We start from the raw sequence: 57,671 nt of genomic DNA, 5'->3' as shown, positions 1-57,671 counted from the left end.
TGGAATAATTTACGAGGTGTGGTTAATGAAGCTTAATCAAAAGGGTTCGTCCCTCATTCAAGTCTTGTTGGTTATCCTAGTATTCTCGGTGCTCGGATTATCATTAATGGGAAATGTAATCGGGGAAAATAAACGGACCTATGCAACCGAAACTAATATGCAGACACGGTATTTAGCAGAAAGCGGTCTAACCTACTTCGAAAACAACATGAAGAGCTATTTTGAACAAAATAAAAGCAGAACTATAAACGCCGTTAAATTCTATGAATATCTTAAAGACAATGCCATTGGGGACTTCCTTGACCAGGACGGGTTTCCGGTACAGCCTTGGAGTGAAACTACTCAAAAAGGAATTACTGTTAAAGCAGAAATTGTTGATAAAAATGATACAGAGATTCCAGATAACGAACTAAATAATCATCAAATAAAAGACGTTAAACTGAAAGTAACGAGTACTGGAAAAAATAAAGATAGTGAGGCCACATTAATTAGTTATTATAAGTTTGATGTAGACATTGATGAATTTACAGTCGACTTTCCTAAATTTGCAGGCGGAATGCCGCTTGATTTTAGCAACATGGATTTGGTTGGATTAAATCTATTAAACCTCGTGGAATTAGACGTCCTAAATTTCAAGGAATCTGCAGATAAAACATACCGGATACCTTACGACCAAATATTTAAACTAAATGCATTAGGGCCGATTTTGCAGCTCAATATCGGCGACGGTGACCGGTTTCATACAATGGAAACGAATCGCGTGATTGCAACCCGAACAGGGACATTGCTCGGTGCTGATGTATTGAAAGGTAAAAAAGCCACTCTACTAACAGTTGATCTTCTAAAATATAAAGATGATAAACCAACCAATGTTGTTATCGATGGTGGATTTGAAGGTTTTAAGTTACTGGGTATACCAATTGGAAGCGGCTATCGTGATATTAATTTTTTAAAGCTTGGCGTTATGGGGAATGCCCTCATTCAGCAGGATAAATACGAATGGGATTTTAATGGTAAAGATCGAAGTGATATGCGGACTTTTGCTTTCGTTGAAGGACTTTACGTCAATAAATCACTTGTTATCGGCGATTCAAAGGGTGGAGCAGGTAATCTTCAGCTGCGCGGGGACATTCAAGTAAACGAGGATTTAATTGTTTCGAAAGTGAACCTAACTGTAGGTGATTTAGATGAGTACGAGGCAAAGCTGAAACCAGAGGATTATTACCTCAATCAATTTGTTTCTGGTAATGCAACGATAAAAAGCAACTCCTGTATAAAAACTAAAAACTACAAATATAGTTATCGTTTATTCTCGCACGGAAAAATCACCATTGAAAATAATCCAAACTGTAGTGTTTACGGTGGATTATTCTATGCTCAAAACGGAATTGATATTAAAACCAACGGAAAACCAATTACGATAAACGGAGCGTTACTTGGAGATGTAACAATAGATGGAGTGACATTGGATCAGTACAGTGGTAATCGTCTTATCTATAATCACGATCCAAACCTTCCATATTTATATCAAATTCCCTTGGACACCCTTAAATATAAAAATCTGGGGCGGAAATTTTTATAAACTACCTTCAAAGTGAATGGCTGCTAAGGGTTATTAGTAGCCATTCTTATTGATACATATTTTCATTTTTTAAAAAAGAGAAAATGAGGTGTGTTACATGAAGCTTGGTGATAGGGGATCATCTCTTATTCAGGTTTTGTTGGTCATACTAGTGTTCTCGGTATTGGGGCTAGCGTTAATCGCAAACGTCATTGGAGAAAATAAACGGACGAATAAGACTGAATCGAATATGCAAGCTCGTTACATGGCAGAAAGTGGGCTGACTTATTTTGAGAAGGATTTTAAGAGGTTTATAGATAATGAAACGGATTTAAGTACGATTAGTATTCATAATTTTAAAGAACATTTACAGAATCATTTTCTAACAAAATATACAACTAGTAACGGATTTACAGTTGGCGAGCCATGGAGTGAAGAAAACCCTGAGGAAATTAATATAAAGGTCGCTTTAGAGGGTGAAGATACTTTAAAGGTTACAAGTCAAGGCCGAGATTCGTCATCTACAGAAACTCTTGTTGGGACTTATAAAATAAAGCAGATTGCAGATGATCCTGTTTTTCCAACTCCAAACTATAATGGTTTGGCAATCGACTTTACGAAAAAAGATGCTGTGGGTCTGGAATTATTATCAATTTTAGGTCTCGATTTGATTGACCCAACCGGCAGCGATCGCACCTTTTATAATGTTCCGGATGATCGTGCGATTGGGGCTAGTGTCCTCTTTGACCTAATTAGTGCAAATCTATTAAGTACCCAACCATTTAAAACAATGGAGAACAACGAAGTCATTGCAACGAGACAGGGTGAAGTATTAGAGTTAGACCTATTAAAAGGGAAAAAAGCAACGTTATTAACGGTTAATATACTTGATTTCAATGACAAATACGACACAAATGTTGTAATCGATGGTGGCTATACAGCTTTAGGCCTGCTTGGGATAGAATTTAACGATTATCGAAACATTGACTTTAAAAAATTAGCAGTCATAGGGAATGTAATTATTAAACAGGATAAGCGAGGTTTCCTTTTCGGAAAGGATTTAGCAGATTCTAGAAGTTTTACATTCCAAGAAGGATTGCATGTAAAAAAATCGCTAATCATTGGTGGTTTTCAAGGGGAAGATTTGAAAAGTAAATTAATACTTAACGGAAATATGATTGTGGAGAAGGATTTATATATTAACTATGCTGACCTTCAATTTGGTGACAACACTACCAATCACTCTATTTATGTATACAATAATGCTGAAATAAAAAAGGCCTGTATTAATAAAGGGATTGATAACACGAATAAATTTAGTCTTTTAGCTAAAGGAAACATCACATTAATAAATAATAATAATTGTAGCGAATACAAAGGACTATTCTATTCTGATAAAGATATTATTATTAAAACTAACAATCAACCAATGACAATTAAAGGCGCATTAGTCGGGAATGTAAAGGTTGATTATCCTGAAAAATTAACCTATATTCCAGATTCACAATATTATGGATACATTAAATTAAAAGCAATTGAATTATCTTCTAAAGGACGGACATTTAAAAAATAATTGAACTGAAAAAGCACTGGGAAATTCCAGTGCTTTTCATTGTTAGTTGTTCGAAATAAATCCGATTACTTCAGCATCCCCAAAATAACATTCGGGATGTTCTGCAAGGCTGCTTGTTTTTCGACTGCGCCAATGTTGTAGGCTGCCTTGGGCATTCCGTAGACAACGGATGAGCGTTCGTCCTGTCCGATTGTGCGGCCGCCGTTTTGTCGAATGGATAGTAACCCTTTTGCTCCGTCAGAACCCATCCCGGTTAAAATGACCCCAAGTGCTTTTCTGCCTGCTTGTTGTGCGACTGATTCAAACAGGACATCAATTGATGGACAATGGCCATTGACTTTATCACCTGGGAATACCTCGATTCGATATTGACCCCCGAGCTTTTTAACTTTCATATGCATGCTGCCTGGTGCCACAAACACCGTACCAGGTACGACGACATCGCCGGTTTCCGCTTCTTTACAGGAAAAGGCAGTTTGTTCATTTAACCGATTTGCAAACATCTTTGAAAAAACAACTGGGATATGCTGAACGATAACAATACCCGGAATATCCTTCGGAAGTCCTTTTAAAATATTAAAGATTGCTTCCGTTCCACCCGTGGATGCTCCTATCGCAATGATTTTTTGCGTATCGGTCATATCTGACGTCGTGCTTGTTGGTGTGATGCTTTGTAGATTCACCTTAGATGCTGCCGCAATTTTTATTTTACTAATCACTTCATTAATAAAACCCTCGATTCGATGCTTCGAGTCCGGTTTAAGCACAAAGTCGATTGCACCCGCATTCATGGCATCGAATACGGTATCACTAAACCCTGTGATAACAATGATTGGAATCGGATATTGCGGAATTAATCGCTTAATGAATTCGATGCCATCCATTTTCGGCATTTGAATATCACAGGTCATCACATCAGGCTTAAACTCAAGAATCATATCTCGTGCCTGGAACGCATCAGCCGCTTTTCCAACCACTTCAATAACGGGTTCAGACTCTATTCCCATCGCTAATGCCTCACGGAAAACAAGAGAATCATCAACGATTAACACTTTAATTTTTCGATTCGCTCCAATAGCTTACTCCCCCCAACACACCCGAGTCGACCCCAAACAGTTTATTTTTTTGCTGTGTTAATCGTGAATGTTGATTTCCGCTGCAGGCACTTCGCTTTCCGCGGGGCTAGTTGGGAGCCTCCTCGGCGCATTCGCGCCTGCGGGGTCTCCCATACCAGCTACTCCCGCAGGAGTCTTCGTGCCTTCCGCTCCAATCAACTTGCCAAAAATCAACAATAAACTTTAACACTGCCTAAACTTTAGAATAATCAATGTGTATATTTTCCAAATTCTTGATCACTTAGGACAATCCGTTTTGGACTACTACCACCTGTAGCTGCTCCAAAAGCCGAGTTGGCTGGCTCATTTATCAGATCAGGACTGTTGTTGAATAAAGTGAGGGACGGATCCTGATAGTTTCTTTGAGTGTTTTGGTAGGACTGATTATATTTAAGCTTAAATTTGTCCACCTGATTTTTAAGCATTTCAGCCTGACTAGCAAGCTCTTCACTGGCTGCTGCGCCTTCTTCAGATGTTGCAGAATTCGTCTGCACGACTTGAGACACTTGTAATATGCCTTGGTTAATTTGGGCAATTCCAAGCGCTTGTTCGTTCGAAGCGTTAGCAATGCCATTAACGAGATCAGCTACCGAGGCAATCCCCTCGACAATCATATTCAACGCTTCAGATGTCTGTTTGGCAATATTTGTTCCATCTTGTACCTTGTTAATAGAACCTTCGATTAAATCCGTTGTTTCTTTGGCAGCATTAGCGGATCGAGCAGCCAGATTGCGAACCTCCTCTGCAACGACAGCAAAGCCTTTACCGTGCAAACCTGCCCGTGCCGCTTCAACGGCAGCGTTCAAAGCCAGGATATTGGTTTGGAAGGCAATATCATCAATAACTTTAATGATTTTTGAGATATTTGAAGAAGCATTATTGATCTCCGCCATCGCATTCAACATTTCGTTCATTTGTGTGTTGCCCTGTTTGGCATTCAGTTTTGCCTTTTCGGCAAGCAGATTTGCCTCGTCGGCATTTTCAGCATTTTGCTTCGTTTGCGAGGAAATCTCTTCAAGTGAAGCCGTTAATTCTTCAATAGAAGCAGCCTGTTCAGTTGCCCCTTCGGATAGCGCCAGGCTGGAGTCTGATACCTGACGAGAACCAGAAGCTACCTGTTGAGACGCTTTATTAATTTCAATCATCGTGTCATTTAACGATTTAACAATATTATTAATTGATAGTTTGATTTCTTCAAAATCACCACGATACTCTCTGTAGATACCTACAACTAAGTTTCCATTTGCCATTTCCGTTAAGACAGTTGATATTTCCGTCACATAGGAAGAAAGCGTTTCAATGCTATCATTTAGGGCATGTTTGATTTTTGCATGATCACCCTTATAGTTGCCTTTGACGCTAACCTTGAGATTTCCTTTGGACATTTCATCAAGGACTGCAGCTGCTTCTTGGACAGGTTCGATAATCGCATCGATTAAGCCATTTAAGCCTTTCATCAACACTGCCCAATCTCCTTGGAATTTTTCGGCTTTTGCCCTTTCTGTTAATTGACCTTCATTAGAAGCAACAATGAGCCGATTTACTTCCGAACTTACTTCTTTCAGATTCTTTCGTAAAGCCTCCAGATTATCATTAATAAACGCTTTTTTACCTGGGAATTTCTCAAGCTCTGCTTCAAAGTTTCCTTGGGCAAACCCTGCAACACAGGCCATTGCTTTCTTTTTCACAGTAATATGATTGGCCACCATGTTATTTACACCATGGGCCATCGTCTTAAAGGCGCCTTGGAATTTATCCTCTGGGACGAACACATCGATATCCCCTGCATCGTGTTGTGAGGACATGTAGGTCATTTCATCGATCAAAGTTTTGACATTAGATCGTAATGCTTCAATATTTTCATTCAACAAAGCTTTCTTACCCGGAAACTTCTGAAGCTCTCCATCAAAGTTTCCGTTCGAAAATTCTTGGATTAGCTTCATTGTGATCTGCATTTCACTTTTAATATCTGTCATTAGCGAATTGATTGTTCCAGTTATCGTCCTATAGGAACCTTGATAATTGTCTAACGGTATACTCACATCAAGTTCGCCCGCACGGTATTCGCCTGCAACGTGCTCAACTTGTCCCATAAACGATTTCATCGTATCCTTCACATTCTTCATGCTTTTAGAGAGTTGGTCATGATCCGATAGGACTGTTATTTCAACATCAAAGTTTCCCTGGGCGATTTGATTGGCTATCTCAGTTTGGGTGCGAAAATGATCAGTAATTTTTTTAAGAGAAGCAACTAAAGGAGTCAATTCTGCATCGGATATATTGTCTAAATCCACATTAAAATCACCATTTGCGACCTTTTCGGCCGCTTCAGTAACCTTGCGAAATGGCGAGCTAATCGAACTAATGATAAGCGTACCGATAAGCAATCCTGTTAGTAGTTGCACGCCGACTAAAGTAAGAATGATTGGTATGTCTAAATCCCCAAAATAGCCCACAATTCCAAGCACAACAGCCGTACCAATATATCCAGATATAATTTTTCCGCTTAATTTCATATCAACAAGGCTTTGCATCGTCCCTAACCCCCTGACTAGATTTTTGACAGTGTTTCTGCATCATCTTCGTTGAGGAGTTTGTTGCAATCGAGCAATAGTTTCACTTCATTTCCCGTTTTGCCAATTCCTTTTATGTACTTGTTGCCAGTCTTGTTTACGTCAGGTGGTGGAACGACGTCCTCCTCCGGTATTGCCAGAACCTCAGATACACTATCGACAATTAGGCCAATCGAAATATCTTCAATGTCGATAACCACAACACAGGTCCGATCATTGTACTCTTTAAACGGCTTCTTGAAGCGAAGCCGAACGTCCATAACCGGAATAATTTTCCCACGTAAATTAATAATTCCTCTGATATATTCTGGCAATTCGGGGATTTCTGTCACCGGCTGTAAACCGATAATTTCAGTCACATACTCAATCTCGATTCCATACGTTTCATTGCCGAGCACAAACGTGAGGAACCTATTTTTCATCGTACTGCCTTCCTCTTCCAACATTTCCAGTTCCAATGCCTCAGTCATAAGGGAAACCTCCTATATTATCATGATCAGAGTTTGGCTAGGTTTTGATGCTGAATGGTCTGATGTTGTGGTGGTTAGGTGTAGATCTTGGAGGAGTTTCATTTCGAGGTATCTTTGCTGCTATCTGTGGTTTTCAGCAACTTCCGTTGTTGCATAACGATTGTTTAAGCGGTCATCGTTACATTCGCAACCTTCATCATCGTTTCAATGACATGTTCTTCTTTAAATGGCTTCACAATGAACGTTTTTGCACCAGCCAATATCGATTCCATAACCATCAGTTCTTGGCCCATAGCCGAAATCATCACAACTTTGGCATTAGGGTCATGGTTGATGATGCCTTTTAATGACTGTATTCCATCCATCTCAGGCATGGTGATGTCCATCGTGACGACGTCTGGTTTGTATTGAATATACTTTTCAATGCCTTCCGTGCCATTTTCGGCTTCAGCTATGACCTTAAAGCCACTTTTTTCAAGCATCAACTTGATGACCATCCTCATAAATGCTGCATCATCGACTATTAATACGGTTGTCAATTCATCACACCCTTTATGGAATAAGAAAAGCGAAGGCGCCTGGTTATCGGCGACAAGCACAAGACGAGCCGGCCGGAAGGTTGCCTTTTACCTTCTGGACGGATTGGCTTGTGACCTCGAGCCGATGGCGCCTGGAGCTAGACACTAAATTACTTCAAGTCTTATATTTTCTTAAACAGAAATAAAGATTGCTTGCCTCCCTTAAATCAAATAAACACGAAAATAATCAAATAATTACAAATTTATTATATCTATAAAATTTTAGGGTGTAAATTAATGCAGGATTATTTCATCAATTCTTAATATTTGGTGAAAAATTATGCAGTTTCTGAAGACAAAAAAACAAGACCGGGGTGGCCTTGTTTGTGATTTATATAAGAGTGGTTGAAATGTTGATCTTCGCTCCAGGCGCTTCGCGCACCTTAGGGGCGGGCGGTGAGCCTCCTCGGCGCTAAAGCGCCTGCGGGGTCTCACCTGACCCGCTGCTCCCGCAGGAGTCTTCGCGCCTTCCGCTCCAATCAACATTCACCAAAATTTAAGCCTTTCTATCTACAAGTAAACCAAGATAATCAGTCATAGCTGCGTACATGTCTAGCAGTTTTTTTGAAGGAATTTCTTTTATAACTTCATTGGTTTTGTCATCAACGATTGAAACATAATACTCTTTGGTTCCATCATGAAACTGGAATTTTAGATGGGAATTGGAAGCACTTAAAAACTCATTTAAGCCTTTGATGACCTTCTCTGTTTGTTCCTTAGAATTTTGTTGGCCCGAACCCTCTTTATCCTTAGACATTTCACTGGTCCGACTAATCCGTTCAACCCTATCAACCGGCTTCGCCTGATATTCAGTCGGCATGCTGCCAGGCATTCCTGTCAAATTGCTATTATTAGTATTCGAAACAGACAACCTATCCGACATTTCACATCTCCTCCTAATGGCAAACTCTATCTAGATAAATTATCGGATGGAGTTGGGGAAAGTTTAAGGATTAATTAAACAATTTGAGTTACTACTTTCCGTTCTGCTACTCTTCCATTTAATTTCTCCTTTTTATGAATTTTATCCAATGTCCTTAGTAGAAGTTTTTGGTCAATTGTTTATTAAATTTACGAGTAAAGAAAACAGCAAAAGGGACTCTAATATTACTAGAGTCCCTTTCAAATAACAAATTATTAACGAAGAAGTTGAAGAACTCCTTGTGGTTGTTGGTTCGCTTGCTTTGCGACTGTATCTTTCGATTACAGAATAGACTATATCTTCATCCATGGTTTCCATGGAGCTGGGCACTTCGAATGGTCTTTACCACCCTACGAGATTCATAGTCATAGCTTTTGCCTTAGACCGTGTTCTCTAGTCGTTGAACCTTCTCCACTCTTTCGAGACAGGAGCTTGGCTGCTGATTATCCATTGTTGCATCTTCATCATTTTCAGACCTTCACGCTTACCGTTTCCAGTTACGTTGTGGTTGATAAAGCTTTAGGAAGTTCCAGCAATTCACCCAGTAATACTCTAGCTCGTTACCAAGCTAGACGCCCTTAAATCATTACTTAAGAAGTTGTAATACTCCTTGAGGCATTTGATTTGATTGAGCCAACATTGCTTGTGCTGCTTGAGAAAGAATAGAATTCTTAGTTTGAGTCATCATTTCCTTGGCCATGTCAACATCCCTAATACGAGATTCCGCAGATGTTAGGTTTTCAGAAGATGTGTTTAAGTTGTTAATTGAATGGTCTAATCGATTAGTGTATGCACCTAATTTAGAACGCTCTGCAGAAACATTGTCAATTGCAGTTTGGATTTTAGTAATGGCTGCTGATGCATTAGCTGCATTTGAAACATCTAGTGCAGCTTCAGTAGTAGCATTATTAGTTCCATCTGTAACAGTATTTGTTCCAGTGAATCCCGCACTTCCTGCAGTACCTGTGATGCCTAATGCATTGGCACGCATATCACTAATGTCAAGAGTTAAGCTTTGGCTTTGGTTAGCACCTATTTGTAAGTTAACTCCACCAGTTGTTGTTGAAACTCCGCTTACTGAAGTCGCGATGGTATTACCTGCTGCACCAGTTGAAGCTGCAGCTAAACTAATTGTAGCTGAACCTGTAGTATCGCCACTTGCTAAATTAACATTTCTACCAGATAAACTAGAGAATGCCGTTCTAACAGCATCCGCAACTTGTACATCAGTTAGTCCATTAATATCCACTGCAACATCTGAACTTAATTTCGAAGCCGCATCAGTAGCATCTGTGTAATTCCCTGATGTACTATCATAGAATGAAACCGTTTTGTTACCAATTGTTAACTTTTCACCTTCTGCTGCACTGCTAATTGTGAATGAACCTGTTGCAGCAGTAGCAGTACTAGTAGTAGCTGCAGCACCTGTAGTAGTTTGAGCTTCTGATGCATCCCCACTAGCAGCTAGGCTATTACCCGCAATGCCATCAGCTGCTTGACCAGCTTTCGCCGTAAGAGTTAACGTTCCGTCACCATTGTCTGTTACATCCCAATCAGCATTACCTGCAAATGCAGTTGCAAGCGCAGCGGCAGCTGTTTCTGCTGTGCCATCACCTGTGTAATCCGCTCCCTCTGTGACAGTAACGTCGTCAGTACTATCTCCGTCCAAATCTATTCCCATTGCCGTACCAGCAGCTGCATTTACTGCACTAGCTGTAATAGTATAGCTTGCTTGAGTTGCCGGGATTGGTCCTGCATCTACACCACTAGTCAAAGTTGCAGCGCCTGCAGTAGATGATGGTGTTGAAGTACTAGTTGTAGCAGCTTTATCACCATTAATTAATTTTTGAGTATTAAATTCAGTTGTGTTACCAATACGGTTAATTTCATTAGTTAATTGGTTAAGTTCTTTTTGAATTTCACCACGATCATTTCCAGTATTTGTATCATTCGATGCTTGAACTGCTAATTCACGCATACGTTGAAGGATATCGTGTGTCTCGTTTAAAGCACCTTCAGCTGTTTGAAGCATTGAGATACCATCTTGAGCATTTTTTGATGCTTGATCTAATCCACGGATTTGACCCCGCATTTTTTCTGAGATTGCAAGACCAGCTGCATCATCCCCAGCTTTATTGATACGAAGACCTGAAGCTAATTTTTCCATTGATTTAGTTTGATTTGTTGATGCAGTATTCAACTGACGATGTGTGTTGAGTGCTGCAATATTGTGGTTAATACGCATTGTAAAATCCTCCTTATTATTGGATATTAAGTATTATTTTTGAGGGGATATCCCCTTTTATAACAAACCCAATGGGTCTATTAACAAACTAAATAATTAAAATCTTTTCAGTTTCAGAAATGAAATTCTTTTGAAAAAGTTCTTCTCTGAAAATACTAATCTCTCTGGGTGCTTCAATTGCAAATCGAAGTAGCCCTGAAACAGTTTGGAGAATGGTTAGTTTGATTGCATCCCCGATTAGAATCGTATCAACGATTTTCCTTACCTGTTTTTTCATTACATCTTTTTCTTTGGGATGTTGTTTCAGTTTTGAGATTTTGATATGCTTTGGTGCCTCAATCGCGATGCGAGGTTTGGAACCGGTTTGTAGAACAGTCACTTTGATCTCTTCACCAATGATGACGGATTGTCCAATTTCTCTGCCTACAATCAGCATTTCTCCCCCTCCTGAAGTCATTTGCTTTACATATTCTTTTATCGGATTATCAAAACAAACGTTTAGCGTTTTTGATAATTTTTTCGATAAAAGTCATAATAATTTTCCGATTATTTTTATTGAAGTGCGAAAAATTGATTTTAATAGAAAAAAATAGCCATCCCAATTGGAACGACTACTATAAGATATTTTTTACCCTCCTAATTGCTGTGAAAGCCAAGAGCTTTGTGAGTTCATTTTTGATAGAGCACTTTCCATCGCTGTGAATTGCTTCCAAAGTCTCTTTTCATATGCATTTACTCTTGTTTGTTCTCTACTAATATTACTATCTAAAGTTTTAAGTTGCTTTGCCATAAAACTTTCTGTATCTACTTTGGAATTTGGTGAACCGGCTAATTCTCCTAATTGGGAAATCGCTGCATTTAAGCGTTCATAAATTCTCCAACCAAAGCCACTATTATTGTGAATCGTACTATCTTTTGTGGTCGAATTGGTACTAGTGCTACTTGAATCTTTTATGGTAAATAATTTTTTAACATCTTCTAAATTTGTTTCTAAGACACCCTTTAACTTCGCTTCATCAATAATGATTTTTCCATTATCATAATAATTCGTTGAGAAATTTAGTCCAATTTCTTTTAAAGAATCAAACTTAGTAGAAACATCAGTATTTTTCACCATTGTGGAAAGACTGTTTCTCATTTCAACTAAAACATTTGAAACGGTCGAATCACTTTGCAATAAGCCACTTTTAGCCTTTTCTTCCCACAGCTTGATGTCGTTTTCTTTCATATCTTTTTTCTGTTCATCAGTTAGTGGTGGGTAATCACGATATTTCTTTTCGGAAATACGCCCATTTAAATCTGCGATTAATTCGTTGTATTTATCGACAAAAGTTTTAATATTGTCATAGATACCTTGGGTGTCGCTACTAATTTGAACGGAAATATCACTAGTGATTGGTGCTTTAATATTAAATGCTACACCTTCATACGTGAAATTATTAGAAGAGATATTTATGGTTGTTCCATTTATGGTCACGGTACCTAGTGTGGCATTTGTTCCTTGGACTAACCGATTACCCATATTTAAAGCGCTTGTACTTACATCAGTTATTTCAATTTTTTCCGTTGCACCGGTACCCAAGGAAGTAAATACTAAAGATCCTCCTACGTTTGCCGCTCTAACATTTGTTGGAGTTGTACCAGTCGTGAAGTTGTTTATTTCAGCCACTGCCTGATCTAATGTCATATCTTTTGTAAGCTTAATCTCAACACCATTGAGTTTAAATGTAGTATCATCCGCAACATTAGCTCCACGACTATCAAATCTAGCAACTGCTGGTTTTGCTGATGCTGCTGGTGTAGCAGACGAAATGACAAAATCACTTCTGGTACTAATTCCAGCCATCGATACTTCCAATTTTGAATCACTTGATGTAACCTTTTGCTTACTAAAGGTTGATTGCAAACGCAACCCTTCCATTGCTTTGCGGAATTCGTCGAGCTTACGGTTGACATCGCGATAGGCATCACTTTTCCAAGTAGCTTGAGTTTTGCTTGCTATCATTTTGTTTAGTCGAGCACTTTGGGCTGTGACGAGTTTATCTACTATTTCTTCTGTGTTCATGCCGGAGGCGAGTCCTGAAACTCTTAATGGATCATTATTTATGGAAGTCATAGGTAGCACTCCTCTCTTCTTAATTTTTCAACAATACTTTAACCGTTGATTTCCGCTCCAGGCACTTCGCGCACCTTAGGGCCGGGCGGTGAGCCTCCTCGTCGCTTTGCGACTGCGGGGTCTCACCTGTCCCGCTGCTCCCGCAAGAGTCTTCGTTCCTTCCGCTCCAATCAACTCAGTGAACTATATCAATTACTCCTAACAAATGAATAGTCTCAGTTACTTCATTATCCCATTAGCAATTCCGAGCATTTGGTCGGCGTAGGACATGGCTCGTGCGTTTAGCTGGAAGCCGCGTTGCGTTAGTAAGAGTTCTGTCATTTCCGTTGCTAGGTCAACGTTTGAGGCTTCGAGATAGCCGGCGGAAACTGAGATTTCATTGGCGCCCATTGTTCTAACGAAGTTGGCTGGGTTTGTGCCGTTCGGCAGTACTGCTGGATCAATCATGTACTGATTGCCTCCCATATTCTTTAGCAGATTCGGATTTTGGATATCGACGATTCCGACACGTTGACCTGATAAAGATTCACCACTGACACTGTTTTTATTTTTCAAAAGAATATCACCGTTGCTTTGGAATTGAACTTCGTTTTGATCATTTAAGACAATCGGGCTTCCGTTCTGGTCCAATAAATAACCGCCATTCGGATGGACAAGGTTATAGGTCCCTGGTGAGTTAGGATTTGGGCTTAGTTGGAAATTTCCGTCACGAGTGTATCTCATTTCCATTGCCCCACCTACTGTTTGCGATGGTACGCCGATTTGGAAAAAACCATTTCCGTTAATCATTAAAGCAAATGGATTATCGGTTTGCATCGGTGCACCTTGAGTTGTATCCATTTGCGTTAGACCAGTCCGAACACCGTAAGATGGGCGAACACCGTTGGGTGTTTGGCGACCGACTTCAAGGGTAGCACCAGGTTGATTGTTGATTTGATTCGCAAGAATTTCTGAAAAGCTTTGTTGTGTTCGCTTGAAGCCTGGCGTATTCACATTGGCAACATTATTTGAGATCGTATCAAGCTTTTGCTGATAAGCACGCAAGGAGCCTGCTGCGATTGAAATTGAAGTATTCAAGGGCGTTTACTCCTATTCTTTATAGATTAACCGTTGATTTTACCAACTGAATACAATTGCTGTAATGATTGATCGTAAGCGCTGATGACCTTTTGGTTGGCTTCGTAGCCGCGAATCGTGACCATCATGTCGGCCATCGTTTGTCCAGTATCAACATTCGATTGTTCGATAAAGCCTTGGTGCAACAATACGCCAGGGTTGCCGTTTCCAGGGTCCGTTACAAACGGCAGTGCCGTATTGGAGCCATAAAGATTTTCACCCCGACGAACTAAGTCGTTGGGATTTTGAGCAACAACAAGACCAATTTTCCCTATCGATCGTGTACGTGTTGGGTCATTTGCATAGGCCATGATGTTCCCTTCCGTATCGATGGATAAATCCGCTTTCTGAATGCTTTCGGTAATTTGAATTGGCTGATGATTGGCACCAAGGACACGGTAGCCATCTGCAGTGACGAGATTTCCGTTTGCGTCCAAATCAAATTTGCCGTTTCTTGTGTAGCCAACTGTTCCGTCAGCCATTTGCACAGGGAAAAATGCTGCCGGTTTCACGAGCCGACCATTGATTGTTTGGTAAGGGATATTTGAGTCTTCAATCGCCACATCTAAAGGACTTGATGTCTGGACAAGCGTACCTTGGCCGAAGCTTGGAATTAGTTCTTGAGTGTAAACCCCGTTTGAGATTTCGCCCAACTGAGCGCGCTGACCGATTTCAGCATTCGCTCCAACCGCTCCGTTTTCCTTAAAATCATTAATTCTTCCTAGTAAATAATTCGGAAAAGCACGTTGTACCGCATCATCTTTTTTATAACCAGCTGTTTGCGCATTGGCGAGGTTGTTCGTTAAAGCCTCCTGCTTGCGCTCCAGTGAAAACATTCCTGATGCTGCTGTGTTTAAGCCTCTAAGCAATTTGGTTCACTCCTTTCATCGAAAAGCGCAAGGCGCTGAGCTTATCGGCGACAAGCACAAGACGAGCCGACCAGAAGGTTGTACTTTACCTTCTGGACGGATTGGCTTGTGACCTCGAGCCGATGGCGCCTGGAGCTAGACATTCTTCTTTTATTGAACTAATAACTCAACAATATAAACCTTGGTTATATAATCTTTTGAATCAAATTCTTTGTTCAAATCATTCTTGAGATTTTCTTCTAAATCAGCAAAATGATCTAAGCCGATGATTTCTTCCTTTTTCAAACCATTTATATTTTTAATAATCGTATTTTCGACGCGAAAGTTTAGCTTGGTGATTTCTTCGGCGGTTTTCTTCGATTTTGTCACAATTTTAAATTGCGCCTTCACAAAGTTTCCATCAGCCAGATTGGTCATGATCGGTTCGGTATCCAAAGAGATTTCTTGAAGTTCTTCAATCGAAAGATCGTCTTGGTTCTTCGTTTCGTCTGGGGCATTTAAAAAATACCAAACAAAAAACGCTCCAACGCCAATAATGGTAATGATGCCGATAATCAGCAAGGATTTTTTCAACAAATTCATAGGTCCTGCCCCTTAAACATTTAATAGTAGGGTTATGTGTAGAGATTGATTAGTAAGCCTTTTATTTCACCGATTCGCTCCAAGATTGAGAGACTGGTTGTTTGTTCATCTAAAACGTGCTTCGTTAGTTCCATTAATTTCGAATCGATTGTTTTGACGGTTTTCAGTGTTTTACTTCCGGAATACGGGTCCCATGTTTCGGATTGGTGTAGTCCGACACCATGCTTGGACACTTCATTTAAATACTGTTTGACTAAGTCCTTGTATTTGCGCAATTCATGAAAGGTGCGATGCTCGCTTAATTTTTCGCCCTGTTTATCGATGTCCTGCAGCAGCTGCTGCAAACGGTCTTGCGTTAATTCTTTGGAATAGGTTCCAATTATTCGTTGAAATGCTGTGTTATTGGTGGTAGACCGGTCTGATGGTGCTGGCTGCGGGTCACTAACATTCACCCGAACATGTTCTTGGATTTTCATGGTGTCCACCTCCTTTAGAAAAGCGTAAGCGCCTTGCCCAGGGGCGACAGGCACAAGGCGAGCCCTGCAGGAAATCCAGATTTCCGGAAGGGATTGACTTGTGACCCGAGCCCCTAGGCGCTGGAGCTAGCCACTACTCTAAATTCAAATTTTTATACTACTTTCTTATCCTGTAAGAATGATTGAGAACGCTCCCGCACGAAGGCGAAAGCGTTCTATAGATTAATAGTGAATACTATTTCAATTTATCTACCTGTTGTTCAACATCATGAATTGCCTCGGCAACTCCTTCTGCTTCTTTTGTTTGTGTCTCGATGCTTTCATTAAGTTCGTTTGTTTGCTTGCGAACTTTGGCAATTTCCGAGGAAATTTCTTGACCAAATCGAGCTTGGTCGTTTGTAACAACGGTAATTTCTTTGACCATATTTTTAATTGCATTGAGGTTGCGAACGATTTCTTCAGCAGCCAATGCTTGTTCACGGGTTGCAGCCGTAACTGAGTTTGATTGGCTCGTTACGTTTTCAACTGAAGCGACAATTTCACTACCACCTCGTGCTTGTTCAGCTGTAGCAGAAGTAATTTGTTGAACCTGGCTCTTGATATCCATGATTCCTTTAACAACTTCTTGAGCAGTTAGTGCTTGTTCTTTTGTCGATTGTGTCATTTCAGATGCTTTATGGGACACGTTTTCGACCGATTTTGTAATCAGTGCTGTGTTCTTCGATTGTGTTTCGGTCACTTCAACGATTTGATTCATTTCTTCACTCATGATCGTGATACCTTGAGTGATTTTCTTGATTGCATCATTAGTTTTATCAGCAAGTTGGTTTCCAACTTCAACCTTGTCGGCACCGCTCTTAATTGAGTTAACAGCGATGACGGTTTCATTTTGAATCCCTTTGATTAAGTTAGCAATTTCCTTGGTCGCTTGAGCACTTCGCTCAGCAAGCTTTCTAACTTCATCAGCAACAACCGCAAAGCCCTTACCATGCTCACCAGCACGTGCAGCTTCGATAGCAGCATTAAGTGCAAGTAAGTTTGTTTGACCGGCGATATCGTCAATAGTTTCGATAATGCTACCGATTTCTTCTGAGCTCTTGCCAAGGTTAATCATGACGTTACTTGCTTGGTTGATTTCTTTAGAAATTTCCTTCATGGCATTTAAGGTTTCATTTACAGTGCTTGCCCCTTCAACTGCATCGGTTTTTACCGATTGGCTAAGCTCATTCATCTTATGAGTACTAGAGGCAACCTGCTGTACAGAAGTTACCATTTCCTGAACTGATTTTGATGTTTCATCAGCTGTTTGTAAAAGGCTAACTGCGCTAAACGATACTCCATCAATTGATTTACTCATTTCTTCGATTGCTGCAGAAATTTGCTCAACTCCAGCTCCAACGTTTCCAGCATTTCCAGCAACTTGCTCGATTGATGCCATCATTTCTTGAATCGCATCAGAGCTCTTATCAGCAGCATCTGATAGGTGGTCAGCACTTGTCGCCACTAAGCTGATGGTGCTGCTCATCTCTTCGATTGCTGCAGAAATTTCGTTCACACCAGATGTTGTTGTTGTCGTATTACCGGCAACCTCCTGTATCGATGATACGAGTTCATTTAAGGAGTCGCTTGTTTTATCCATTGACGCATCAAGTTCTTGGGCCGCAATGGCTGATTGATCAATTGATTTTTTGATTTCAGCAACTGAAGAGGTAGTAACTTCCACATTTTTCACGACTGCTTTTACCGAACGGCGAATCAATCTTGTCATTACGAATGAGATGAAAATCGAGAAGATACCAGCACCAATTGAAACAGCAATATTTTCTAAAACAGCTTTCGTAGCGAAGTCTTCTGAGTCCTTCACTAAGCTATCAGTATTTTTATCCACATCATCAGAAAGTTTCGCTAATGCAACAACTGCATCTTCACCAAGTGGAGCCATCTCTCCCATTAGTTCATGAACGATATTATAATCATTGCTTAATGAACCTTCATAGTAATCTGGAAGATTAGCAACATATGTTTCGAAGCTGTTACTGAATTCATCTAATAGCTTAATGTTTTCATCAGTTAGATCTAACTCTTTCATAGCCTTAATTGCATTTCGAACATCGGCAATATCTTCGTCAACATAAGATTTCATCTTTTCCTTATTAGCCAAGTCCTGTTCGTAAGCGTGTTTCGTTACGTAAAGCCGGACTCGGGTAATATCCTCTTTAATATGCCCTACGTATTCGACTTTAGCTGTTTGCGTTTTACCCAAGTAATCTACTTGATCCTGCAAGTCACTAATACTAAGGTAAGCAACAAAATTTAATACTGCAAAGAAAGCGATGATAATAAGGTAACTACCCCATTGTTTAAAGCCCATTGAGGTTCTACTAAACAATTTGCTAAACATTCTTCTTCACTCCCTGGTGTGGCCGTGGCCTATGTACACGACCGTCATTTGGCTTTACAGCATGTCTTTTATTTGTTTCAGTTCATCCAAGTTCGTCGTATCTTCGAGAAGTTGCTCAATATCTAGCAGAATTAACAGTCGTTCTCCTAGCTTGGCAATTCCTTTAAGAAACGAAACTTCGCGTGTTTCTAGTAAATGAGGCTGCTGGATGTTACCAGCTGGAATATCCAACACTTCAGTTGCGGCATCCACTAATAGTCCAATTGAATGGTTGTTTACTTGAACGATGATAATTCTTGATGAATCACATTCTGCGAATGCTTGGCCAGTTAAAGCAGCCCGAATGTCAACAACAGGAATCACTTCTTCGCGAACATTCGTTACACCTAATACGTAAGGTGGACGGTTTGGGTATGAGGTGATGCTTTGCATTCTTTCGATTGAGACTACTTGGTTGATATGGATTCCGTAGTCTTCTTGTCCGACTTTAAAAATCAGTGATTTTTCGTCTTGATAACTTGTTTGAATATCCATATTTGTCCTCTTTTTCAAAAATATTTATTCTTTTCCTACTCGATGTTAGTTGATTTCCGCTCCGGGCACTTCGCTCCTATTAATCTATTTATTAGGAACTAGTTCCTTCAACAATTCCTCCAAGTTTAGGAGGATGATGAGGCGGCCGTCGATTTTGGCGATACCTTGGAAGTATTCGGAATCAAAGCCGCTGTTTGCTGCTTGGTCAATTGATTCTGGATTTACGTTTAAGACGTCGCTTGTTTCATCAACGATTAAACCGAGCTGGCTGTCACCGTAATTAATGATGATGACTCTTGAGTTGTCTGTGTATTGAGTGTGCCCCATGCCTAGCATATGGCTTAGTTCAATAATCGGCGTGACATTTCCACGCAGATTGATGACTCCTTTTACAAATACTGAAGCGTTTGGAACTCTTGTTGTATGATTAATCCGTTCTATTGATTGAACATGAAAGATGTCCAGGCCGTATTCTTCTTTTCCTAATTTAAAGGCGACGATTTTTGACGGTTCCATTGGCTGTGAGATTCACCCTTTCTAATTAATAAACTGATTGGAATCGATGATTAAGGCAACTTCTCCATTTCCAAGGATGGTCGCGCCGGAAATCGCATATAGATTTGTTAAGAAACCGCCGAGGGATTTCAAGACAACCTCCTGCTGACCAAGCACTGAATCAACAACTAGTCCAACCGTTTGTGTTCCTTTGCGAACGATTACAATAAAAATTTGTTCTTTTTCAATTGCATCCTCAAGCGGAGGAACTTGAAATACTTCATTTAAATAGATAAGAGGCACAACCTGACCACGGAATTGGAAGACTCGCTTCCCGTGAAGTGTTGCAACTTGCTCAGGCTGTAATGTGGTAATCTCAACAATTGAGCTAAACGGAATCGCATACGTTTCATCTTCAACTTTTACAAGCATCGAATAAATAATTGATAACGTTAATGGTAGTTGGACACGGAAGGTCGACCCTTGCCCAGGTGTCGAATCAATCGTAATGACGCCACCAAGTGATTCAATTTTTGTTTTAACAACATCAAGACCTACGCCACGCCCGGAAATATCAGATACCTTTTCGGCAGTACTGAAGCCTGATGCAAACAGTAAATGATATACTTGCTGATCGGAAAGTGTTTTGCCTTCCTCAGCCGTTATGATAGCTTTTTCAATCGCTTTCTTTAGGATTTTCTCCCGATTAATACCATGCCCATCATCGCTTACTTCGATGAAAACATGGTTCCCACCGTGGTATGCTTTAAGAAGAATCTTTCCTTCCTCAGGCTTATTTTTAGCGATTCGTTCATCGGTTATTTCAAGACCATGGTCTAAAGCATTTCGCAGCAGATGCACAAGCGGATCGCCAATTTCGTCAATCACCGTGCGGTCGAGCTCTGTTTCTGCACCAACAATCTCTAAATTAACCTTCTTATTCAATTCTTTAGCTAAGTCACGAACCATGCGCGGGAAACGATTGAAAACTTGATCAACCGGCACCATCCGCATATTGAGAATTAAGCCTTGCAGGTCGGTGGAAATGCGTGCCATATGTTCAACCGTTTCGGTCAAATCACCGATTTCGGCTCTACGAGAAATTTGCTCTAATCTGCCGCGGTCAATTATTAACTCGCTAAATAAGTTCATTAAATGATCGAGTTTTTCGATATCGACGCGAATTGATTTTGTTCGAACTTTTTTGTGTTTTTGTTCAGCTTCTGTTTTTACTTTTGGCTGATTAGCTTGTTCCGTAACGCTTGTTTGCGTATCATCTAGCGCTTGGACTGATTCAGTTACATTGACTGCCCCAACTGCTTCGGCTGTTACAGTAACTTCCGGTTCTGCTACCGCTTCTATTGCAGCGGCAACTTCCAAGACTGGATGCTCCTCATCAGTTCTGTCCATCAACAAGACTTCTTTAACTTCCATCACATTCGCTAATTGCGACTGAACTTCTTGAGCCGGATTTGGTGATATCAAGATCATGACGAAGGAATCACCAAAATCCTCGGTTTCAATTTGCTCTGAAGCCGGGTTTGTTTGCACAATTTCTCCAAGCTCTTCTGCAGCTTGAATAACCATGTACGCCCGCACGTTTTTCATTAAGCAATTTTCATCAAAGCTTACTTTAATTTGGTAGGAAAAACTCCCCATTTTCCGTGCTTCACCAATCAGTGAAATAACAAATTCGTCTAACGGAAGTTTTGGTTCCTGCTGCTGCTCCTCTTTGACTTCCTCTACAACTTGTGCAGTTGGAGTCGATTTCGCTGGAGTCCCGTCTTTAATTCTCGCCAGTTCGTTTACTACTTCGGTAACATTTTCTTTTCCATCGCCACCATTTTCGATGCTTACGACCATCTTCTCGATTAAATCGACGCATTTAAAAATGATGTCCATAATATCTGAATTAATGTTGATTTTTCCATTGCGGAGAAGGTCTAATACATTTTCCATTTGATGCGTCAGTGAGGCTAAATCTTCAAAGCCCATTGATCCTGCCATGCCTTTTAGTGTGTGGGCCGAACGAAAAATTTCATTCACAATGCTCGTGTTATCTGGTTCTGACTCAAGTTTTAGCAATTCATCATTAATTGACTGTAAATGCTCTTTTGACTCTTCTAAAAATATTTCTAAATATTCGTTAAAGTCCATTTTAAACTCCCTTCGCAGACCTTCATCAAATGTGTTCCCCCAGGAAAATGAGAAGTTTAATAATTGTAGATAAATATACACTTTATATTAGCATATTTTTTGATTGAATCGACGTATTATTTTGATAGTTTTTGTTAAAAATGCACCGTTTTAATAGCGGGGTAATGGCTAACAATATTAGCCATCAAACAAATGGTTGTGTTATCAAAAAATATCCAATAAAATAATACTGATATCATTTTTTTAATTAAAGGGGGTGCCAAATTGAAGGATCCTTCAACACTCATAGGGATTGTTTTGGCGCTTGTTGCAATCGGGGTCGGAATGGTGCTAAAAGGAGCAAATCTCGTCGCACTTGTTAACAACCCCGCAGCATATTTAATCATCATTGGCGGGACAGCAGCGTCTTTATTTGTAAGTTTTCCATTAAACGAAATCAAGAAGATGCCCGTTCTTTTCAAAATCATTTTCGGGGGCGGCAAACAACTTCCTTCAAAACTTGAATTGATCGATACATTCACAAAATGGGCAACCATCGCCAGAAAAGAGGGTTTACTTGGTCTTGAAAGTGAAATCCAAAACGTCGATGACCTATTTTTGAAGCAAGGTCTTGAAATTATCGTCGATACAACTGATTCTGAATTTGCCCGTGATGTTCTACTTGAAAAAATTAGTGCCATGGAGGAGCGCCATCGTAAAGGTGCTTTAATTTTTTCTCAGGCAGGCATGTATGCTCCAACACTTGGGGTATTGGGTGCGGTAGTAGGTCTTATCGCTGCATTAGGCAATTTAAATGATGTAGAGGCGCTCGGTCACTCGATTGCTGCGGCATTCATCGCCACTTTATTAGGGATTTTCACCGGATATGTATTATGGCATCCAATGAGTAATAAATTGAAATTGATTTCTAGAGCAGAGGTTGAAATAAGACAAATTATGGTTGAGGGTCTACTCTCGCTTCAGGAAGGCATCACTAGCAGGCAGTTAGAGCACAAGTTAAACGTGTACTTAAATCCAGAGGAACTAGAAAAGAAAAACTTAAGCTCGGCATCGTAATATTGGAGGGTTTCCAGTGGCCAGAAAGAGGAAATTGAAGAAAAATCATGAAGAAGATCATATTGATGAGACATGGCTGATTCCCTATTCGGATTTGCTCACCTTACTTCTCGCCCTGTTTATCGTTCTTTTTTCGATGCGTTCAGAGGATATGGATAGGACCAATTTGCTATTTGATTCCCTTAATGAAGCGCTAAATACCTTTATGATTTTTGAAGGTAGTGGTGGAGAACCTGCTCCAGGTACGCCGGGCAAACAACCGTCAACAGGTGAAGATGGAACAGAAAAACAGCAATCTGGGACCGAAACCGAAAAAAATGAGAATGGTAAAAAGCCTATCCCTGGGACTGCAATTAATGATAAGGAAGAACAAAAGCTGCAAGACTTAATGAGTGATTTGCAAAGTCACATCGAGGAAAATAATTTGAATGCCGAAATTACACTAAATGATATTAGTCAAGGGATTCAAATTACCCTGAGAGACCGGATTGTGTTCGATTCCGGAAGTGACAATATTAAAGTAAATTTCATTCCTAGTCTAGACGAGATTACGAAAATTTTAACAAAGCTGGATAATCCGATTATCGTGGAAGGACACACCGATAACCGGCCGATTCACAATTCTAAGTTCACCTCAAACTGGGAGTTATCAGGGGCACGTGCTGCAGCCGTGTTGCATTATTTCCAAAACAACGGAATTAGCCCCAATCGTTTGAGCTTCACCGGATATGGTGAATTCAAGCCAATCGCTGCAAATGATACACCAGAAAATCGCGAATTAAATCGAAGAGTTAATATCATCATTCTCCGTAAATAACGAAACCGCCAAAGCTGTTGTGCTTTAGCGGTTTTTTTATTGTCCACCACTAAAAATAGGGCACTTACTTCTCCACTAAGTTACCTATTCTAGATTCACCGCTAAAATGAGGGCACTTATAACCTCTCTATGTTACCTATTTGGAGTTCAACGCTAAAATGAGGGTACTTATAACTTCTCTAAGTTACCTATTCTAGGTTCACCGCTAAAATGAGGGTACTTATAACTTCTCTAAGTTACCTATTCTAGATTCACCGCTAAAATGAGGGCACTTATAACTTCTTTAAGTTACCTATTCTATGTTCACCGCTAAAATGAGGGTACTTATAACTTCTTTAAGTTACCTATTCTTGGTTCAACGCTAAAATGAGAGCACTTATAACCTCTCTATGTTACCTATTTGGAGTTCACCGCTAAAATGAGGGCACTTATTACTTCTCTAAGTTACCTATTTGGAGTTCAACGCTAAAATGAGGGCACTTATAACCTCTCTATGTTACCTATTTTGAGTCCACCCTATAAAAACAGGGCACTAAACACCTAGCTATGTGACCTATTTCTGCCCCCACACATTAAAAAGGGCACTTATACGCAAAATATAAGTGCTCTCCTATCATCATCAATCTCTATAAATCTTATAACTGCTGGGACGATCTTTTTCTTCTTTTTCTTTTTGCTTTTCAAACTCGATCGTTTGCGCTAGTTCTCGTACATTTTTTAAACAGCTTGGACAAGTTCGACCGTGCTTAATCGGTTTTCCGCATGAGTCGCATGGGTAGGATAAATTGGAAAACTGGCCGATGAGAATCCGATTTTCCATGATGAATTGCCGGATTTGCGAAGTCGAAACGTCTGTGCCTTCACTTAATTCTTTCATGCTGCAGCCTGGATGATCCCATAAATAGGATGATACTTTACGGAAATCCTCCTCTTGTTTTTCAAAGCATGCATCACAAATCTTTCTTACTTTTAAATATAACTTCCCACATTTTGGGCAATTGCCAAGCGATGAAACCAAGCTACTTTCCCCCTCCATAAATAAACACATATAAGGATGCTGTGGTTTGCTATCCTATTTACCCAATACCTTATTTATGGATTCCATAACGCGGTCAGGTTGGAATGGCTTTACAACGAAATCCTTAGCCCCGGCTTGAATCGCCTCGATTACCATCGGCTGCTGGCCCATTGCTGAGCACATAATAATATTTGCTTGCGGATATTCAGCACGAATGCCTTTTACTGCCGAGATTCCATCCATCTCCGGCATCGTAATGTCCATTGTTACTAAGTCAGGCGTAAGCTCACGGTATTTTTCGATTCCCTCAACACCATTAGCCGCCTCACCGACTACTTCCATACCATTTTTTGTTAATATATCTTTTAACATCATACGCATAAAAGCTGCATCATCTACGATTAACACTCTTGCCATCGGCATAATCCTCCAATAAATAATGGTCTATTTTGTCATGTTTGATAAGCGATCAGCTGGACTGATAATGTCTGTTATCCGAACACCAAAGTTTTCTTCAATGACCACAACCTCGCCCTTGGCGATTAACTTATGGTTTGCAAGGATATCGACTGGTTCTCCAGCCAATTTATCTAAAGGAATGACCGCACCAGGACCTAATTCCAGTATTTTCTTAATCGGAAGTTCTGTGCGCCCCAATTCAACCGTAATTTCAAGCGGGATATCATAAAGCATATTTAAATTATGTACCCCTTCAGGCGAACGCGCTGGCTCCGAGAATGAAGTAAATTCTACCTTCTGAACATTGGCACTTTCTCTTGGTGGAGCTGATTGAGCGATTGGCTCTGGCCGCACTACTTGCTGCTGTGGCGCTTGCGTTTCTACTCTTGGTGATGGAGCAGGTGAAGTCTGCACAGGCGGCGATACTGGTTCTGGCTGTGGTTTTGGCTCTTCTCCACCAATAATCTTCCTAACCATTTCCTTGGCAAAAGAAATCGGGATTAACTGCAACATATTAGAATCAATTAATTCACCAACTTTAAGGCGAAATGAAACTTTAATTAAGATGTTGTCATCAATTTCTTTCATTTTTTCAAGCGGAATATCTACTAAATCAATTTCTGGTGGTGATATATCCACTTTCTGATGGATCATTGTCGACATAGACGTTGCGGCTGATCCCATCATTTGATTCATCGCTTCCTGAACAGCACTTAAATGTAAGTCAGTCAATTCTGGCTCTAAATTGGTGCCATCTCCGCCCATCATGAGATTGGCAATAATTTTTGCATCTTTTTCTTTTATTAATAACAAATTTTTCCCACGTAAACCTGTCGTATAATCGACATGGATGGCAACTTGCTTTTCCTCAACCAGTTCATCGATGTGGTCATGCTCAAACACCGAAAGCTCGGGAGTCGTGATGACCACCCGCTGGTTTAATAGGGTGGATAGAGCTGTTGTCGAACTACCTAAGGAGATATTTCCAATCTCGCCAAGCGCATCGATTTCCATTGGTGTTAAATAATCTTCCACCTTAAGAACAGGTTTTACACTGGCAGTAGCTGCTTGGTTAAACAGCGCATTAATCTCTTCCTGTGATAGTGAACCTTCATTCATACTATAGATGATCTCCTTCCGTATCGATTACTTGGTCGATTTGTACTGCATAATGCCCCTTTTGGGTTCCTGGGTTTCCGAGAAATCTTGTGTGCTCGCCAACCTTTACCCGAACCTTCCCAGTTTCAATCCCAATTACATCACCTACTTGCAAATTCAAAACATCCGAAATGGGTATGGTTGCTCTGCCAAGTTCTGCAATAACGGGAATGATGACATTGTCCAAATTTTGCTTGATAACATCCTCAGATGGAGAATTTGATTTCGCCAACGAAGATAGCCATTGCTGTGATGTTAATTTTGATAAAACAGGCTCCAAGATTAAATGTGGCAGACATAAAGTCATCCGACCTGTAATCTCTCCTATAGTGGTATGAAGAACAATGATAATGACTGTATCATTTGGGGCAGCGATCTGAATAAATTGCGGGTTCGATTCAATTCCTTCCCAATTGACACGTATTCTTTCGATATTTTCCCAAGCATCAGTGTACAAATTAAAAGCCCGAGAGAAGATTTTTTTCATTAAAACTGTCTCGATTTCTGTCAAAGACCCATTTCGATTCACCGGTGCCCCTTGCCCGCCTAAGAGCCGCTCCAACACTGCGTAGGTAACCTGTGGATTAATTTCCATGACCATCTTTCCATCCATTGGATGTACGGCAAACACGTTCAAAACCGTTCGCGAGGGGATGGACGCGATAAATTCATGGTAGGTAACCTGGTCTACCAAGTCGATCTCAATTTGAACGTAGGTTCTTAGTTGAGCAGAAAGGTAAGTTGTTAACAAGCGTGCAAAATTTTCATGAATACGCGTGATGCTGCGGAGCTGATCCTTGGAGTAGCGCATAGCGCGTTTAAAATCATAAACTTTTACTTTCTCCTGCTTGTCTGTAACATCTGATGCATGTATTTCTCCACTTTTTATGGCGGACAATAGTGCATCTATTTCTTGTTGCGATAATACGTCTGACAAAGGTATCCCCCTAACTCTTCCGTGAGTTACTGAATGATCTTATCCGTTGTATACACTCGTATCACTGTTCCGCTTTGCAGCAGTTCATTTAGTTGATTCTTCATGTCCTCTTCAAACTTGATCATACCATTAGCACTTTTCGCTTCTTCGGTAGTCATAGAAGCCGCCAATCGTAACACGATGTTGCGGACTTGAAAATTACGTTCTGTTAACTCCTCAACAGCGTCCTTATTGCTAGCTTGGATTCGGAAACGTAATTGGATGTAGCCACCGGAACCGAGATTTGTTGTAATCATCTCAGTCTCCACACTAGTTTCCACAATTTCATCAGCAGAAAGTCCTTTTGGCTTTTCTTCTTTTTTCGTTAATTGAGTCAATCCAAACCAGATGACCCCCAGCAATACGATTGCTGAAAGGGCCATAATGATAATGACTTTTAATTTGGCTTTCATGATATCCCCTACCTTTTTACAAAGGGAGGCTCGTGAACTCCCATTGAATTCCACTAATCTTATCGTTTTAAGTTAACGACTTCTTCAAGGATTGAATCAGATGTCGTAATCATTCTAGAGTTCGCTTGGAACCCACGTTGGGCAACGATCATTTCTGTGAATTCTTCAGTAAGGTCAACGTTAGACATTTCTAGTGAACCAGAGTAGATTTCGCCACCTTCAAGTGCTGCAATACGGCCAATATTAGCTTGTCCTGAGTTTCCACTAACCTTGAACATGGTATTTCCAACTTTAGTTAAACCGGCAGTGTTACTGACTGTTCCCGTAGTAATCGAGATATTTTCATACTGTTGTGTTGGATCAGGCGATTCATTTAAATAATATTGGCCAGCAGAATTAACTGCTAATTTACCAATTCTTCCGTCTGCATCAACCACGTTGATATAGCCATCAGCATCAATTGAATAGGATGTAAATTTTGAATTTGTCAATTCATCCCCAACGATCTTAATTGAAACCTGTTGTTCTACTAATGGATCAGTAGGATTCGGGCCACTTGGGATTGAATTTGTGCCTGATAAAAAGTAACCATTCGAAGTTACGAGATAACCATTTGAATCGCGGGTAAAGTTACCGGCTTTCGTTAATAAGTTTGTATCAGCATCGAAGGAGCTTTTCTTTGGACCAACAACAAAATATGAATCGCCATCAATCATTAAATCTGTGCCAATATATGTTGTCATTGGGCTTCCAGGCGTGTGAAGTGTTTCAATCGCTCCAACCTTTGAACCAAGACCAATTTGCATTGGATTTTTACCACCACGTTCGCCAATTGGTGGTGTCGCACCGGCAATATTTTGGTTCATGATATCTTGGAACATAACACGGCTTTTCTTAAATCCTACAGTATTAACATTGGCAATATTATTCCCAATTACGTCTAATTTTGTTTGAAAACCTTTCATACCTGAAACACCAGAGTATAGTGATTTTAACATGAATATTTCCTCCTATATTTTTGAAATTTATCTAATCAGACAGTTTCATTGGCCTTTTGCTTGATTTCAGTAATTGCTTCAACAGGAACTTTTTTATCTCCGACTATATAAAAATAACTGCCATTTTGTGTAGAAATTCCAGTTACTTCACCTGTCGTTGCTTCAGTCGCCCCATCGGGTGTCCAGGTTACTTGTTTACCGATTGTTGCTGCAAAATTGCTCATTCGATTACCGGAGAATTTTGCAAACGCCGCATTTAAATTTGTCAATTGCTCCAGCGAGCTGAAGGTTGCCATTTGCGCGATAAAATCTTTATCCTCAAGCGGACTTGAGGGATCTTGATTGGAAAGCTGTGTTGTTAATATTTTTAAAAAGGCATCCTTACCCAAGACACTTTGTTCTTCGTATGATTTCACATTGCTAAATTTTGAATTGTTTTTTGCAACGTTGGTGACATCAACCCAATTGGTCATCCACGGTGCTCCTTCCTATGCCGAAAAATCAATACGCGAGGAGGTACGTACTTGGTTTCCTCCGTATGTAAAAGCCGGCACTGATTTCTCCTTGTCAACTGGTGGCAATGCCCCGTCTTCCTTCTCGGCTGAATAGGTTGTTGATTGGGAAGCGTTATTGCCTGACTGCTCATTTTGCTGATTAAAATGTTGCTGATTTTGATTACTTCCACCTTGTGAGAAGGAAGGATTGTTCCCTTGATTTACATCCGGCAAGTTTGGCATGTGCTGGATGATTTCAATTTTTTGAACCTGCAAGCCTTGTTGCTGAAGGGCTTGTTTCAACATCGACAATTGCCCTTCCAACGCTTCCTTGGCCGTCTGTGTATCCGCGATGATTTGTGCAGTAATATGGCCTTTCTGGGCAGCTATTTTAATCTCCAAATGTCCTAAATGCTCAGGGTACATTGAAAATTTTGCCTCATCCGTTCCGGTCTTATCTCGCGTGATTTTGAAAAATCGTCCCATCCATTCGCTTACATCAGGCACAAAGCTTGAAAGCGTCAGTGTCGCTTGTGCTTGCGCTGGTTGAGCCGTTTGGCTGTTGCCAGATGTTCTAATTGTTGTCGTTTCGTTTTGCTGAGACTGTTGAATGATGCCGCTATCTTGCAGTTGTCCATCAGCTGTCGGAATGCGCTCAGTTGTCAAATCTGGCGGCAGTGTTTCTGCTTTTATTGTCGTTGTTTCTTTATCAGTAAGTGACACTTGATTGATCTGACTTTGATTACCTGATGATGTATATACCTTATCAGTTACGTTCGTTTGGACGGCCTGTCTTTCGCTTATGGGCACTGTTAATGGTCGATTTTGCAAATGCGCGGAATCGACAGAATTACCATTTGTTCCGTTCATTTTAGGTAGCACGTTTATGCCCGCTTGTTGAGTATCATCAGAACTGTCCGTTCTTGGGATTACTTCCGATGTTTTTCGTTTATCAGGCAGTGGCGGTGAAGTGTCGACAGTTACTTGGGCATGCCTCGTTGTTGCTATGTGATCAACAGCTAACTTTTGTGGGTTTTGCTTATTTTCTGTTGCCTGCGTGACAGCTTGCTCCACAAATTCTTGAGCCATGACATTGTCTTTTGGACTTGGATCAGATTCTTGAACAGGTCGCTGTTGTGTCAGACTTTCCGTTTCTGCCCTTCTGGCAAATTCGATTGGTGGTTCCTGGGACATTTCATTGAGTCCGGCTTCTTTACTGTTGAAAGATAATAATTTGTCCCCTACTTGTAAATTATTTGTATCCGATACTAAATCCAACGGTAATGGTGTATTGGTTGTATTTGATGTTGTGTAATTTTGTTGCAATTGTTCTGACTGCACAATCTTTATTTTATTCAATTCAGCCTCTGCCATTTCTGGTGTAATGCTCTCCTCAGCGATCGGAATCGTCATCGCGGGCTCAGTAGCTTCCGTTAATGTCGGATTTATTACAGTCGCATCAAAATCTTGAACTGGCACATTCATTAAACTTCCAGTGACTCTATCTTCAGTTAGCATTACGTTGCTAAACGGAGAGCTTAAGCTCTCAACAGCTACTACTTGCTGTGGTGTTTGTAAGTTAACTTGAACAGTTGAATTTATAACCCGACGATTCAATAAATAATCATGGGGGTTTCTAGTAAATGTCCCCATAAACAACGGATTTGCATCAACCTTGTTTGTACCGTCCCTAATGTTGATAGCTGGGCTGTTCGTTGCTTCGACTTGCTCAGTTATTCCGAATAGTCGCATGATTTGTTCGAGCATGTTTGTTTGATCTAGAACTATTTGTGAATTTGTAGTTTGATTGTTTGCTACTTTCATTTCCGCTGTCCCCGACGCAGACGAGGTTGCTGTGAACTCTCTTTGCGTCCGGTTACTTGCTGTTGGTCTATTTAGGTTTATTTTTTCACTCGTTGGTATTTCATTCGTGTATTGTGCAATTTTTTCGATTAATTGGTTCTTGTCGCTCTGCGATAAACTCTCGATGCCCCCAGCTTTTTCTAGCCATTCAACTAGTTCGGCTCGAACATCACCGATCACTTGCTGAAGTGGTTGTCCGATTGTTGTTTCTGTCTGCCGAGTTGAAATCGTCAAGGTTTCAGTTTGACTTGTCGTTTGGACAATCGGGAGCAATTGCTGAAACAGTCCGAACAGTTCCTGAAGGATGGTGTCCAATTCGAGCCAATCTTCTTCAGAAAGATTGTCGTGATTTTGGGAGCTTATCCCCTCAATTTCGGTACTATTTTTTATTGCTGTTTTTTCGCTAACGCCGTTGGATAGCGGCGTTTGTAAAAGATTAAATAAAGAGAGGATTTGATCAAACGATTTAGTGTTAGCAATTGCTTGTACGTTTGTCTTCTGGTGTAGATCTTTGTTTGATTGTACTGCAGGATTTATTTTGATCATTAGTTGTGTAGGCTCCAACATCCACCCTCCTTTTAATTGGTTTTTATCTCCCCAATTACTATACAATTATAACTTAATGCGATGCGTTCGTCATGAAAATTTTTGATTGTTATCAAAATCAAAATTTGATATATTTGATGTTTTTGATAATTTCCGAAGAGGCGTGGTAGCGGGAGGTTAATAAGGTGGAGGAATAATGACAATTTCGTAAAATTCGGGGTAGGAAATATTACCAATAACCAACAAATAGCCCATAATCAAAAAAGACCCAGCCAAAAAATTTTGGCTAAGCCCGTTCATTACTATTTAATCAATTTGAGTGACGAGCCAGCCGGCGGTGTCCGGGTCGAGCAGGACTATTACTTTAGAGGCTGTTTTGGAATCAAGTTTTCTAAATTGGCTTAAAACTTCTTCACGGTCTTTGATTCCTTTAAAAATGATGGCGATTTGTTCCGGCTTCAAATTGGCATAAATATCGTCCACCGATGCAATGCTAGTACCACCATTGGTTGTAGTGTCAACTTCTGCAGTCTCGGGCGAAGTGTTCATTTCGGTGTTTGATTGGGTAGATGGTTGGGTTTCAGTGGTCGTTTGCTTGCTCACACTGTTTGTGCTGCTATTCGTTGTATTAGAATATGGAACTTCTTCGTTATTCGTTTTTGTGTCCGAAGTTGAGTTTGTATCAGTTTCTTTCTTTTCTCCTGGAGTAGATGTTTTTTCCGGAGCATCAAATAGAGCAATAATCGGCTTTGTTACGATTCCAACTGTCTTTACTTGTGTCTCGAGATTAACCCCTGCAAAGTGTAAAAGTAACATGACTAAACCAATCGAATATAAGGTTGGCAACAAAATTAACACAATAAACTTAATGAAAATACCAGCTTGTGCCGGTTTTTCCCCCACTGTCTCTTTTACGACTTCTAATTCTGGGGCTTCCATGTTCTCGCTTCCTTTCCTTCCATGCGTATGTCATTTCCTTTCATTCCCCGCCCCGTTAGCAAAATGCTGAAAGGAAACAAATCTCTGGATGCCATTCAAATTAAAGATAATTGATGATTTCCCGATACATTTGAGAAATTGAAAATTGTCCATCGGCATAACCAGCTTCAAGTACAGCCTTTGGCATTCCATATATGACGCAGGAATCTTCTGCCTCGACAAACACATTTCCTTTAAAACGCTTTACTAGGCCACAGCCTTGCATCCCATCTGTCCCCATCCCGGTAAGGATCACTGACAACAAGCGGTCTTCAAACAATGGTGCCGCTGAACTAAGTGTGATATCAATACATGGCTTATAAAGTGTTTGTTCATCTCCATGATTATCAACTTTAAACACCATTTTGCCATCTTTTGTTTTAAGAAACCGAGTTTGAAAACCTGATGGGGCGATATAGATCGTGCCTGGCTTTAACTCATGGCCATTTGCTGTTTCCGTAACCTTTAACTGACATAAAGTATCAAATCGCTCTGCCAAAGGTGCAGTGAAGCCTGGTGGCATATGCTGACAAACGACAATTGGAATCGAAAAGTCAGCTTCAAAACGCGGAAGGATATGTTGTAATGCGGATGGACCTCCAGTCGAACAACCGATGAAAATGAGGTCAGGTTTCGGATGGTTCTTTTTGCCTAAAAGACTGCCACCGAATTGCACCTTTTTCGCAGCAGGTGCCATTTTCACTTCAGCAATTGATTGTAAACGAAGTAAAAATTCCTGTATTTGAGTGACATCGGCATTTACGTTAAGCAGGTTTTCTTTTAGAAAGAAATCAACTGCACCAAGTTCAAGCGCCTTTAGAGTCTCTGCAGCTCCTTCACCGGTATAGGAGCTTAACATTACCACTGGAACAGGTGAAATTCGCATGATTTCTTCCAATGCCTGAAGTCCATTCATTACTGGCATTTCAACATCCATCGTGACGAGGTCAGGTGCGAGGCGTTGTACCTTTTCTACGGCCTCTTGTCCATTTCTAGCAATACCAACCACGAAAAAGTGCGGGTCATTTTCTAGTATTTTGCTAATCCCCCGCCGCATAAAGGCGGAATCATCGACAACTAATATTCCGTACTTTTTCATCGGTTTCAGTCCTTTCGATAGAAAATGCTTTTGTGAGAATTCACTTTGCTCAAACCTACATTACCTTCTGTAATCGATTCGGCATGACCGAGGAACAAGTAGCCGCCATGGACTAAATTTCGTTGAAGGCAATTGATAACCTTCGTTGTGGTATCATGGTCAAAATAAATCAGTACATTTCGGCAAAAGACTACATCGACTTCACCGATTTGTGCTGCTTTCTCTTCATCCAGCAGATTTAATTGCTTAAATTTCACCATTCGTCGGATGGCATAGTTAACTTGGTAACCTTCATCCACTTCAGTAAAATATTTCTCTAAGAGGTGGGGAGGAATGCGCCGAAATGAAAATGCCCCTTTGTGATACCAGCCCTTTTCGGCTTTTTCTAAGACACGATGATCGATATCGGTGGCAATAATTTCTACTGCGCCTGGTAAAAATAAGCCAGTCTCATATATTAGCATCGCCAAAGTATATGGTTCCTCGCCTGTAGAACAAGCAGCACACCATATCCTTAATGGACGGTGAATGTACTTTTTCAGCGTTGGCAGAATTTCATAGCAGCATTCGTTTAATTGATTTTCCTCGCGATAAAAATAAGTTTCGTTGATTGTTAGTAAATTGACCAATTCGTCCCATTCATTAGGATTTGCTTGCAGATAGCGACTATATTCCCAGTAGGATAGTCCCAACTTCGAGACATGCTCGGCTATCTTTTCCTTTAGGGTACCAAGACGGTCAGCATATCGCAGTCCGCAGTAATTATGAATGTGCTGACTAAGAATTTGCAGTCCATTATCTTCCATTTTTCTCACCTATTTATGGGGCTTAATAATTGTCTGGTTAATACCCCTCAATTTATAAAAAACTTCCAAAAGGATTCAAAACTTTTCGATGAAGCTGACACTAGTAAAATTTAATATTTGGATAAGCAGGAACCCTTACCCTAAAATTACTAGATAAAAACAATCTAGTCAAACAAGTGCATTTGATATATCAAAAAAACGAATCCAACGAATATCCTTTTGCTTCGAGCGATTGTCTCATTCGCATAACTGCTTTTGAATGAAGTTGAGAAATTCGACCTTTAGTTAAGCTTAAAACTTCGGCGATTTCTATTTGGGATAGTCCTTCATAATAGAATAACGTAATAACCAATTTTTCTTTTTCCGGCATCCGGTCGATGCAATCTGCAACCAGCTTTCGAAATTCATCCATCAGCAGATTTCGTTCATGGCTAATTGAGCTTTCATCAACTAATTGGTCAACATGATTTTGTTGCTTGCCATCATCATTTGTCGTATTAATAGGAGCGTCAAGCGACAACAAAGCTGACGTCGACAGTACCGACATGGTCTGATCGACTTCATCTAACGTTATATTTAAAAAATTGCTTAATTCCGCTTCAGAGGGCGACCGCATCAGTTTCTGCTCCAATTGTGAGTAAGCCTGGTTTAGCTTTTTCACCTTGTCTCTGAGCCCACGTGGTACCCAGTCCATCTTGCGGATTCCATCAAGCATTGCACCTTTAATCCGCCATAGTCCATAGGTTTCAAATTGATAGCCTTTTTTATAATCAAATTTTTGGATGGCTTCGACCAAACCCACATAACCTAGCCCGACTAGGTCCTCTTTCGGAATAATTCGGTGTGGGATACTCATGCTCAACTTGTTGGCCATTTGTTCAACTAAATGCAAATATTGCTTTGCCAATTTTTCCTGCGAGGTGGAATCATAGTTTTCACGATACGTCCGCCATAAAGAATAGTTTGGTATTGGTTCTTGCTTAACAGGTTTCACTCATATCCCTCCCCTCACTTGAGTTTGTCCGTGCTAAGAATTAAGTATTATTTCGACCATTTTCCTATCGAAATGATTTTTTGGAAAATCCCCTTCATTCCTTTAGGAGCGGCTCCAGTTGTTTTATGTTCATTATCAGGCACATAGACTGCGACGATTTGTTTAATATTTTTGGTAGCAATACAGTTCGGATAGGAAATATAGAATGGAGCTTGACTCCGCACTGATTGCCGAACGTGGGTATCCTCCATTAAAAACCCGAGCGTCTTTAGATCCATTTTAAGAAAATTACTGGTCGCATTTTGAAGTGCACGGGCCGTTTCTAAACCTTCTTGAAAATTTTGAACGCGATTAACGACTAGACGAATCGTTGGTGGATCCTCCATGAAATGTTGGACCGTCTTTAAAACGGAATAGGAATCCGCGATTGAGGTCGGCTCTGGTGTTGTCACTAGAATCGTTTCATCAGATGCCAAAATCCAGTCGATAAGCTCCTTAGAAATTCCCGCTCCCGTATCTAGCAAAATGTAGTCGGCATAAGCTTGAAGCTCTTGAATTTGACCCCAAAAATGGGTTAATTTGGGCTGATCAAGATCCATTAACTCTTCAAGATCAAGCCCGCCATAAATATAGTTGATACCGTCAATGCCATGTTCAACGATATCCCAAATGTGTTTCTTCTGATGCAATACGTCTGCTAAGCTGAATTTTGGTGTAATCCCCATTAATATGTTGATATTGGCCGTTGATAAATCCATATCTAAAACGATGACTTTTTTCCCAATTGCTTTTAACCCCAGTGCAAAATTGAGCGTAAAATTGGTTTTACCAACTCCGCCTTTTCCACTTGTAATTGTAATAACATGCGAAGATTGTTTCACTTCTTTTACTTCCTGCTCGGCACTAAATCGATGCATATATTCCCTGAGGGTTTGTGCTTGATCCATCGCTATTTTCCTCTCCTAATAAGTGGTTCACAATCAGCTTTGCATCGAAGGCCAAAATATCTTCCGGAACGCTTTGTCCATTAGTCAAATAAGAGATTTGATAAGGATACTTATAGGCGATATTCAATATCGACCCGTAGCTGCTTGTTTCATCAAATTTAGTAAGAATCAATTTATTTATCGGACTTTCCTTAAATTCATTTAGCAATAATTGCATATCTTCATATTTTGTGGTCAAGCTGAGCACTAAATAATTATCATTTTGGAACGGATGATCTAAATATTGATTAATCGATTCGCGAAATTTCTCTTCCTTGTAGTTTCGTCCGGTTGTATCCATGTAGATCAAGTCGTAGTGTGCTAGCTTATCAAGTACTAGCTTTAATTCCTCGGCGGAACGAACCACTTCGATTGGAACATTTAGAATTCCTGCATAGGTTTTTAGCTGTTCAACGGCTGCAATCCGATATACATCAGTGGTAATCATCGCGACACGGCGCTTTTGCTTTAACACCTGTTCTGTTGCAAGCTTTGCAATGGAAGTGGTTTTACCGACACCAGTAGGTCCAATCATGTTAATCATCCGTGTTTTTTCATCTACAGCAACGGAGTCTGGCACTTTATTTCTAATGATTTCAAGCATCATGTCGCCAAGTTCTTGCTTTATCGTACTTTGGTCGACCGTATTGATGTCCTCATATTTCTGAAGTAAGTTATCGATTAGATGCTCGATAATTTCATCATCAACACCCTGCTTTTTCAAATGGTTAACCCATTTACTTACCACAGCGGGCATTGCGCTTCTATCTTTGTCTGTCATCATGTAATTCATCATCATTTTTCGCATTTGCTGCAGTTCATCAAGCACTTGGGTATTGCTATCATTTTTATCTTCAATTACAGGAGTGCTTTTTGGTTTTGCTTTTTCAAAAAGAGGAATAAATTCCTCATCCGCTTGCTGTTGAGGCGCAACATTTGATTGGTTCCGCTCAACTATTGGTTGGTTCTGCACAACAGGAGGGACAGCTCCAAAGGCTTGCTCTTTCGGCTGTTCCTGATGCTGCTGTGGATGCTGCTGATGCTGCTGTGGCTGAGAGTAATATTGATATAAATTTTGCGGTTTGCTATGGAATCCTGAGGAAGAATGTTCCTTCTCCTCGTTTTTCGATTCAAATGTATTGATAGCCGGAGCTTGTCTGTCCGGCTTTTGCTTTAATTCAACAGAAAATTTCGGTTCAGGTCGATCCCGATAATCATCAATAGAGTAAGCTGTGACTTCATATTTTTGTTTAGCAAATAAGCCAAACAATCCACCGGTTTTGACAACTGCTGTGTTAACGATAATCGCGTTTTCACCTAATTCCTGACGAACCAGCTTTAAAGCATGAGGCATGGAATCCGCGATGATTTTTTTCGTTTTCATATGTTCACCACTCCTATACTCTGAATCTCAATATCTGGCTCCAATTCGGTGTAGGCAAGAACTGGCACAACCGGCATGATTTTATCCACTAACTGTTTTAAATACATCCGAATTTGCGGAGAAGTTAGGAAGATTGGCTGTCCACCGGCTTGAATGATTTGTTCGATATGATTTTTAAGCACTTCGGTAATTTTTCGGGTCAGCTGCGGGTCCATTGCTAAATAATACATGCCTGCCTCAGTTTGCTGAATATTATCTGAAATGCCTTTTTCGAGCGTTGCCCCGGCAGTCAAAACCTGAATCACCCCGTCCTCGGCATATTGTTCAGTAATTTGACGCGTCAAGGATTGGCGCACATATTCCGTCAATACTTTTGGCTCCTTCGTATAGATGGAGTAGTCTGCCAGTGTTTCAAAGATTGCAGCTAAATCACGAATCGAAATTTGTTCACGCAACAGATTTTGCAGCACCTTTTGAATTTCGCCTATCGTCATTAAACTTGGAACGAGCTCTTCCACAAGGGCTGTATGCGTTTCTTTAAGATTATCGATAAGCTCCTTCGTTTCTTCACGGCGAAGCAATTGATGGGCGTAACGTTTTAGCACTTCCGTTAAATGTGTCGCAATCACTGAAGGTGGGTCGACAATCATATAGCCCAGCAGCTCGGCTTTTTGCTTTTCCTCCATATTGACCCAAATGGCCGGTATCCCAAATGCTGGCTCGATAACCTTGATTCCATCAATATCATCACCTGCTGTTCCTTGACTCATTGCTAAGTAATGATCCAAATAAACCTCACCATTAGCAATTTTGCTGCCGCGGAATTTCAGAACATACTCGTTCGGCTGCAGCTGTAAATTGTCACGAATCCGGATGGTCGGTATCACTAAACCGAGTTCAATCGCAAACTGGCGGCGAATCATGACAATTCGATCAAGGATATCTCCTCCCTGTTTCGTATCCGCTAATGGAATTAAACCGTAGCCGATTTCAAGCTCCAACGTATCGAGCTGTAGAAGGTTGATTACTTTTTCAGGACTTCTAATATCTTCTTCAGTTTCTTCGATTTCAGCCTGCTCGATGCGCTGTTCTTCTTTTTTCATATTTTGCTGCATTCTGTAAGCGGCAAACGATAACAGACCAGCCACCGGTAGGGTAAGCAACAGTCCGATTGGCGTAAATAATCCTAATGCAAAAATTGTTCCAGCAACCATGTATAGCTGTTTCGGGTAAGAAAAAATTTGCTTAATGATGTCATTACCTAAATTCCCATCTGAGGCCGCTCTTGTCACGGTAATACCTGTTGCAGTCGAGATCAATAACGCTGGCACCTGAGAGACTAAACCATCACCGACTGATAAAAGCGTAAAGGTGCTAAGCGCTTCCTGAAAGCCCATGCCATGAATCGCCATTCCGATGGCAAAACCACCGATAATATTGATTAATAGGATAACAATCCCGGCGATCGCATCCCCTTTAACGAATTTACTGGCCCCGTCCATCGCTCCATAAAAGTCAGCTTCCTGCTCAATTTTCCGACGGCGTTCGCGGGCATCATGTTCGCTAATTAACCCGGCATTCATATCAGCATCGATGCTCATTTGCTTACCTGGCATCGCGTCTAATGTGAAACGTGCCGTTACTTCTGCAACACGCTCTGAACCTTTTGTAATAACGATAAATTGAATAATAACTAGAATTAAGAAAACAACAAAACCGATTACAGCATTTCCACCAATAACGAAGGATCCGAACGTTTCAATAACGGCGCCTCCATCCGCTTTTGATAAAATGGATCGGGTTGTCGATACGTTTAACGCAAGTCGGAACAATGTTGCTAGTAAGAGCGCGGTTGGAAATATCGAAAAATCAAGCGCTTCTTTAGTATTCATTGAAACAAGCAAAATCATTATCGACAGTGAAATATTAAAGATTAATAGGAAATCTAATAATATAGTTGGCAAAGGGATAATCATCATGGCCACAATTAAGATGACAACTATGGGTACAGCCAAATCTTTTATTTTCATGATTTCATCTCCTTATACCGACCTTCTTGGAAGTATACATAGGCTAAAATTTCTCCCACAGCATTGAATAGTTCTTCTGGGATGCTATCCCCAATTTCACAGCTTGCAAACAGACTTCGGGCGAGCGGTTTGTTTTCAACCGTCATAATTTTATTCTCTTTGGCAATTTCTTTAATCTTTAAAGCAACGTGGTCTTGCCCTTTGGCAATGATTTCAGGGGCAGCCATCGTCTCAAAGTCATAACGAATCGCCACTGCAAAATGCGTCGGGTTGGTAATGACGACATCGGCCTTTGGCACTTCTTGAATCATGCGATTCATCGCCATTTGCCGCTGCTTTGCCCGTCTTTGCCCCTTGATGAAAGGGTCCCCTTCCATCTTTTTATATTCATCCTTGATGTCTTGTTTTGACATCCGGAGCTTTTTTTCGTGGTCAAATTTCTGATATATATAATCGGCTGCAGCCAAGACAATTAAACAGAGGGCCACAACCATACCAATTTGAATCGCAAGCGCCCCAATGAAGCGCGCTGCATCCCAAATACTTTTCTCACCAATTTTGAACAGTTCGCCCATTTGGCGATAGACAACCCAAAAGGCGATTCCACCAGTGATTAACATTTTTAAAATCGATTTAATTAATTCAACAATAGAACGGAGTGAAAATAAATTTTTAAAACCGTTAATCGGATTGATTTTATCTAGCTTCATTTTCAACGCTTCAGTGTTTATCATAAAACCAACCTGCATGTAATTGGCGACGAGTCCGGCAAGCATTGCCACGCCAAACAGTGGTCCGACTAATTTAACTGTTTCCCACAACAGTTGGCTAAAGAGCATCTTCGTACTGTCGATTGACAAGTCCCATAATAAGTATTCCGAAAAGCTCCGCTTGAAAATATCCATACAGCCTTCAATGAAGCTTGGACCGGCAATCATTAAATAGGCAAAACACAGCAATAACGTTAGCGCGCTTGAGACTTCCGTGCTCTTGGCAACCTGGCCTTTTTTTCGGGCCTCTCTGCGCTTATGAGGGGTCGCTTTTTCTGTTTTTTCATCAGAAAAGAATTGTAAATCTAAGCGAAGCATGCTTATGCCCCCATTATTTTTAGAATAGAAAACATCGAATCAAACATGTTTTCAAATAACAACTTTAGTAGATAGAAGAAGCTTGGTAATACTAAAATATAAATTAAAAAGTGGACTAAGATTTTGATTGGCGGAAACACGGTAAACATGTTCATTTGCGGAACCGTCCGCGAGATAATCCCAAGTGCAACATCGACGATAAACAGGGTACCCACAATCGGTGCTGCCATCATAAAACCTATCAAAAACATTTGCGTCATGCATTCTAATAAAAAGGTAGACAGACGACCATCAAGCCAGGAAGGTATCGTTGCATCCAGTGAGACCCACTCAAAGCTTGTTAAAATACCACGAATGAGCATATGATGTCCATCGATTGAAAATAAGACTAGAAACGCGATGATATTTTTAAAACGCCCAGTCAGTTGCATGTTGGTCCCGAAGCTTGGATCATATAGAGTTGCCATTGAAAAACCAATCAGCATATCCATCAATGAACCAGCCATTTGCACTGCGTAAAAAAAGAAACTGGCCACCATTCCCAAGGTAATACCTACTAAAAATTCCTTCAGCAGCATAACGGCTATGTTCCAGTCGGACCACGCTTCGATGTCAGCAGGCCCTTCGACCAATCCGACCGTCAGTAAACTTAAAATAACTCCGAGTGCAACCTTATACGTGTTCGGGATTTGCCTTCCCGAGAAAATCGGTGCTGTGACCATAAAGGTCGTTATTCGCACAAATATGAGTAAGAAGCTCCATAGTGAAGCAATATCGATGATCATCCTGCTACCCCACAAATTGAGAAAGGTTTCCTAACAGGTTTTCCGTGAATGTGATGACGTGCTCGAGCATCCATGTTCCAAAAAACAAAAGCGCCAAAAACACCGCAATGATTTTCGGGACAAACGCAAGCGTCTGCTCCTGAATTTGTGTCGTAGCCTGAAAAATACTGACCAATAACCCAACGGCTAACGCCACTCCACATATCGGGGCAACCACAATCAAAATCGTATATATTGCCTCTTGAGCAATTCGCAAAATCATCTCAGTAGTCATCAATCATACCCCTTTACTATTAGCTGTTTTTAAAAATGATGTTGATGTTTCCACTCTGTTGATTGTAGCGGAAGGCGCGAAGACTCCTGTGGGAGCAGCGGGACAGGTGAGACCCCACAGGCGCTAAAGCGCCGAGGAGGTAGGAAAAGCGGAAGCGGCTCGCTCAGGGGCGACAGGCACAAGACGAGCAGGCTAGAAGGTCGTCCTTTGACCTTCTGGACTGATTGGCTTGTGACCCCGAGCCCCTAGCCGCTGCAGCTAGACACCATTCACCGCCCGCCCCACGGAAAGCGAAGCGCCTGGAGCGGAAATCAACATTCTTGTAAAACACGACATTTTTAAAAACTCACGAGCAATGATTTGACGATTAAATGCCAGCCATCCACTAAAATGAACAACAATATCTTAAATGGCAACGAAATCATTACCGGTGGAAGCATCATCATCCCCATCGACATCAACACACTCGACACAATCATATCGATCACAAGAAACGGAACAAAAATCAAAAAGCCCATTTGAAACGCCGTCTTTAACTCACTAATCGCAAACGCAGGAACCAATGCCGTCATCGGAATATCAGCTATCGCTTTCGGTCGCTCCATTTTCGCATAATCCATAAACAGGGCTAAATCTTTCTCCCGAGTATGCTTCGTCATGAACTCCTTCAAAGGTACACTTGCCGCTTCATACGCTTCCGTTTGTGAAATCGACCCTTCCATCAAAGGTTTAAAAGCCACATCATTCACTTCGGAAATAATCGGTCCCATGATAAAAAAGGTCATAAATAATGCCAGCCCAATCAACACCTGATTCGGCGGAATTTGCTGGGTACCTAGCGCATTGCGGACAAAACCTAGCACAACAATAATTCTTGTAAAGCTCGTCATTAACACAAGAATCGCCGGGGCGATTGATAAAATGGTGATAAGCAAAATGATTTTTAACGTATTAGCCACGCCGCCAGGGTCATCGCCTGAAGCTAGCTCAATTCCTGGTATCAGTGAAGAGAGCGGATCTTCGGCATGGGCAAACGTGAAATAGCTGAAAGTAAGGAGTGGTACTAGAAACAATAATTTACGAATCATAACCGCTACTCCTCACCGTTGTGTTTGATAAACTTATTTAGATTTTTCTTCAAAATATTGAACCATTTTTTCTTCGAATCGAGCGTCAGCCACTTCGGTGTGATGACCTCTGCTTGATTTTCAAAGCCTTCGAGCAAGGATTGGTATTCCTCACCTTTCGTAATAGTCCTAATCAACGTGATTTGGTCGCCGACACCAACAATGTATATGGTCTGTCCTATCAACACGACTTGCAGTGAACGATTGTTACCAAGAGTCTGGCCGCCGAGCGAAAGAATGGGTCCATTGCTTTGGAATGAGCGATTTCGTTTTGACAAATAGTTCATCAGCAAAAACAACAGGCCAATGACTAATGCAAACGAAAAGATAAATTTGATAAAAGAGGAAAATAACGATGCTGATGGGCTATCCTTTTTTTCTGGCGACTCAGCTTTCGCTTTTTTCTCGCCCTTTTGGATAGAATCATAGACGGAAGTATCTCCGCTAGAAGTTGAACCTGAGGCTAAAGTTGTGGATTGATATGAAAATAGGGAAAAAAGCAATACGAATACAACCATCATACGTTTCATGCTGGTCTCCTTCCTTGGAGTTACTTCCTCTAGTAAATTGGTTTATTGTGCTTGTGTTTGCTGTTGGACGATTTCCTTGATTTTCTCCTGAATATCGCTTGGATCCATTTCATTTATTGAGGCAAGCTCCTTTAGGATCATCGTAATTTGTGCTGCCTGTTTTGCATCCTTCATACTTGAGAGAATGCTGCTTTGTTGAGATTGCTTTAACATTGAAATCGTCAAAGTGGCTTCCTCGATAGTCATCGTTTCGATCATTGCTGCAGCCTTTGAGGCAGGTATATCAGCATAGATTTCGGCTACCTTTTTTACTTGTTTCGCGTATTCGTTTGATTGTTTTTTTTGTAATTGCTCTTTTAATTGCTGATTGGTTTTCCGAAGAACCTCATTTTCCGCCTCATCGGCCTTTGCTTGCTTTTTAAGGTCAGCAATTTGTTGATTTTTCTCGTTAAGCTCATCCTTCAAGTCGATGATATTAGTTTCTTCAGAGCTTGACTCACCTGGAACGATTTCTTTAACAATTGGAATGGAGTTACCTACACTTTGCAAAGATTGCTTAACTGGAATATCTAATGCATAAATAAAAATCAAACAGAAAACGGTCGTAAAAAATAACGGGACTATAGCCATATAAACGAAAGACCCTAATTTTCCTCTTTGCTTTTCATCCATTTGATTTCTCCTTAATGCCTTCGGGAATGTCTGATTACGGCCATTTCATCCAGCATTGCTTGTTCCTTTTGATTGATTACTTTTTCAAACGCATCCTTGGATTTCGCTTTCCATTGGTTCCACATTTTTGCTTCCTTTGATTTCTCAATTAAAATCTGTTGGTGTCTTTCAACCTCCTGCTCAACTAGATGAGACTGAATCGCCAATTGCTTTAATTGCTGATTAACATGGTCAATCTCCTGCTGAAATTCCATGATTTCCATGACCGTTTTCCGATTGACATGATCGTATTGATGAAAAGCCTCATTTTTTTCGAATTCGAGGCCTTTCATTTTTTGTTCTAGCTCCATTTGTTTATGTTTAGCAGAACCAAACTGTTGCTGCGCTAGTTCCTTTTCTTTTTCTTTAACATCCAGCACCTTTTGAAAAGAAAAAACAAAACTCACCCCATATTCCCTCCAAACTGTGATATTAAATAGGCTTTGCCTTCCTCAAGCTTCGAAGCTTCATAAATGCCTTGCCGTAAAAATTGATCAATCTGCGGCTTTAAGCGAACAGCTAAGTCGATATCACGATTGGAACCTTTTTTGTAAGCACCGATATTGATTAAATCCTCGGCTTCATTATAGGCAGCTAGTAATCTATTAAAATTTCTTGCCGCATTTAAGTGCTCTTCTGAGGTGATTTCTGTCATAACACGACTCGCACTCTTCAACACATCGATTGCTGGGAATATTCCCTTTCCGGCAATAGCCCGGTTTAACACAATATGTCCGTCTAATATTCCGCGAACCGCATCGGCAATCGGTTCGTTCATGTCATCACCATCAACCAAGACCGTATAAATGGCTGATATCGAACCTTTGGGACCTGTGCCTGTCCGCTCCAATAGCTGAGGCAACATGGCAAATACTGATGGTGTATAACCTTTCGTCGTAGGCGGCTCGCCGATTGCCAGTCCCACTTCACGCTGGGCCATCGCAAAGCGCGTGACCGAGTCCATTACCATCAAGACGTCCTTGCCTTGCTCACGGAAATATTCGGCGATAGAGGTCGCAGTTTGTGCTGCCTTTATCCGAATCAAAGCTGGCTGGTCCGAGGTTGCCACGACTAGAACTGACTTTTTCAAACCCTCTTCACCGAGGTTCTGTTCGATAAAATCGAGCACCTCACGGCCCCGCTCTCCAACTAGAGCAATCACGTTTACGTCTGCTGTTGTATTGCGACACATCATCCCGAGCAAGGTACTTTTCCCCACACCACTACCGGCAAAAATCCCCATCCGTTGCCCTTTCCCAAGTGTTAAAAGACCATCAATTGCCCGTACACCGACTCCTAATGGTTCGTGGATACGCGGTCTTGTTAACGGATTGGGCGGCATGGCGTGTGTCGTGACTTCCTCCAAACCAAATGGGAGTGGTTTCCCATCCATGGGCTGCCCCAAACCATCGAGGATTCTTCCAAGCAACTGAGTGCCTGCTTTAACCATCATCGGTTTACCGCTGGCAACGACATCACAGCCTGGACCAATCGCCCGTACTTCACCTAATGGCATAAGTAGAACCTTATTTTCACGAATTCCAACGACTTCAGCCTGAATTGGTGTTTGAGAATTGGAAGGATAGATGGAACAAAGCTCGCCAATCCGTACATCAGGACCTTGCGATTCAATTGTGAGCCCAATGATTTGCGTAATTTTCCCATTAACTCGAACAGGATCAATCCCGCGAATAACCTGGATATATTTTTCAGCTGAAAGCACCACTGGGCTACTCCCTTCCCATTTCCAATATGGCTTTTTTGATTTCTTCAATTTGGGTATCAATTCGGGCATCAATACTGCCATAAGCGGTCCGAATCACGACGCCTTTCGAAGTAACCGAATGGTCCGGAATAATTTTTATTTCTGTTTCTCCAGCCACAACTGAAGCGATATGAGCATGCTGTGATTGAATATAGTCAAAATCATCAGGGTGAACGCAAATCGTAATATATTCCTTTTCCTTAAAACGCAAAATATGCTGTTGAATCAATTCAACATATTTTTCCGGGTTATCTGTTAGTTCTTTTCTAATAATTTGTGAGGCAATTGCCGTACTTAGCTCAAGGAGAAATGGCTCTGCCTCAGCAACAATGGCTTCTTTTTGATGGTAAGCAGCTTCGATAATTTGCTGAGCCTGGGTTATTTTTTCCTGATAGGCTTCTCTCAGCTCGGCTTCAGCTTCGATTTTTCCGCGCAAATAGCCATCTTCATAGCCTTGGTGCGTAGCATCAATTTTCATAACCTCTAGTTGTTCATGATTTTCCTGCCACCACTGCTTCATTTTTTCCTCAGTTTCTCGTTCGAGAGCACGCATAGTCTCATCTGCCTGTGCAATAATGGCTTGCGCCTGTTCAGCCGCTGCTAAGACATGCGGATGTTCCATGATGTTATCCTCATCAAATCCTACTTCTTGCTGCGAAGCATCTGTCGATTCATCGTTGTCATGATGAAGCTCGATTTTCGGATGTTTAATGACCCTGACTTCATCGGTCAGTTCAAGCTGTGATGCTTTAAAAATTTTAGAGTAGGATATCATCAGAACCACCCCGTGAAATAACGACCTCACCGGTATCCTCTAAGCGACGAATAACAGAAACGATGCGTCCTTGGGCCTCCTCAACAGCTTTAACACGTACAGGCCCAAGAAATTCCATATCCTCTTGAAAGCTTTCCGCCATGCGCGTCGACATATTGGCCAAGATAACCTTTTTCACCTCAGGACTAGCTGCTTTAAGTGCAAGCAATAAATCTTGATTGTCGACTTCTTGAATAACACGTTGAATCGCACGGCGATCGAGGTTGATAATATCCTCGAATACAAACATACGTTTTTTAATTTCGTCAACTAGTTCATTATCTCGTTCACCTAACTGCTCTAAGATGCTCTTTTCAGTTGAGCGATCGACACCGTTAAGAATATTAACAATTGATTCGATTCCACCAACAACGGTAAAATCGTTCCGAACTGTTGCTGCCAATCGTGATTCTAATATATGTTCAACTTCCTTTATGACTTCAGGGGAAGTTTGTTCTAACAGGGCAATTCGCCTCGCTACATCCGATTGGAGCGCTGGTTCTAGCGAGGATATAATTGACGCAGCCTGTTTTTGGTCTAAGTGTGCTAAGACGAGCGCTATCGTTTGCGGATGTTCATTTTGTAAAAATTGATAAATTTGCATCGGATCAATTCGTCTAGCAAAATCAAACGGCTTTACTTGTAATTGCGAGGTCAGCCTCATAATAATTTCCTCAGCGCGGTCTTTTCCTAACGCTGCCTCAAGGACGTTCTGGGCATAATTGATTCCACCCATCGCCAAATAATCCTGGGCAATACACATTTCGTGAAATTCTTTTAAAACTTCTTTCTTATCATCACTACCGACTTTAGAGATATTAGAGATAGCTAGAGTTAATTGCTCAATTTCTTCATCAGGCAAATGCTTAAACACCTTTGACGATGCTTCTTGCCCTAACGAAATAAGGAGAATTGCCGCTTTTTGTTTTCCAGTTAGTTTTGTCAACGCTGTTAAGCCTCCTCCTCATTCAGCCATGTACGAAGCATTTTTGAGAAATCTTCTGGCCTTTGTTCTAATAATTTTTTCAATTGCGATTCAACACCCATTTCCTGCTGGGCAAAATACTCAAGCTCCTCTGGGCTTTGCGGTTGCTTTTGTAACGGTATATCATCAAATGGATTGTCTGCTTCGGCCGCTTTCTTACGTCTGCGCATAAGCATGAGCACAATTCCACCGCCGAGAAGGACAGCTGCTGCAACACCTCCGGCAATATATGGCCAAATCAAAGCATCCTCAGCTTTTGCCGCTTTACTTTCCTCAAACTTATGAGGGAAGATCGTAATCCGTTGTTCCACCTCTTCATCAGTTAACTCAGGGTGTCCAAGCGCCGTGCGTACTGTATTGGAAACGACATTGCGAATATTATCAAGCGTGTCCTGTGGCAATTTATTTGGTTCAGATGCATTGGATTCAACACCAACATTGATCGTAATATCATCGATTACATAAGGACTTTTGGTAATTTGATTGTTTATTCGGTTAACCTCATAATTAACTTTTTCCTGTAATTCTTCATACGTGCTGTCACTACCTGAACCATTCTCTTCGGCTACATAACCAGGCACATCGGTTTCACCGGTACCGACAACACCGCCATTACCCTTGCTTCCTCCCGTCTGTGAAACGGAATTGCGCTCCGAGCTAATCGGGATTCCTTCATTATTCTCATTAGTTGGCTTGACTAGGTTTTCTTCTGTTTTAACCTTATCGAAATTCATTTTCACAAAGGTATGGACGTACACTTTATTCGTACCAAGAATCGTTCCGAGTAAGCTTTGCAGTCCCCTTTGAATATCTTGCTCAACATCTTTTTGGATTTTGCGCTGTTTATCATACTTGTCCAAGGACTGTTCATCTTGTTCACTTGTATCAAGTGCAAGTGTCTCACTGTATTGATTCATAATTGTAATGTTATCCATTGGGAGCTTAGGGACCCCCCGAGATACGAGCGTATACAGCGCCTGAATTTGTGCTGAGGTAAGCTTCGCGCCTGGCTCTACTTCAACCATGACAGATGCAGTCGAATTCTCCTGTTGATCTTCACGAATAAATACTGAATCCTCGGGTAAAGTTAAGATGACTTCAGCGTTTTTGATTCCATCTACATACTTAAGCACGTCTGCCAATTTGTTTTGCATTGCTTCCCGTTCTAGAATGTCATATTGGCGATCAGTGGCACCAAAGGTTAAGTTTTCACTAAACACGTCATAATTAATTTCATTCGATTTCGGGTAACCTGCCGAAGCAAGACTGACAAGTAATTTCGGAGCTTCTTTTTGCGGCACTAGAATCATGGTTCCAGATTCCGAAAGCTGATATTCGGTAAAACCCTGTTTGTCCAATTCTGCTTTAATGTCTCCTACTTCCCGAGTCGATAATTGACCTTCATACAAAGGGATATAATTGGGCCGAGACGCAAAAAAGATTGTCGTAGAAAGGGCAACGATAAGAAACAAAAAGGTCCCTATTATAAGTCCCTTTTGTTTCGAGCTCCGCGCACCCCAGTAGTTCGTGAAGTGCTCTTTAGATTGTTTGATTTGATCTATCCATGATCGATTCATTTCTCACCCAGCTCAGCTTTCTATCATTCTTTAAAATTGCATTCTCATTGTTTCTTGATATGCTTCCACCGCTTTATCCCTTATCGTTACGGTAAGTTCCAGCGCAATTTTTGATTGCTGTGATGCAATCATTACATCGTGGACATTATCAACCTTGCCTGCAGCCACCTGCCCGGTCAGCTCTGACGACTTGTTAAGCGTGGCATTAACATTTTCCATGTAGCTTTTAAAGACGTTCGCAAATGAAGTATTGCTGCCTTCAGTATTAACCTTTTGCGATTGATTTGGATTAATTTTGGCTAGTCCCGTTCCAATCGTTTTGATGTCCATTTATCTCACTCCTAACGCCCAATATCCATGGCTTTAAGCATTAATGATTTTCCTGTATTAAATGCAGTAATATTTGCTTCATAGGCACGGGATGCCGATAACAAGTCGACCATTTCCTTTGATAAATCAACATTTGGTGTCATGACATACCCTTCAGCATTGGCATCAGGATGCGTTGGATCATACACTGGGGTAAACGGTGTTTGATCTTCGACAATTTTGGTTACTCGAACACCTTGAAGATTACTATTCTGCGATTTTTTATTGATTTCTCCACGTAAAATTTGGTCAAAGCTCTTTTCACGCGACTCCATAACAACCATCTTGCGGCGGTATGGCTCCCACTCGCCATTCACAAACTTGCCCCGTGTTGTTTGGGCATTGGCAATGTTCGAGGAGGTGATATCCATTCGTAATCGTTGCGCGGTTAGAGCAGAGCCACTAATATTTAAGGATTCAAACATTTAAGCTTAGCCCCTTCCTTTAATGGCATAAGATAAATTATTGTAGTGACTGGTGACACGATCAGTTAACATGTAATACCAAAGGGAATTTTTTCCCATTTCCGTCATTTCACGATCTACATCCACGTTATTTCCATTGTTATTAATCACTGATTCTGTATCCTCGACCATTTGCGGTGCCGGAATACCTCTGCCTTGTCCTATCGTAAGATGACGTGGATCCGTTTGCGTTCCAACAAACTGGGAAGTTTGATTAGCTAAATGTTTTTGCAAAATATTTTCAAATTCGACCCGTTTAGCCTTGTAGCCTGGTGTTTCCGCATTGGCAATATTATTAGAAATAACCTGTTGTCGCATACTCGAGGCATCTAACGCTGACTTTAGGAGGCTAATATTATTCAAAATCATCTCCACCTTTAATTGTTTGTCAGTTTTTTAGTTATTTTGATGAAATTTATCACATTATCATCAATATACTATAAATGTATGTGTTTTAACTATGACATTTTTTATAATCTGGCTATATTACTAATTATTTAATGGAATCCCTATCAAAATTTTCCTTATACAATCAAAAACTAATGATATGATTTAGGCCATATTTAATTGGTCGTAATATTTTGATACCCCTTTAACCCAGTAGTTATTTAAACCAGTTGGGTCATTTGTTACGCCTATTGGTGCGTATTTGGCACCGATTTTTGCAATGGTCGTCAAGCCTTTGCCTAAATAGTTCTCACTTAAATTTCGTGCCATATCCATAATACTGTCTTCGACTGTGGCATAAGATTTTAAGCCGTTTTTCCCCATCATTCCGGCAATATTATTTTTTTCATTTGCCGCACGAGATTTACCGTTACCTGTTTCGTGCTGGGCAATTGCCGCTAAAAGGGCAGGATCTACATCATATTTTTGCCCCGCCGCAACAAAAATCGCACCCATGCCAGCGAGTTTGCCGCTAAGAGCTTGATCAAGTTGTCCTGTTGTAACGAATTCCATCTCTTTAGAATTTGCAGTATTTTGATCAACTAACCCATTGAGCAGTTCAGAGATATTTTCTGTTGGCGCTGGAGTCAAATGAGTACTAGTGAATGGCATCTGTAACGTGCTAACGCTTTCTTGTGCGTTTTGTTGGTCAAGCAGTTGAGAAAGTACATTGGAAAAAAGCTTACTAAACTCTGCATTTTCAGACATTTGTGTACGAAGTTTCTCGTTTCTCGTTATCGTATTGGTTAACATAATTTTGGTTAGCATATCGTCACCAATGATCACACAAATCACTCCAATTGGAAATTCCGCTTATATTTTATGGATTAAAAAATGCGTGTACCACGTCATTACATCTCGTGTTCCACGCACTGTTACAAGGCTAATTGTTGTCAACTATCATTGTGTTTATCGTATTTCCTTCAAATAAGGCAGTAATTTCACTTAACGAATCTTCTGGAAGCTTTATTAAGCATTGAAGTTTTCCGTTATCAATTTTCCCTTCTGCCAGTAAAATAGTGCAGGGTTCCTGTTCATTTCTTAGGGCTAAGATTTGCTTGCCCTTGTAAACAATATTTTTCAGCAGAAAATAAGTTTCAATTTGACTATCTTGTCCAACCGTAATACTCATCGGTTTGGTAAAGAATGGTTTGTTTTTCTTAAATTCACTAAAGTCAAATAGTTGTCCGAGCTTGTGCTTGTTCGTTAAACCTTGCTTATTCATAACACTCTTCCCCTCTATACCCACTAAAACTAAAGAGTGTAACCGTAATATTGCTGGTAAATTTATCTTGAAATTTGAACTTTGAGATTTACTTTCAACTAGAATGATAACAGATTATATTATAATTGATAGAGTGATAATTATTCCAAAATAATTGTTACGAAATTGTAACGAAATCGCAATTGCCCAAAAGGATGCTCGCACAGGAAGCAGCTGCACAATCCAATTTTTGGGCAAAAAAAATACCCGCCTTAAGCGAGCATGTCTGTAGATATAACAGGCGGATGATTGATGTTACTTCTTTTTATCAAAAAATACTCCGCTAGTTTGTTTGCTATATGGTTGGAACTTTTTCGAAACCTGTTTGTTGATTTTTTGTTGATTGATTAAGCCTTCGGTAACAGCAAGAGCTTTTGTTAATTGGCGAGCGACATGATTGTCAATAGCCTTAATCTCCTCGAGCAACGACAATTCTTGCTCTGAATATTGATGACCCTCACCTTTTGCTCGGTCTATTTCTGCCATTAAGCTGTTACGCTCATCCAGAAGTTCATCGAGTTCCTGGTATTGTTCTGACTCAAGAGCTTGCTTCATTGTCAACGTTAGGTTGTAAAGCTTGTCGATTAATTTTACCATGATCATTAATCCTACAACTTTGTTTTGTTGAGCTTAATTGCTTCTGACCAAGTTTCGAGCAACTCTACCGCAAAGCCTTCCACTTCCACTAATAGCTCAACCTTTTTTGTTAAGTTTGCTTCTATCAAACGCGACTTCATGAAATCATACATTGAAAGAAGTGATTCAGAGATTTCGTAACCAGTTTTTAGCGTCACCATCAGCTCCGTAATAATGTCTTGAGCCCGGAGATTATGCTTGTGACTTCCTTCAATATTATTATTTTCTAAATCAATTTTCGCCAATCTGATAAATTTCACTAAACCTTGATATAACATAAGCGTTAGTTCTTCTGGACGAGAGGTTGTAACAGCTTGTCGTTGATATGTTTGATAAGGATTATTGGTAACCATGTTCTAGTAAATGCTCCTTTCAGATACAAAAGTAAACCGAACTATATCGTAATTATCGGATGGAGCTACGTAAAGTTTAGGTTAGAATAATACCTTTCTTAGATTAGTTGGCTGATTTGTTGTTGTTGTTCATCTTTATGAATCAAGCGATTAAGTCTCTGATTGAAGGCTTTTAAGTTTTGAATCTTTGCAGCATCGGTCATGTTGTTAAATGCCTCGATCTCATTTGCTAATAATGACAAAGAATCTGTTAATTTCTGATTACGCTCTTTTTCCCGCGCTAACTGTTTTTCTGCTTTATTCAGCCTATCCTGCAGCATTTGTCTCTCTTGATTCATTTCCAACTCGATATTGTTTATTTGCTGAACAGCAGCTTGATTCTGTAAAGCTAAATTCGTCAACTCAAACAAACTTTTGAGCAAATGATTGAGGTTCATACCTGGCAGTTGCCCAATATTGGTAATTAATCCAGATAAAATATCAAGCAAACCATCGGCCTGTGACGATGAGGCAGAATATACTTCCGTATTCAAGTTCGCTTCTTGGCGAGTGATAAATTCTGTCGCAACAACCGGGACAATATCATCTGCAATGGTTGCGAATTTGATGGCTGTTTGTGTCGGTTTGAGATTTTGCTTCTTAGCATTGTTTTTGACGATTGTATAATATTTATAATTCACGGACTGGTAGCCGCGGTTTAAAAGTTGGGCGATTTCTTCTAATATCTCAGTAATATTTAAAGCTCCTTCGTCCTGCCGAGCTTTAATGTATTGAAACATAAACTCCATTTCCTGTTTGGTCCATTTTCGGTTGATTTTTTTGACCTCATCATTTGTTTGATTGGCCAGCTCAACACTATTTTTTTTCACCATCAACAATTGCTGATAATAAGACGTTAAAGCACCCGTCTGCAAGCCATTGGTTGCTTCTAGCTCACGAACTACTTGCTCCATCCCGTCTAACTCACGATCCATTAATGCTTGCTTCATCTGAAAGATTGCTGTTTTCAAACTCACAATGACTCCTCCTTGTAACCATATGATTCGATTACAAACCAAATTTTTTGACCATCGCTTTTGATTTCCATCAAAATCCATCAACCAACAACAATAATTATGTTAAAAGAAACAAGTAGTAATGGTTTAGGTGTGACTTATATCACAATTTTATCATAAAAATGCAAATTTTGTATGAACAATAAATATTTCTCATCAAAATCTTTATATCAGTCTAGTCAAATACATTTTCAAACAAAATAAAACAAGCAAATCCATCATCAAATGTTATTCCATTTGATTGGATTTGCTTGTTTTAGCGCGCTATTTTTTCCCATTATTGCTTAAGTATTTGTTCTTAGTCTAAGCTTTCTCTGTTGTTCAAAGCATGATTGAATAATAAGGGTTTGATTTTTTGGATCGATTTCGGTGAATTGTAACGCAGCAAATGTGTATTGTTTATCTTCTGACGGATATATCCGTCTAATTTCGCCTTCAAATGGAACTAATTCAAACTCATGATTTTGGATATTCGGAACCACGACTTGACCAGATACAATCTGACCTTCGTGAAGGCCAATTTTTCCATGTGTTGAAAATAACAGTCCACCTGCACTGACATTTACGGTTGTATATTCATTTTCTAATAAGAATAGTTTTAAATGGAGATTAACTCGGAAATTTTCGCGGCGTTGGATACGATAAATCTTTTTTTCACTTGGCTTATGTATGCGATACAACGGGATTCTGTCCAACTTTTTCCCGATAATTTCCGATGTAAATCTAAAAAGATTTTCTCCGGATTTAAATGTAACATCAATTTCTGTCCCATTCGGCAAAACGCCGACCATATCGGACATTGGAATTCCTATTAATATTTCATCATCTTGATACTCGGCAATAATAGTCCGATAGGAAACCCCTTTTTGTACAATATCGATAAGAATTTGTTGGTTTACCTTTGGAAACATTCTAACACCTTCAGTATAAGTTTTTTGTTCGTAAAAGAATTAGGAAATAATTTCACGTTCAAGTAAAAAATGTCAGGAATAAGATAATAAAAAGGCTAACTCAATAGGATGATAACACTAATTGAGTCAGCACGATAGATTTATCTTAAAAAGTCTACTAAAGTAGGTTGGATAATCCGAGCTCCAGCTGATAAAGCTGCATTATGGGCATTTTCTTGCGATTTTAAATCGATAATAACCTTAGAAATATCAGCATCTTCTTCTTGTGACAATAATCTTGTCGTCGACACCTCAAGCGCATCCACTTTTGAAGTACTTAGCTCCAGACGATTCATTCTCGCCCCCAACTCTGACCGTTCCTTTAAAATATTATCGATTTGCCCATCCAATTTATCGAGGAAATCTGTCTCACTTGTGCTGTCAGGGGAATTAAAATAGTTTACGACATTCTCCAACACTTTGAAAACTCCACCGTCACCATCGTTATTAAAGACATTTGTGCCTAGGACGTTTATTTGAATATGGTTGGTTTGTCCTACCTGCAGCTCAAGCGTTTCGTTGTTTGAATTTCTGAATTCCTTTACTGACCCAGGTACAGCCTCATCAGCCCGAAATGGCGGAGACTTTACATCAGTTCCAGCAAACACATATCTTCCAGCAATTTGCGAATTTGCAATTTCTCCGAGATGTTCCTTTAACTGATTAATCTCTTCAGCAATTGCTTGCCTTGCACTAGCATCGTTCGTATCGCTTAACCCCTGAACAGTCAGCTCGCGAGCCCGCTGCATCACACTGGTTAGCTGGTCCAATGCTTCATCTGTTGTCGACATCCACGAAAGGCCGTCTTCAAGATTGCGTTTAAATTGATCGACTTCGTTTAAGGACGAACGGTAATACATACTTCTAACTGCTGTAACTGGATTATCAGATGGAAGATTGATTTTTTTTCCAGTCGATAATTGATTCATATATTTTCCCATTGCTGTATTACTTCGTTGTAAGTTCGCCAGCAAATTTTGGTTTAACATATTTTGTGTTACTCGCATTGGCTTTCAATCCCCCTTTACAATCCAACCCTGCCCATGCCGTTGATGACTTTATCAAGACATTCATCCATCACCGAAACCATTCGGGCTGCAGCATTGTATGCTTGTTGAAACTTAATCATATTGGTCATTTCTTCATCTAATGAGACACCCGATATTGATTGGCGCCGATTTTCGACCTGCTCAACAATCCCCTGTGAATTTTCACGCATACGTGCTGCTTCCTGTGAATCGATGCCAAGCTGTCCAATAACATTGCGATAGAAATCATTCACAGTTGAGGTCGTACCGGAAAAATCGAGATTTTTTGTTAATAACAAGTCAGCAATCACCTTAGCGTTATCACCGTTTCCGGTTGAAGCAATTCCTGTAAGTGGATCCTTTTGAGCTGCTGCAATGTAATCCAGCGAGTCCAAAATCTTCTGATTAACATCTAAATCTTGAGCTGATGTTCCAGTGAAAAACGTGTACTTTGTGGTTGTGCCATTATTGATATTATCTAGGTTTTCACCTTCCATGTGTGCATCATTAATGGCTTTAACAATAGTCATGGCGTAGTCATTTATTTTACCTTTAATATACGGAACTGTTGATTCGCTACCCCCGTTAACCAAACCGTAAGCTTCAAATCTCCCTAATAATTCTCCGGATACCAAGGTTATTTTCTTATCACCAATTGAGATCGTATTTGGATCAACTAAGCCGGAAGTTGAATCATATTCAAACGTTAATTCCTTGGCAGTATTTCCTTCGACTAGCAATTCACCACCAACGGAAATGTCCACCTTACCATGAACGGAATTTGTTACTTTGACATCGACAACTTTTGAAAGCAGATCAACCAATAAATCTCGCTGATCGTACAAATCATTCGGATCATAGTTGTTGGCAACTAGTCGACCGATTTGATCATTTAAATTAGCAATCTGTGTTGCCAACGAGTTTACCTCTTCCGTTTTGGTGTTGATGACATGCTTGAGGTCGGTTTGCATCTGGTCAAGCGAATCCATGATGGACTTGAATGATTCGGTGACAGCCACTCCTCGTTGCCGTACAACAGCCCGGGCTGCCGCACTGTCAGGGTCCTTAGCTAATTCCTGCCAGCCCTTCCAAAATTCATTCATGACATAGGCTATACCCTCATCAGACGGCTCGTTTAAGATTTCTTCTATTTTTGATAGGGAATCACTTTTAGCTTCCCAGTAACCTAAATTTTTATTTTCTGAACGGATTTGAACATCTAAGTAATCCTCACGCATCCGCTGCATTTTACTGATTTCCACACCAGTACCGATTTGGAATGAATAGATTCCTGCTGAAACGCTCATGGCACTGCTGGCCCGCATTTCCGCTCTTTGTCTTGTATATCCAGCTGAATTGGCATTGGCGATATTGTGTCCGGTTGTTGAAAGTGCTGTCTGCTGAGCAAACAAAGCACGTTTTCCTACCTCAAGACCGTGGAAACTTGAAGCCATAACATTTCCTCCGTTTCAAAACCTATTAAATGAAGTTATACCTTCGCATCAAGTAAGCTAGCATACTTGTTTTTTGCTTTCGGGCCATACCCGACTGGGGCATCTTTCGGCACTAGTAAATTAATTGAGTATTGAAG

General features: G+C 40.5%; 59 protein-coding genes and 1 pseudogene (2 of these 60 cut by a window edge). 5 read left to right on the top strand and 55 right to left on the bottom strand.

Translation table 11 applies throughout. The annotated features are described in order from the left end of the window. The 3 genes from HHO41_RS02470 to HHO41_RS02460 all read left to right on the top strand — a co-directional run. Positions 1 to 8, top strand: partial view of a PilW family protein gene (locus HHO41_RS02470; protein ID WP_169095216.1) — the final stretch only. 565 nt of this gene lie to the left of the window's left edge; 8 of the gene's 573 nt are visible here — the last part of the coding sequence; the start codon falls outside the window, past its left edge; its stop codon occupies positions 6 to 8. A 17-nt stretch (positions 9 to 25) separates the two neighbouring features. Continuing rightward, positions 26 to 1,582, top strand: coding sequence for a hypothetical protein (locus HHO41_RS02465; protein ID WP_169095215.1), 1,557 nt, complete (start codon positions 26 to 28; stop codon positions 1,580 to 1,582). Between the two features lie 97 nt (positions 1,583 to 1,679). Next, a complete protein-coding gene (locus HHO41_RS02460; RefSeq protein WP_169095214.1) occupies positions 1,680 to 3,134 on the top strand; it encodes a pilus assembly PilX N-terminal domain-containing protein in 1,455 nt (484 codons plus the stop codon). 65 nt (positions 3,135 to 3,199) lie between these two features. On the opposite strand, the gene HHO41_RS02455 is transcribed toward HHO41_RS02460, so the two are convergent. From HHO41_RS02455 to HHO41_RS02380, 17 genes and pseudogenes are all read right to left on the bottom strand, one after another. Then, on the bottom strand, positions 3,200 to 4,186 hold the full coding sequence (locus HHO41_RS02455; protein WP_348981208.1) for a protein-glutamate methylesterase/protein-glutamine glutaminase: 987 nt from the start codon (positions 4,184 to 4,186) through the stop codon (positions 3,200 to 3,202). Positions 4,187 to 4,458: 272 nt separating this feature from the next. Further along, positions 4,459 to 6,783 (bottom strand): methyl-accepting chemotaxis protein, encoded by a 2,325-nt coding sequence (locus HHO41_RS02450; protein ID WP_169095213.1) that lies wholly within the window; start codon positions 6,781 to 6,783, stop codon positions 4,459 to 4,461. 17 nt (positions 6,784 to 6,800) lie between these two features. Then, positions 6,801 to 7,292 carry a chemotaxis protein CheW gene (locus tag HHO41_RS02445; RefSeq protein ID WP_169095212.1) on the bottom strand — a complete coding sequence of 164 codons (492 nt, stop codon included), beginning with the start codon at positions 7,290 to 7,292 and terminating at the stop codon, positions 6,801 to 6,803. Between the two features lie 164 nt (positions 7,293 to 7,456). Further along, positions 7,457 to 7,831 carry a response regulator gene (locus tag HHO41_RS02440; protein WP_169095211.1) on the bottom strand — a complete coding sequence of 125 codons (375 nt, stop codon included), beginning with the start codon at positions 7,829 to 7,831 and terminating at the stop codon, positions 7,457 to 7,459. A gap of 535 nt (positions 7,832 to 8,366) precedes the next feature. Then, positions 8,367 to 8,753, bottom strand: coding sequence for a flagellar protein FlaG (gene flaG, locus HHO41_RS02435; protein WP_248278321.1), 387 nt, complete (start codon positions 8,751 to 8,753; stop codon positions 8,367 to 8,369). A gap of 625 nt (positions 8,754 to 9,378) precedes the next feature. Next, positions 9,379 to 11,037, bottom strand: a complete 1,659-nt coding sequence (locus HHO41_RS22540) for a flagellin N-terminal helical domain-containing protein (RefSeq protein WP_169095210.1) — start codon at positions 11,035 to 11,037, stop codon at positions 9,379 to 9,381. Between the two features lie 88 nt (positions 11,038 to 11,125). Then, a complete protein-coding gene (locus tag HHO41_RS02425) occupies positions 11,126 to 11,473 on the bottom strand; it encodes a carbon storage regulator (RefSeq protein WP_169095209.1) in 348 nt (115 codons plus the stop codon). A 192-nt stretch (positions 11,474 to 11,665) separates the two neighbouring features. Continuing rightward, positions 11,666 to 13,153, bottom strand: a complete 1,488-nt coding sequence (gene fliD / locus HHO41_RS02420; RefSeq protein WP_169095208.1) for a flagellar filament capping protein FliD — start codon at positions 13,151 to 13,153, stop codon at positions 11,666 to 11,668. A gap of 219 nt (positions 13,154 to 13,372) precedes the next feature. After that, on the bottom strand, positions 13,373 to 14,230 hold the full coding sequence (locus HHO41_RS02415) for a flagellar hook-basal body protein (protein ID WP_169095207.1): 858 nt from the start codon (positions 14,228 to 14,230) through the stop codon (positions 13,373 to 13,375). A 26-nt stretch (positions 14,231 to 14,256) separates the two neighbouring features. Next, complete coding sequence (locus tag HHO41_RS02410; RefSeq protein WP_169095206.1) at positions 14,257 to 15,138, bottom strand: flagellar hook-basal body protein; 882 nt, start codon at positions 15,136 to 15,138, stop codon at positions 14,257 to 14,259. A gap of 150 nt (positions 15,139 to 15,288) precedes the next feature. Further along, a complete protein-coding gene (locus HHO41_RS02405) occupies positions 15,289 to 15,720 on the bottom strand; it encodes a flagellar basal body-associated FliL family protein (protein ID WP_169095205.1) in 432 nt (143 codons plus the stop codon). A gap of 32 nt (positions 15,721 to 15,752) precedes the next feature. Then, on the bottom strand, positions 15,753 to 16,196 hold the full coding sequence (locus tag HHO41_RS02400; RefSeq protein WP_169095204.1) for a YaaR family protein: 444 nt from the start codon (positions 16,194 to 16,196) through the stop codon (positions 15,753 to 15,755). Between the two features lie 235 nt (positions 16,197 to 16,431). Beyond that, positions 16,432 to 17,352 (bottom strand): methyl-accepting chemotaxis protein, encoded by a 921-nt coding sequence (locus HHO41_RS22780; RefSeq protein WP_481747080.1) that lies wholly within the window; start codon positions 17,350 to 17,352, stop codon positions 16,432 to 16,434. 705 nt (positions 17,353 to 18,057) lie between these two features. Then, positions 18,058 to 18,567: pseudogene (locus tag HHO41_RS22775) on the bottom strand (MCP four helix bundle domain-containing protein); the annotation flags it as partial. 84 nt (positions 18,568 to 18,651) lie between these two features. Beyond that, a complete protein-coding gene (locus tag HHO41_RS02390; RefSeq protein WP_169095203.1) occupies positions 18,652 to 19,131 on the bottom strand; it encodes a chemotaxis protein CheW in 480 nt (159 codons plus the stop codon). A gap of 84 nt (positions 19,132 to 19,215) precedes the next feature. Then, the gene (locus HHO41_RS02385) at positions 19,216 to 19,647 is read right to left on the bottom strand and encodes a chemotaxis protein CheW (protein WP_211170998.1); all 432 of its coding nucleotides are present in this window, start codon (positions 19,645 to 19,647) and stop codon (positions 19,216 to 19,218) included. Positions 19,648 to 19,668: 21 nt separating this feature from the next. Further along, positions 19,669 to 21,783: a chemotaxis protein CheA gene (locus tag HHO41_RS02380; protein WP_169095202.1), complete on the bottom strand. Its 2,115-nt coding sequence runs from the start codon at positions 21,781 to 21,783 to the stop codon at positions 19,669 to 19,671. A gap of 264 nt (positions 21,784 to 22,047) precedes the next feature. Here HHO41_RS02380 and motA point away from each other — a divergent pair, with 264 nt between their 5' ends. Both motA and HHO41_RS02370 read left to right on the top strand, forming a co-directional pair. Then, on the top strand, positions 22,048 to 22,839 hold the full coding sequence (gene motA, locus HHO41_RS02375) for a flagellar motor stator protein MotA (protein ID WP_169095201.1): 792 nt from the start codon (positions 22,048 to 22,050) through the stop codon (positions 22,837 to 22,839). Positions 22,840 to 22,855: 16 nt separating this feature from the next. After that, positions 22,856 to 23,656 carry an OmpA family protein gene (locus tag HHO41_RS02370; RefSeq protein WP_169095200.1) on the top strand — a complete coding sequence of 267 codons (801 nt, stop codon included), beginning with the start codon at positions 22,856 to 22,858 and terminating at the stop codon, positions 23,654 to 23,656. A gap of 619 nt (positions 23,657 to 24,275) precedes the next feature. Here the strand turns inward: HHO41_RS02370 and HHO41_RS02365 are convergent. From HHO41_RS02365 to HHO41_RS02180, 38 genes are all read right to left on the bottom strand, one after another. Further along, complete coding sequence (locus HHO41_RS02365) at positions 24,276 to 24,674, bottom strand: flagellar protein (RefSeq protein ID WP_169095199.1); 399 nt, start codon at positions 24,672 to 24,674, stop codon at positions 24,276 to 24,278. 54 nt (positions 24,675 to 24,728) lie between these two features. After that, complete coding sequence (locus HHO41_RS02360; protein WP_169095198.1) at positions 24,729 to 25,091, bottom strand: response regulator; 363 nt, start codon at positions 25,089 to 25,091, stop codon at positions 24,729 to 24,731. Positions 25,092 to 25,118: 27 nt separating this feature from the next. After that, on the bottom strand, positions 25,119 to 26,252 hold the full coding sequence (gene fliY, locus HHO41_RS02355; RefSeq protein ID WP_169095197.1) for a flagellar motor switch phosphatase FliY: 1,134 nt from the start codon (positions 26,250 to 26,252) through the stop codon (positions 25,119 to 25,121). Between the two features lies 1 nt (position 26,253). After that, positions 26,254 to 27,228 (bottom strand): flagellar motor switch protein FliM, encoded by a 975-nt coding sequence (gene fliM / locus HHO41_RS02350; RefSeq protein WP_169095196.1) that lies wholly within the window; start codon positions 27,226 to 27,228, stop codon positions 26,254 to 26,256. Between the two features lie 26 nt (positions 27,229 to 27,254). Beyond that, entirely contained in the window at positions 27,255 to 27,680 is a 426-nt protein-coding gene (locus HHO41_RS02345; protein ID WP_169095195.1) for a flagellar basal body-associated FliL family protein, read from the bottom strand. Between the two features lie 59 nt (positions 27,681 to 27,739). Beyond that, positions 27,740 to 28,678 carry a flagellar hook-basal body complex protein gene (locus tag HHO41_RS02340; protein WP_169095194.1) on the bottom strand — a complete coding sequence of 313 codons (939 nt, stop codon included), beginning with the start codon at positions 28,676 to 28,678 and terminating at the stop codon, positions 27,740 to 27,742. Between the two features lie 35 nt (positions 28,679 to 28,713). Continuing rightward, positions 28,714 to 29,151: a flagellar hook assembly protein FlgD gene (gene flgD, locus HHO41_RS02335; protein ID WP_169095193.1), complete on the bottom strand. Its 438-nt coding sequence runs from the start codon at positions 29,149 to 29,151 to the stop codon at positions 28,714 to 28,716. Between the two features lie 15 nt (positions 29,152 to 29,166). Continuing rightward, positions 29,167 to 31,599: a flagellar hook-length control protein FliK gene (locus HHO41_RS02330; protein ID WP_169095192.1), complete on the bottom strand. Its 2,433-nt coding sequence runs from the start codon at positions 31,597 to 31,599 to the stop codon at positions 29,167 to 29,169. A 288-nt stretch (positions 31,600 to 31,887) separates the two neighbouring features. Beyond that, positions 31,888 to 32,520, bottom strand: coding sequence for a hypothetical protein (locus HHO41_RS02325; protein WP_169095191.1), 633 nt, complete (start codon positions 32,518 to 32,520; stop codon positions 31,888 to 31,890). A 100-nt stretch (positions 32,521 to 32,620) separates the two neighbouring features. After that, on the bottom strand, positions 32,621 to 33,658 hold the full coding sequence (locus HHO41_RS02320) for a protein-glutamate methylesterase/protein-glutamine glutaminase (protein WP_169095190.1): 1,038 nt from the start codon (positions 33,656 to 33,658) through the stop codon (positions 32,621 to 32,623). A 5-nt stretch (positions 33,659 to 33,663) separates the two neighbouring features. Beyond that, positions 33,664 to 34,464 (bottom strand): CheR family methyltransferase, encoded by an 801-nt coding sequence (locus HHO41_RS02315; RefSeq protein WP_169095189.1) that lies wholly within the window; start codon positions 34,462 to 34,464, stop codon positions 33,664 to 33,666. Between the two features lie 190 nt (positions 34,465 to 34,654). Next, positions 34,655 to 35,458 carry a sigma-70 family RNA polymerase sigma factor gene (locus tag HHO41_RS02310; protein ID WP_348981207.1) on the bottom strand — a complete coding sequence of 268 codons (804 nt, stop codon included), beginning with the start codon at positions 35,456 to 35,458 and terminating at the stop codon, positions 34,655 to 34,657. A 47-nt stretch (positions 35,459 to 35,505) separates the two neighbouring features. After that, a complete protein-coding gene (locus HHO41_RS02305) occupies positions 35,506 to 36,405 on the bottom strand; it encodes a MinD/ParA family protein (RefSeq protein ID WP_169095188.1) in 900 nt (299 codons plus the stop codon). Continuing rightward, positions 36,362 to 37,828 (bottom strand): flagellar biosynthesis GTPase FlhF, encoded by a 1,467-nt coding sequence (gene flhF, locus HHO41_RS02300; protein ID WP_169095187.1) that lies wholly within the window; start codon positions 37,826 to 37,828, stop codon positions 36,362 to 36,364. The genes HHO41_RS02305 and flhF overlap by 44 nt, the downstream gene beginning before the upstream one ends. Then, positions 37,825 to 39,858 carry a flagellar biosynthesis protein FlhA gene (gene flhA, locus HHO41_RS02295; RefSeq protein WP_169095186.1) on the bottom strand — a complete coding sequence of 678 codons (2,034 nt, stop codon included), beginning with the start codon at positions 39,856 to 39,858 and terminating at the stop codon, positions 37,825 to 37,827. The genes flhF and flhA overlap by 4 nt, the downstream gene beginning before the upstream one ends. Then, the gene (gene flhB, locus HHO41_RS02290; RefSeq protein WP_169095185.1) at positions 39,855 to 40,946 is read right to left on the bottom strand and encodes a flagellar biosynthesis protein FlhB; all 1,092 of its coding nucleotides are present in this window, start codon (positions 40,944 to 40,946) and stop codon (positions 39,855 to 39,857) included. The genes flhA and flhB overlap by 4 nt, the downstream gene beginning before the upstream one ends. Positions 40,947 to 40,948: 2 nt before the next feature. Then, a complete protein-coding gene (gene fliR, locus HHO41_RS02285) occupies positions 40,949 to 41,731 on the bottom strand; it encodes a flagellar biosynthetic protein FliR (RefSeq protein WP_169095184.1) in 783 nt (260 codons plus the stop codon). Positions 41,732 to 41,735: 4 nt separating this feature from the next. Then, positions 41,736 to 42,005, bottom strand: a complete 270-nt coding sequence (gene fliQ / locus HHO41_RS02280; protein WP_169095183.1) for a flagellar biosynthesis protein FliQ — start codon at positions 42,003 to 42,005, stop codon at positions 41,736 to 41,738. Between the two features lie 338 nt (positions 42,006 to 42,343). Further along, entirely contained in the window at positions 42,344 to 43,093 is a 750-nt protein-coding gene (gene fliP / locus HHO41_RS02275; protein WP_169095182.1) for a flagellar type III secretion system pore protein FliP, read from the bottom strand. Between the two features lie 5 nt (positions 43,094 to 43,098). Further along, positions 43,099 to 43,662, bottom strand: a complete 564-nt coding sequence (locus tag HHO41_RS02270; protein ID WP_169095181.1) for a flagellar biosynthetic protein FliO — start codon at positions 43,660 to 43,662, stop codon at positions 43,099 to 43,101. A gap of 42 nt (positions 43,663 to 43,704) precedes the next feature. Beyond that, positions 43,705 to 44,334, bottom strand: a complete 630-nt coding sequence (locus tag HHO41_RS02265; protein ID WP_169095180.1) for a MotE family protein — start codon at positions 44,332 to 44,334, stop codon at positions 43,705 to 43,707. Between the two features lie 11 nt (positions 44,335 to 44,345). Beyond that, positions 44,346 to 44,780, bottom strand: coding sequence for a flagellar export protein FliJ (gene fliJ / locus HHO41_RS02260; RefSeq protein WP_169095179.1), 435 nt, complete (start codon positions 44,778 to 44,780; stop codon positions 44,346 to 44,348). Beyond that, on the bottom strand, positions 44,777 to 46,099 hold the full coding sequence (gene fliI / locus HHO41_RS02255; RefSeq protein ID WP_348981206.1) for a flagellar protein export ATPase FliI: 1,323 nt from the start codon (positions 46,097 to 46,099) through the stop codon (positions 44,777 to 44,779). Before fliI ends, fliJ begins: the two co-directional genes overlap by 4 nt. Before the next feature lie 4 nt (positions 46,100 to 46,103). Further along, on the bottom strand, positions 46,104 to 46,913 hold the full coding sequence (locus HHO41_RS02250) for a FliH/SctL family protein (RefSeq protein ID WP_169095178.1): 810 nt from the start codon (positions 46,911 to 46,913) through the stop codon (positions 46,104 to 46,106). Beyond that, positions 46,897 to 47,898, bottom strand: a complete 1,002-nt coding sequence (gene fliG, locus HHO41_RS02245) for a flagellar motor switch protein FliG (RefSeq protein ID WP_169095177.1) — start codon at positions 47,896 to 47,898, stop codon at positions 46,897 to 46,899. The genes HHO41_RS02250 and fliG overlap by 17 nt, the downstream gene beginning before the upstream one ends. 5 nt (positions 47,899 to 47,903) lie before the next feature. Continuing rightward, on the bottom strand, positions 47,904 to 49,514 hold the full coding sequence (gene fliF, locus HHO41_RS02240) for a flagellar basal-body MS-ring/collar protein FliF (protein WP_169095176.1): 1,611 nt from the start codon (positions 49,512 to 49,514) through the stop codon (positions 47,904 to 47,906). A gap of 30 nt (positions 49,515 to 49,544) precedes the next feature. Continuing rightward, on the bottom strand, positions 49,545 to 49,844 hold the full coding sequence (gene fliE, locus HHO41_RS02235; protein ID WP_169095175.1) for a flagellar hook-basal body complex protein FliE: 300 nt from the start codon (positions 49,842 to 49,844) through the stop codon (positions 49,545 to 49,547). 11 nt (positions 49,845 to 49,855) lie between these two features. Further along, positions 49,856 to 50,308, bottom strand: coding sequence for a flagellar basal body rod protein FlgC (gene flgC, locus HHO41_RS02230; protein ID WP_169095174.1), 453 nt, complete (start codon positions 50,306 to 50,308; stop codon positions 49,856 to 49,858). 6 nt (positions 50,309 to 50,314) lie between these two features. Continuing rightward, complete coding sequence (flgB, locus tag HHO41_RS02225) at positions 50,315 to 50,716, bottom strand: flagellar basal body rod protein FlgB (protein WP_169095173.1); 402 nt, start codon at positions 50,714 to 50,716, stop codon at positions 50,315 to 50,317. Between the two features lie 183 nt (positions 50,717 to 50,899). After that, positions 50,900 to 51,580, bottom strand: a complete 681-nt coding sequence (locus HHO41_RS02220; RefSeq protein WP_348981205.1) for a glucosaminidase domain-containing protein — start codon at positions 51,578 to 51,580, stop codon at positions 50,900 to 50,902. Between the two features lie 97 nt (positions 51,581 to 51,677). After that, positions 51,678 to 52,019 (bottom strand): hypothetical protein, encoded by a 342-nt coding sequence (locus tag HHO41_RS02215; RefSeq protein WP_169095172.1) that lies wholly within the window; start codon positions 52,017 to 52,019, stop codon positions 51,678 to 51,680. A gap of 294 nt (positions 52,020 to 52,313) precedes the next feature. Next, on the bottom strand, positions 52,314 to 52,655 hold the full coding sequence (fliT, locus tag HHO41_RS02210) for a flagellar protein FliT (RefSeq protein ID WP_169095171.1): 342 nt from the start codon (positions 52,653 to 52,655) through the stop codon (positions 52,314 to 52,316). Positions 52,656 to 52,666: 11 nt separating this feature from the next. Continuing rightward, entirely contained in the window at positions 52,667 to 53,047 is a 381-nt protein-coding gene (gene fliS / locus HHO41_RS02205; protein ID WP_169095170.1) for a flagellar export chaperone FliS, read from the bottom strand. Positions 53,048 to 53,145: 98 nt separating this feature from the next. Further along, the gene (locus HHO41_RS02200; protein WP_169095169.1) at positions 53,146 to 54,063 is read right to left on the bottom strand and encodes a hypothetical protein; all 918 of its coding nucleotides are present in this window, start codon (positions 54,061 to 54,063) and stop codon (positions 53,146 to 53,148) included. A 323-nt stretch (positions 54,064 to 54,386) separates the two neighbouring features. Then, on the bottom strand, positions 54,387 to 55,013 hold the full coding sequence (locus tag HHO41_RS02195; RefSeq protein WP_169095168.1) for a flagellar brake protein: 627 nt from the start codon (positions 55,011 to 55,013) through the stop codon (positions 54,387 to 54,389). A gap of 140 nt (positions 55,014 to 55,153) precedes the next feature. After that, positions 55,154 to 56,059 (bottom strand): flagellar hook-associated protein FlgL, encoded by a 906-nt coding sequence (flgL, locus tag HHO41_RS02190; protein WP_169095167.1) that lies wholly within the window; start codon positions 56,057 to 56,059, stop codon positions 55,154 to 55,156. Between the two features lie 17 nt (positions 56,060 to 56,076). After that, complete coding sequence (gene flgK, locus HHO41_RS02185; RefSeq protein WP_169095166.1) at positions 56,077 to 57,534, bottom strand: flagellar hook-associated protein FlgK; 1,458 nt, start codon at positions 57,532 to 57,534, stop codon at positions 56,077 to 56,079. Positions 57,535 to 57,569: 35 nt separating this feature from the next. Further along, on the bottom strand, positions 57,570 to 57,671 hold the final stretch of the coding sequence (locus HHO41_RS02180) for a flagellar protein FlgN (RefSeq protein ID WP_169095165.1). It continues 384 nt past the right edge of the window; only the last 102 of its 486 coding nucleotides appear in the window; the start codon falls outside the window, past its right edge — the gene reads right to left on this strand; the stop codon is at positions 57,570 to 57,572.

The sequence above is a fragment of the Bacillus sp. DNRA2 genome, assembly GCF_012843265.1.
Taxonomy (GTDB): Bacteria; Bacillota; Bacilli; order Bacillales; family Cytobacillaceae; genus Bacillus_BU.
Note: the sequence above shows the minus strand (reverse complement) of the source record. Positions and strands in the feature narration are given on the sequence as shown.

Excerpts from the sequence above, each read along its gene's own strand:
- flaG (WP_248278321.1), bottom strand. The coding sequence starts at position 8,753 with ATGTCGGATAGGTTGTCTGTTTCGAATACTAATAATAGCAATTTGACA.
- HHO41_RS02325 (WP_169095191.1), bottom strand. The coding sequence starts at position 32,520 with ATGGAAGCCCCAGAATTAGAAGTCGTAAAAGAGACAGTGGGGGAAAAA.
- HHO41_RS22540 (WP_169095210.1), bottom strand. The coding sequence starts at position 11,037 with ATGCGTATTAACCACAATATTGCAGCACTCAACACACATCGTCAGTTG.
- HHO41_RS02215 (WP_169095172.1), bottom strand. The coding sequence starts at position 52,019 with ATGAATAAGCAAGGTTTAACGAACAAGCACAAGCTCGGACAACTATTT.
- HHO41_RS02390 (WP_169095203.1), bottom strand. The coding sequence starts at position 19,131 with ATGGATATTCAAACAAGTTATCAAGACGAAAAATCACTGATTTTTAAA.
- fliT (WP_169095171.1), bottom strand. The coding sequence starts at position 52,655 with ATGGTAAAATTAATCGACAAGCTTTACAACCTAACGTTGACAATGAAG.
- fliF (WP_169095176.1), bottom strand. The coding sequence starts at position 49,514 with ATGAATCGATCATGGATAGATCAAATCAAACAATCTAAAGAGCACTTC.
- fliD (WP_169095208.1), bottom strand. The coding sequence starts at position 13,153 with ATGACTTCCATAAATAATGATCCATTAAGAGTTTCAGGACTCGCCTCC.
- HHO41_RS02380 (WP_169095202.1), bottom strand. The coding sequence starts at position 21,783 with ATGGACTTTAACGAATATTTAGAAATATTTTTAGAAGAGTCAAAAGAG.
- HHO41_RS02305 (WP_169095188.1), bottom strand. The coding sequence starts at position 36,405 with ATGGATCAAGCACAAACCCTCAGGGAATATATGCATCGATTTAGTGCC.
- HHO41_RS02400 (WP_169095204.1), bottom strand. The coding sequence starts at position 16,196 with ATGAAAATCCAAGAACATGTTCGGGTGAATGTTAGTGACCCGCAGCCA.
- HHO41_RS02425 (WP_169095209.1), bottom strand. The coding sequence starts at position 11,473 with ATGCTGATTGTAGGCAGAGAAATTGGACAATCCGTCATCATTGGTGAA.
- fliS (WP_169095170.1), bottom strand. The coding sequence starts at position 53,047 with ATGGTTACCAATAATCCTTATCAAACATATCAACGACAAGCTGTTACA.
- HHO41_RS02385 (WP_211170998.1), bottom strand. The coding sequence starts at position 19,647 with ATGGAACCGTCAAAAATCGTCGCCTTTAAATTAGGAAAAGAAGAATAC.
- HHO41_RS02315 (WP_169095189.1), bottom strand. The coding sequence starts at position 34,464 with ATGGAAGATAATGGACTGCAAATTCTTAGTCAGCACATTCATAATTAC.
- HHO41_RS02340 (WP_169095194.1), bottom strand. The coding sequence starts at position 28,678 with ATGTTAAAATCACTATACTCTGGTGTTTCAGGTATGAAAGGTTTTCAA.
- HHO41_RS02450 (WP_169095213.1), bottom strand. The coding sequence starts at position 6,783 with ATGCAAAGCCTTGTTGATATGAAATTAAGCGGAAAAATTATATCTGGA.
- fliR (WP_169095184.1), bottom strand. The coding sequence starts at position 41,731 with ATGATCATCGATATTGCTTCACTATGGAGCTTCTTACTCATATTTGTG.
- flhB (WP_169095185.1), bottom strand. The coding sequence starts at position 40,946 with ATGCTTCGCTTAGATTTACAATTCTTTTCTGATGAAAAAACAGAAAAA.
- flgB (WP_169095173.1), bottom strand. The coding sequence starts at position 50,716 with ATGATTTTGAATAATATTAGCCTCCTAAAGTCAGCGTTAGATGCCTCG.
- HHO41_RS02345 (WP_169095195.1), bottom strand. The coding sequence starts at position 27,680 with ATGAAAGCCAAATTAAAAGTCATTATCATTATGGCCCTTTCAGCAATC.
- fliE (WP_169095175.1), bottom strand. The coding sequence starts at position 49,844 with ATGGACATCAAAACGATTGGAACGGGACTAGCCAAAATTAATCCAAAT.
- flgK (WP_169095166.1), bottom strand. The coding sequence starts at position 57,534 with ATGGCTTCAAGTTTCCACGGTCTTGAGGTAGGAAAACGTGCTTTGTTT.
- HHO41_RS02445 (WP_169095212.1), bottom strand. The coding sequence starts at position 7,292 with ATGACTGAGGCATTGGAACTGGAAATGTTGGAAGAGGAAGGCAGTACG.
- HHO41_RS02405 (WP_169095205.1), bottom strand. The coding sequence starts at position 15,720 with ATGAATTTGTTGAAAAAATCCTTGCTGATTATCGGCATCATTACCATT.
- fliQ (WP_169095183.1), bottom strand. The coding sequence starts at position 42,005 with ATGACTACTGAGATGATTTTGCGAATTGCTCAAGAGGCAATATATACG.
- HHO41_RS02360 (WP_169095198.1), bottom strand. The coding sequence starts at position 25,091 with ATGGCAAGAGTGTTAATCGTAGATGATGCAGCTTTTATGCGTATGATG.
- flhF (WP_169095187.1), bottom strand. The coding sequence starts at position 37,828 with ATGAAAACGAAAAAAATCATCGCGGATTCCATGCCTCATGCTTTAAAG.
- HHO41_RS02265 (WP_169095180.1), bottom strand. The coding sequence starts at position 44,334 with ATGGATGAAAAGCAAAGAGGAAAATTAGGGTCTTTCGTTTATATGGCT.
- flhA (WP_169095186.1), bottom strand. The coding sequence starts at position 39,858 with ATGAAAATAAAAGATTTGGCTGTACCCATAGTTGTCATCTTAATTGTG.
- flgL (WP_169095167.1), bottom strand. The coding sequence starts at position 56,059 with ATGCGAGTAACACAAAATATGTTAAACCAAAATTTGCTGGCGAACTTA.
- fliP (WP_169095182.1), bottom strand. The coding sequence starts at position 43,093 with ATGATTCGTAAATTATTGTTTCTAGTACCACTCCTTACTTTCAGCTAT.
- HHO41_RS02250 (WP_169095178.1), bottom strand. The coding sequence starts at position 46,913 with ATGATATCCTACTCTAAAATTTTTAAAGCATCACAGCTTGAACTGACC.
- HHO41_RS22780 (WP_481747080.1), bottom strand. The coding sequence starts at position 17,352 with ATGAAGGAAATTTCTAAAGAAATCAACCAAGCAAGTAACGTCATGATT.
- HHO41_RS02460 (WP_169095214.1), top strand. The coding sequence starts at position 1,680 with ATGAAGCTTGGTGATAGGGGATCATCTCTTATTCAGGTTTTGTTGGTC.
- flgC (WP_169095174.1), bottom strand. The coding sequence starts at position 50,308 with ATGTTTGAATCCTTAAATATTAGTGGCTCTGCTCTAACCGCGCAACGA.
- HHO41_RS02465 (WP_169095215.1), top strand. The coding sequence starts at position 26 with ATGAAGCTTAATCAAAAGGGTTCGTCCCTCATTCAAGTCTTGTTGGTT.
- flgD (WP_169095193.1), bottom strand. The coding sequence starts at position 29,151 with ATGACCAATTGGGTTGATGTCACCAACGTTGCAAAAAACAATTCAAAA.
- HHO41_RS02320 (WP_169095190.1), bottom strand. The coding sequence starts at position 33,658 with ATGAAAAAGTACGGAATATTAGTTGTCGATGATTCCGCCTTTATGCGG.
- HHO41_RS02270 (WP_169095181.1), bottom strand. The coding sequence starts at position 43,662 with ATGAAACGTATGATGGTTGTATTCGTATTGCTTTTTTCCCTATTTTCA.
- fliY (WP_169095197.1), bottom strand. The coding sequence starts at position 26,252 with ATGAATGAAGGTTCACTATCACAGGAAGAGATTAATGCGCTGTTTAAC.
- HHO41_RS02195 (WP_169095168.1), bottom strand. The coding sequence starts at position 55,013 with ATGTTTCCAAAGGTAAACCAACAAATTCTTATCGATATTGTACAAAAA.